Consider the following 55887-nt stretch of genomic DNA (forward strand, 5'->3'; position numbering starts at 1 on the left):
GTCGCGGCCGTGGCATCACTCCTGATGCCACGGCTCCACCACAACCCTGACGGAGGTCCCCGATGACGTCACCTGACGCACATGCGCGTCGCGGAGACGACGGCGCCACCGCTGTCGAGTACGGCCTCATGGTCGCGCTCATCGCCGGCGCGATCATCGGCACCGTCATCACGCTCGGCGACCCGGTCATGGGACTGTACGCCCGGGTACACTGGTGGTGACAGGCCCCGTGACGGCGTGAGCACGTCCACGCGAGAGGCGACCGAGGAATCGGTCGCCTCTCGTGCATTTCCCGGCAACGGGCAGGACGTCACGCCCCCGCCAGGACGCTCAACCTCCTCGCCCACCACCGATCGAGGGCGCGCTCGCTCAGTCCGGCACGCCGGAGCGCTCGATCGAGGGGGCCGCTGGCCGCAGCGTCGTAGATCCGGACCAGTCCCGTCTCGCCCACGCGCTCGACGATGATCCGGCACGCCAGCCACGACTCCTCGTAGCGGGCCTGGAGACCGCTCCCCCGCGCATCGAAGTCCGTGGTCGTCGGCAGCGCACCAGGCACGCCGTCACGTCGCGCGGCCGCGATCGCCCGCCCGAGGGCCACGCGGTCGGGCAGCCGCGTGCCGCGCAGCGCGACCCAGTCGGCGAAGCCCTCGAGCAGCCACGGCTCGACCGGACGACGGACGGCATCCGTGGCGACGTGGACGAGCTCGTGGCTCATCACGGCCTGGGCGCCGCCACGGCCCACCCCGGCGGTCACGTCGGGGTTGACGAACACGTGCACCGGCCCCCGCTCGTCCCACGAGTCGCCCACAGCCGCGGTCACCGCGGCGATGTCGGCGTACGTGCCCGGCTCCGCGCCGAGCGCCTCGTCGAGGTCGGCGCCGGAGGCGGGCACCTCGACCACCACGGGAGCCGACCACTCGGGCAGCACCCGGCGCACGACCTCGATGCCGCGCTCCGCCCGCTCACGCACGACCTCGGCCTCGCCGCGGGACCCCTCGGCCATCACGAGGACCCCGGGCGAGCGCGTCACCGACAGCTTCGCGCGCAGCCAGAGGGGCAGCCGGACGCCACCTCCCGCCTCGCCGCCGAACCCGGCGATGCCGAGCCGTGCGCCGTCGGGCGCGAAGCGCACCAGCACCTCGGCGCGCGCCGGCGCCTCGTCGTAGCCCCGGACCCGCCACGTCAGCTCGGCCACCCCCGTCCACGACCCGTCCGCGGCCACCGAGCCGCGCTGGCGGACGTAGCGCGCGCCGACCTCGGTGAGGACGAGCGACCGCGCGTTGGTCGCGACGGCGGACAGCAGGGCCTCGGCCGCAGGCACTCCGGGGGGCGCGAGCCGCGTGAGCGCGGCGGCGTCGCGCTGCTCCACGCCGTCGACGAAGGACGCCAGGGCAGCGGCTGCGCCGGCCGGGCTCGCGCGTGGCCCCCCCACCGGCCGCGGCGGGGTCACCTCGTGGCGCACGTCGCGCACGAGGACGAACGCGATCGCGGCGACCAGGCACAGCGAAAGGCCGGCCGCCCACAGGAGTGGACGACCGGCCTTCGCGAGGTGCGTGTCAGCCAGGGCGGACCGCGCCGACGTAGGGCATCGAGTGGAGGCCGGAGACGACGACCCCGGTGCCCGGGTTGGCGGCGTGGACGATCATCCCGTTGCCGATGTACATGCCGACGTGGCTGATCGGGCTGTAGTAGAAGACCAGGTCGCCGGGCTGCAGGTCGCTCGCCGCGATCCGCGGGCCCGAGCCGAACTGCGCGCTGGAGGAGTGCGGGAGCGACACGCCCGCCTGCGCCCAGGCACGCATGGTCAGGCCGCTGCAGTCGAACGCGTTCTCGCCCATGGCGCCGTAGACGTAGGCGTCGCCGACCTGCGCCATGGCGTACTGCACGGCCGCGGCGGCACGACCCGAGGCGGGCACCGAGCTGGGCGTGCGCACCGTGGCGCTGCGCGAGGCGAGCATGCGCTCGCGCTCCTCGGCCTCGAGGTCCGCGAGGAGCTCCTTGGCCTCGGCGAGCTTGTCGTCGACGGTGTCCTTCTCGGCGCTCAGCTGCTCGGTCAGCTCCGCGATCTCGTCGGTGCGGTCGCTGGTGGCCTCGCGGCGGATCTCGAGAGCCTGGAGCTCGGTGTCGTAGTCGGACAGCAGCGAGGACTGGAGGTCGTTGAAGGACGACATGGTCGAGAGCGAGTCGAGGAAGGCTCCCGGGTCCTCGGAGACGACGATCTGGCCCATGGTCGAGATGCCCTCGCCCTCGAGCTGTCGCACGACCGCGTCGGAGACCTGGTCGCGGACGGCGTCGAGCCGCTCGTCCTGGCGCTCCTGGTCGGCCTTGAGGCCGCGCAGGTCGCGGCGGAGGTCGGCCAGGTCGAGGCGGGCGTCGTGCAGGCGCTCCTGGGCGGCCTCGGCCTCGTGGTAGAGGTCGTCGACGCGGACCTTCACGTCATCGATGTCGGGGTCGGCCTGCGCGGGGGTCGCGGGCACGAAGGCGATGGCAGCGATCGCGGAGAGACCTAGAACGGTCGCACCAACTCGCTTGCGGGTGTGAGCCACGAGCGGGGGAACTCCTCGGGATGTCGTACGCCTACCAGGTGAGCTGACGGGTTCGGCACGACTGGCCTACCCCTGCTCCTCGTGCCGCTCGCGCGACACGCCTTGCAGGGGATTCACCCCAGGGGAAGTGTGGTTCCCCGGCTCGTGGACCACGGGTGATGCGGGGGTGTGGTCCACGACTCGGCGCGACGTCCGCGCGGGCCTGGTGACCCACTGCCACGGACGTCAGCCACACCCTAGACCGCTCATGGAGCCGTCGCCAATCTTCGGGCCGATTGGGGAGGATCCGCGTCGTGCGAGCCTCACGCCGACTCGATGACCGGGCCGGGCACGGGCTCCACCAGCCGCAGCGGCGGCACCAGCCCTCCTGAGGCCAGCACGTGGAGCGCGGCCCTCTCGTCGTCGTCGATGGTCAGCTCGGGCGGCGGGCCGAGGAGCACCGTCACCACGCAGTCGTGGCAGTGCAGCCCGCGCACCACGCAGGTGTCGCAATCGATCCGTGTCGTCATGTCCCGAACGGTGACAGGGGCCACCGACAACGCCGCGGGGCGCCGCGGCACACCGGCGTGTCGGGGGCCTTGTCAGCGGCGCAGGAAGCACGTCCAGCCGGCACCGCAGGGTCGAGCATCGAACCCCGGCACGCCGTCGACCAGCTCGGCCTGGGGTGAGCCATCGGGCACGACGACGACATCGGCGGCCTCGATGGCGCGGTGCCCGCCCGCCGAACCGTCGAGGAAGTCGAGGTAGGCGGCCTGGACGCCATGGTCCAGCGCGTCGAGAGGATTGACCGCCCACAGCTGCACGCCCTCGACCGCGAGTGCCTCGGCCAGCGGTGAGGGCGCCAGGACGACATCCGACCCCGCGGCTCGCGCGACGTCGGCGACGAGGGACGGTGCGGCGCCCAGCACGTCGTCGCCGCGGATCAGCAGGACGGGCAGCGCGAGGGCCGTCGCGAGGACCCCGGCGACCATCGCCGCACCCACGACGCGGCCCTCGTCCCGTGCTCGGGCATGGTCGCCGTGCGCCTGGCCCGCCTGCCGTTCCTGCTTGGCCGCCAGGACGGCGAGCAGGCACAGCAGCCAGAAGCCGTGCCGCGCGGCGCTCGCAGTGGCCACGCAAAGACCGATGCACGCGACGTACTCCCACAGCGGACGACGAGGTGAGCGGGCGAAGACGACCAGCAGCGCGATCACGGCGACGACCATGAGCACGTCGAACGGCATCGACACGCTCGGGCGGGCCCAGAGCCCCTCGCCCCGCTGTGCCGAGACGTTTCCGAAGACCTCCACGTAGTAGCTCGGCGTCGACCACAGCTGGGGCGTGGCGCACAAGGCGAGCAGGCTCGCGAGACCGACCGCGACCGTCTCCGCAGGACGGTGTGGCAGACGGCCGACGACGAGGTAGGCACCGAGCACGCAGACGCCCAGCAGCGCGGCACCGTGGAGGTTGGCCCAGACGACGACGAGCGGTACGGCCCACCAGATCCCTCGATCCGGACGTCGCACCTGTCGGGTCACGAGCGCGAGCATGAGCGCGAACGGGAGCAGCGACAGGGTCTGGGCCCGCACCACGCCCAGCGTGGCCAGTCCACCCAGGCACAGCAGGGCGATCGCCACAGCCACCTGGCCATCGCCCGCACCCCGGGCGCGCGCCGTCGTCGCCACCACGGACAGGCAGCCAGCGACGAGGAGCAGGTGGAGGACCACAGCGCCGCGTTGCCCCAGGTCCTGGACCCACGACGCGACGAGCTCGGCGAGAACCGGCACGTTGTGCCAGCCGGCTGTGTCCGAGGCCGCGAAGGGGACGTGGTCGGGGATGCGTCCGGTCGATCGGACGTGGTCGCCCATGGCGACGAGCCAGTCCCAGTCGCTGCCGACGCGGACGAACTGCGCAAGCAGGGCCAGCAGGACAGCAGCAGACACGATCGTCCAGCGCCACCGTCCCACCTCGGCCCTCAGCACCCCGCTCACCCGAGGAGACCCGTCAGGCTGGACGGAGGTACGACACGCGCCCCGTCGCGGGCCACGTCGCGCGCCACCGCCCTGTCGCCGGTCACCACCACGACCACGCGGCCCCGCGGTTCGGCCGCGACGAGCTGGCGGATCACGTCATCGGCGATGACGCCCGGCGGGCTGAAGACGACCCTCACGCCACGCGGGGCCGGCATGGCCGTGCGCACCGTGGACTCAGCGGCGTCGAACACCACTGTGGTCTCCGCCCCGGTCCGCGCCACGAGCGCACCCAACGCCGCGACCAGCCGGCTGCGCTGGGCCTCGAGGCTCGCTGTCGGCCACCTCTCCTTGGTGACGTTGTAGCCATCGATGACCAGCCGCGCGCGCGGCATCCCCAGCGTCTGCTCGAGGAGCGCCGGCGTGGCAGGCGCACTCGAGGCCGGCGGGCCGGCGACGCCTGCGAGCGCCGACTCGACCGCGTCTCCGGGACTGCCCGTGACGGCCGGGAGGGCCAGCTCGCGGCGCAGGCCGGTGGCAGCGTCGACGACCGCGTCGAGGAGCAGCCGGGCCCGGACCGTCGCGGCGTCCCGGTCGGATCGGGCGTCACGGCGGCTGGCCGCCAGACCCGACTCCGCCTCGTCGAGCTGGGCGCGCAGTCGTCGTACGTCGGCCTCGGCGGCGCGGGTCGCCCCCTCGGCGGCCGCGATGGCCTCGTCGCGGGCCGCGTAGGCCGCGTCGCGGGCCTCCTCCGCGGCGCGCAGCACGCCCCGGGCCTCGCCGAGGCGCCGGCGCAGCACCGTGTGGTCGGCCTTAGCGCGCGCGAGCTCCTCGCGGTGCTCGGCCCGCACCGAGGTCAGCTCTGCCTGGAGCGCGGCCACCTGCGCGGTCAGGCGCGCGTGCTCGGCCTGGACCTGCTCGTCGCGGACCTCGTCGCGATCCAGGGAGTCCGCGACGTCGGCGACGACGGCCTCCCACCCTTCCTCCCTGGCCAGCCACGCTCGCGCGGCGACGTCGATCGGGTCGTCGGGTGCGGCCGGCAACGCGGCGACCTGGACGGCCGCGTGCTCGCGGAACGCGCCGTCCTCCAGCGCCGACCAGATCGCGGCGGCACCCAGCCGGGCACGCCGGGCGGGCGCGAAGCCCGCGACCTTGCGCAGCGCCGGGGGCACCGGCGTGACCGACGGCAGGACGGCCGACACCATCGCGACCACACGCAGGCGCAGCCGCTCGGGCAGTGCTGCGGGGCCGGTCACGGGGGTCTCGTCACCCGGCGGCGGGGTCGCCGGCGGTGTCGGCGGAGGCGCGGTCGACGACCTCGATGGCGTCGCTGCGCCCGCACCAGCGGCAGGACACCGTCTCGACCGACTCGGCACGCACCGTCTCCTCCTCGACCTGGTGCTCACCGGCGAGGTCGAAGTGCCAGTACTCGGTCGTACGGCGGGTGCGCGTCACGTCGAAGCGGGTGAGGTTGCCGCACCCGGCGCAGCGCCACCGCTCGCCGTCGCCGGGCACGCGGAGGTCGGCGGTCTGCTCGGGCACGGGTGCTCCTCATGGGTCGGGAAGGCTCGGGATGGGTCGGGACCGGTCGAGCGCGGCCGGTCTGTCGGGCGCGGTCAGCGTAGTCCGCGTGCCGGCCCCACCGTTGTCGGATCCCACGTCTAGCGTCGTGCCACATGAGCACCACCGCCCACCGCCCGACCCGGGAACGGTCCCGTTGGGAGGCCCAGCGCAGCTTCGACGAGCTGGGGCGGCCGCTGCGAGACCTGACGTTCTGCGTGGTCGACCTCGAGACCACGGGCGGTTCGGCGGCCGGCGGCTCGATGATCACCGAGATCGGCGCGGTGAAGGTCAGGGGCGGCGAGGTGCTCGGGGAGTTCCAGACCCTCGTCAACCCGCACGCCGAGATCCCCGCGTTCATCGCGGTGCTCACCGGCATCAGCAACTCGATGGTCCACGACGCGCCGCCGATCGAGTCGGCGCTCCCGGCGTTCCTCGACTTCGCCGCCGGCTGCGTCCTCGTGGCCCACAACGCGCCCTTCGACGTCGGCTTCCTGCAGCACTTCGCCCGCCAGCAGGGCCGCCCGTGGCCGAAGTTCGAGGTGCTCGACACGGCCAAGCTCGCCCGGCGGGTGATCACCCGCGACGACGCGCCCAACTGCAAGCTGTCGTCGCTGGCCAGGCTCTTCGACTCCAGCACCACGCCCAACCACCGCGCGCTCGCCGACGCCCGCGCCACGGTCGACGTGCTGCACGGGCTGATGGAGCGTCTCGGCGGCCTGGGCGTCCACACCCTCGAGGAGCTCCAGACCTTCTCCTCCCGGGTCAGCACCGCGCAGCGGCGCAAGCGCCACCTCGCCGAGGGCCTGCCGCACTCCCCCGGGGTCTACCTGTTCCGCGACGAGCGCTCGCGCGTGCTCTACGTCGGCACGTCGAGGGATCTGCGCACCCGCGTCCGCACCTACTTCACCTCCTCGGAGACCCGCACGCGGATGGGCGAGATGGTCGGGCTGGCCGAGTCGGTGACCGGGATCGAGTGCGCCACGCCGCTCGAGGCCGAGGTGCGCGAGCTGCGGCTGATCGCCGAGCACAAGCCGAAGTACAACCGTCGCTCGCGGTTCCCCGAGAAGGTCCACTTCGTCAAGCTCACGCGTGAGGCCTGGCCGCGGCTCTCGCTCGTCCGCACGGTGCTCGACGACGACGCCGACTACCTCGGCCCCTTCGCGTCGAGGAAGACGGCCGAGAAGTGCCTGGCCGCGCTCCACGAGACCTTCCCGGTGCGGCAGTGCAGCGGGCGGCTGCCGCTCACGCCGTCCCGTTCGGCCTGCGTGCTCGCCGAGATGGGCCGCTGCCTGTCTCCCTGCGACGGCTCGACCGACGCCTCGACCTACGCCGCGGTGGTGCGCCAGCTGCGCGACACGCTGCTGCGCGACCCCCAGGAGGTCGTCGAGGCGATCAACCAGCGGATGACCGCGCTCGCCGACCATGAGCGCTTCGAGGAGGCGGGGGTGCACCGCGACCGCCTCGCCACCTTCATCCGTGCCGCGGCGCGCACCCAGCGGCTGTCCGCCCTGAGCCGGTGCCCCGAGATCGTGGCCGCGCGCCGCGAGGACGACGGCCGCTGGTCGGTGCACGTCGTCCGGTTCGGCCGGCTCGCTGCAGCGGGCCGGATCCCCCCGGGTGCCGACGCGCACCAGTACGTCCGCGAGCTCAGGTCGAGTGCCGAGACCGTCGCCGGCGCGCCGGGCCCGGTGCCCGCCGCGACCGCCGAGGAGTCGGAGAAGGTGCTGCGCTGGCTGGAGTCGCCGGGCGTGCGCCTCGTCGACGTCGACGGCGAGTGGGTCTGCCCCCTGGGCGGAGCCGCCCGGCACCTCGCGCTCTACGACGCTGCCGACCAGTCCCGGCTCTCGCTCGTGCCCTTCGACGAGCAGCGGCTGCCCTCGCCCGTGCACCGGCCGGTGCGTTGAGCGTCAGTCGAGACCGATGCTGAAGGCGGCCTCGAGGTCGTGCCGGGAGTAGGTCCGGAAGGCGATGTGCGTCTCCGTCTCGGTGACGCCGTCGACCTTGTTGAGGCGGTCGGCCACGACCGAGGCCACGTCCTCGTGCTCGCGCACGCGCACCAGGGCGATGAGGTCGATCTGCCCGGTCACCGAGTAGACCTCGCTCACCCCGTCGAGGGAGGCGATCGCCTCGGCGACCTCCGGGATGCGCGCGACGTCGGCCTTCACGAAGACGATGGCGGTGATCATGGCCTCACCGTATCCGTGACCGCTCCACCTCCGGACCCCCACGCGGGGCGCGGCCGCTGCGAGGGTCCGCCGGCCCAGCTGCCCCGAGCCCATTTCGGTGGTCCTGCGGGTTTCGCCCCGCTCCACGTGATTACCCCCTACAGTCGGCCGGGCTGAGCCCCTTACCCGGAGGACGAGATGACCACGCGCACGGTCGAGGCGGCGGACGACCGGCGGCTCGTCACCGGGGCGGTTCGCCCTGTCCCTCGGTGGATCTGGGTGCCGCTCGCTGTCTACGGCGCCGCTCGCGCCTTCTCCTTCCTCGTCATGGTGTGGGCGAGCCAGTTCCAAGTCCCCACACGGCGCGTGGTCGGCAGCCCGACAGAGACCTACTTCGTCCACCATCCGTTGCCTGCCGACCCCGGCTACCTCGGCGTGGTCACCAACTGGGACGGACAGTGGTACCGCTACATCGCGGAGGCGGGTTACGTCCCAGCCAGCGTGGACCCGTCAGCTGCCGCGGGCTGGGCGTGGGCGTTCCCCCCGGGGTATCCGACGTTGGTCTCGACCGTGATGCGCCTGACCGGGGTGGAGTTCCCGCTGGCGGCGACGCTGCTCAGCACACTTCTCGGTGCCCTCGCCATGGTGCTCCTCTATCGGCTCGTGGCCGCGCACGCGGGCACGCTCAACGCGTTCGCGGCCGTGCTGGCGACGTCGTGCTTCATCACGGCACCGTTGCTGCAGTCGGCGTACAGCGAGGCCCTCGCCCTCGTCCTCCTGGTCAGCACGCTCCTCCTGCTGACCCGCGGCCGCTTGTGGTGGGCCATCGTCCCCGCCCTCCTCCTGGGCCTGACCCGCCACGTCACTCCGCCACTGGCGGTGGTGGCCGCCGCAGTCATGTACGCGCGTTGGCGGGCGGCACCGTCCGAGACCTCCCGCAAGGAGTGGCTGGGCTTGCTCAGCTTCACCGCCGTCAGCACGCTGGGCGTCTTCGTCTGGCCCGCCGCCTCGAGCGCGTTGGGAGGCGGCGCCGGCGCTGATCGCGTGGAGCTCATGGCCTCGAGCGTCCCGGTCGGCTGGTTCAGTGCCTTCTTCGGATGGTCCCCCTGGGCGGTGGTCATCCCTCTCCTGCTCACGGTCCTGCTCGCTCGAGCCGTGTGGCTGAAGCGCGGCGAGTGGGGCGTCGCGTTGAGTGCGTGGGCGCTGACCTACCCGTTCTTCTTGTTGGTTGTCACTCCACCGCTCCTCGGGGTGCTCCGCTACCTCCTGCTCGCCTTCCCCCTCGGCATGCTTCTCACCGGGTCGCGGAGCTGGTCCCCGCGTGACCGGACCGCCCTGATGATGGTCGGCTGCCTCGTGCTGCTCGCGCTCCAGGCCGTCTGGATCCGTTACTCCCTGGTCTACGGGCACACGCCCGTCATGCCCTGAGCCCCGGCAGTAGTCTCCGGCCGTGACCTGGCTCACCGACCACTGGCTCGACCTCCTCGGGTGGGGCGGCAGCGCCCTGCTCGTCTACTCGCTCCTGCAGGCGAGCGTCCTGCGCCTGCGTGTGCTCAACGCGATCGCGTGCGTGATCCTGATCGTGTTCAACGCGGCGCTCGAGGTGTGGCCGATGGTCGGCATGAACAGCGTCCTCGTCGTCATCAACGCATGGTTCATCGCCCGGATGCTGCGCGACCGGCACGACGAGTCGGCGTTCGAGGTGCTCGAGGTCGACCCGTCGGACGCCTACCTGCGCCACACGCTCACCGTGCACGGCGCCGACATCGCGAAGTTCAACCCGTCGTTCGTCCACGACCCGGGCGACGACCAGGACGCCTTCCTCGTGCAGAGGGGCGACGAGACGGTCGGCGTGGTGCTGCTCCTCAGGAGCGGTGACACGGCCGACGTGCTGCTCGACTACGTCACCCCGCGCTACCGCGACTTCTCCCCCGGCGAGTTCGTCTGGCGCAAGAGCGGGCTCCTCGCCGAGCGCGGCATCCGGCGCGTCGTGACGCCCCCCGGCATGGTCGACGCCTACTACGACCGGCTCGGGTTCAGGCGCGAGGGACCGTCCTACGTGCTCGAGGTCTGAGCGCGGGTCAGCGCGACGACGCCGCGACCCATCGCTCGAGCGCGGCCCGCGCCGCACCGGAGTCGATCGCCTCGGCGGCCTTCGCGACGCCGGCCGCCAGCGCGGTCTCGACGTCGGCACCCGGTGCGTCGTGGACCGCGAGCGCGGCGCCCGCGTTGAGCACCACGGCGTCGCGCACCGGCCCCTGCTCGCCGGCCAGGACGCGGCGTACGACGTCGGCGTTGTGGGCGGCGTCGCCCCCGCGGAGGTCCTCCGTGGTCGCCCGGGCCATGCCGAGCGTGGCGGGGTCGACGGTGCTCTCCGCGACCCGGCCGTCGTGCACGTGCCACAGGGTCGAGGTGGTGGTGGTCGTCAGCTCGTCGAGGCCGTCGTCCCCGCGGAACACCCAGGCGTCCACCCCGCGCCCGGCCAGGACGCCGGCCATGACCGGCGCCATCCGGGCGTCCGCGCACCCGATGGCCTGGGCCTGCGGGCGGGCCGGGTTGGTCAACGGACCGAGGATGTTGAAGGTGGTGGCGATGCCGAGCTCGCGCCGCGGCACCGCCGCGTGCCGCATGGCGGGGTGGAAGGCCGCGGAGAAGCAGAAGGTGATGCCGGCCTCCCCCGCGACCTCGGCGACGCGCGCCGGGGTGAGGTCGAGGCGGATGCCGAGCTCCTCGAGGACGTCGGCCGACCCGGACTTCGACGACGCCGAGCGGTTGCCGTGCTTGACCACGCGGGCCCCGGCACCGGCCGCGACGATCGCGGCCATCGTGGAGATGTTGACCGACATCGACCGGTCGCCCCCCGTGCCGACGATGTCGAGCAGCCGCCCGGGCACCGAGATCGGGTTGGCCGCGGCGAGCATCGCGTCGGCGATGCCGGAGACCTCCTCGACCGTCTCGCCCTTCGCGCGCAGCGCGACCACGAGCCCGGCGAGCTGCACGGGGGTCGCCGCGCCGGCGAAGACCTCGTCCATGGCCCATCGCGCCTGCTCGGTCGTCAGGTCGTCACCGGCGACGAGCGTGGAGAGGACGTCGGGCCAGGTGTGCGACATGGGGATCAGGCTAGTGGCGCAGCGGTGGGCCGCCCCAGTGGTGTCAGGAGGTGGCCGGGACCGACGGCTTCAGCAGCGCGACGACCGCCTCGGCGAGCTGGATGGGGTCGATCGGGTGCGGCACGGCGGCCTCGGCGCGCGACCAGGTGGCGAGCCAGGCGTCCTGCGGGCGACCGGTCAGCACCACGACGGGCGGGCACTGGTAGATCTCGTCCTTGAGCTGCTTGGCGATGCCCATGCCGCCGGCGGGGACCGCCTCGCCATCGAGGATCGCGAGCGCGATGTCGCCGCGGTCCATGTTCTGCAGGACCACCGGCTCGGTGGCGACCTCGACGTACTCGAGCTCGGGCATGTCCGGGTGCGGGCGGCGGCCCAGCGCCAGGATGACCTGCTGGCGGGTGTTCACGTCGTCGCTGTAGACGAGGACCTTGAGCGAGCGGTCTGCGGCGGCATCAGTCACGGGAGGCATCGTAACCGTCGCCCTCCCGCCCCCGCGTGGAGGCATGCGTCACAGCGTCAGCCGGTCGGGCGAGCGTCGCTCCGCCAGGTCCAGGCGCCGGTCCTCCCGGGCCGCCTCCTTCATCGACGAGCGCACCCACTGGGTGAACAGCACGCCGAAGAACAGCACCCCGATGAGGTCGCCGCTGGCCCACAGGATGCCGCCGGCCAGGTGCTGGTCGTCGAGCACCGATGGCAGCCACGCGCCCATCGGGCCCTCGCGGAGCGCGAGGTAGTGCTCGGCCCCGATCAGCCTCGACTGCCCCATGATCGTCACGCCGAGGAACGCGTGGAAGGGCAGCGTCATGAGGGTGAGGAGCACCCGGAAGGGGTGGCTGACCCGGCCCGGCACCGGGTCGACCCCCATGAGAGGCCAGAAGAAGAGCGTCCCGACCAGCACGAGGTGGATGTGCATCATCTGGTGCACGTAGGACGAGCTGAGGCTGGCGTCGTACCACGGGCTGAAGTAGAGCGCCCACGGCGAGACGACGTAGAGGGCGAACGCCAGCGGGGGGAACGCCAGCACCTTGGCCACCCGCGAGTGCAGCACGGCGAGCAGCCACCGGCGGGGGGCCGGCGGCAGGGTGCGCAGGGCGAGGGTCACGGGCGCGCCGAGCGCCAGGGCCAGCGGCACGACCATCGACAGGACCATGTGCTGGACCATGTGCACGCTCAGCAGGGTCGTGTCGTAGATCCCCAGGCCCGACATCGTGGCCACGCCGAACGACCCCATCCCGAGCACGACGAAGGCCAGCGTGCGCCCGAGCGGCCACCGGTCACCGCGACGCCGCAGCACGGCGACGCCGACGAGGTAGAGACCGGTCGCCCAGACCAGCACCACGAACGGGATCGGGTCGATCCCCCAGTCGGTGAGCACCCGCCCGAGCGTGAATCGAGGCAGGACCTCCGTGGTGTCCGCGGAGAGGGTGGAGAGGGTGGGGAACACGCTGTGAACTCTATGTCGGTCCAACACAGGGGGTCGGGGTGCCCCTCGTCCTCGCCAACGGCCATAATGATCTTCGTGGCGACAGCAACTGCGACGATTCCGGCCTCCCGTCTTCACGGGCACCACGACCGACCCAGCATGGTCAGCGTGGGCACGATCATCTGGCTCGCGAGCGAGCTCATGTTCTTCGCGGCGCTGTTCGCGTCCTACTTCACCATCCGGGCGGTGAGCCCGGAGCTCTGGGCGCAGGAGACCGACAAGCTCAACGTGCCGTTCTCCACGGCCAACACCGCGATCCTCGTCGCGTCGTCGTTCGCCTGCCAGTGGGGCGTCTTCGCCGCCGAGCGCGGCCAGGTCGGGCGCACGGGCAAGCTCTACAACTTCGCCAAGTGGGGCCTGCGCGAGTGGTTCATCCTCACCTACGTCATGGGCGCCATCTTCATCGGCGGACAGGCGCTCGAGTACGCCGAGCTGATCGAGCACGGCGTCACGATCCAGAGCTCGGCCTACGGCTCCATGTTCTACCTGACCACCGGCTTCCACGGCATCCACGTGGCCGGCGGACTCATCGCCTTCCTGTTCGTCCTCGGCCGCACCTACCTCGCGCGGCGCTTCACCCATGAACAAGCCGTGACCGCGATCGTCGTGTCCTACTACTGGCACTTCGTCGACGTGGTCTGGATCGGCCTGTTCTTCATGATCTACGTCATTCAGTAAGCACCGATACCGCAACCGGCAAGGACTAATCGTGCGTTTGCTCAACCGAACCGCTGGTCGTCTCTCCCGGCACCGTCGGGGACCGCTTGCGGGTCTCGCCGTGCTGCTGCTGGGTCTCCTGATCAGCGGCTCCCTCTACACGGCCTTCTCCCCCGCCCAGGCTGACAGCCAGCCGAGCGAGACCGAGAAGGTCGCGCAGGGCAAGGAGCTCTTCCTCGCCAGCTGCTCGTTCTGCCACGGCAAGAACGGCGAGGGCGTGCCCACCGTCCGCCCGGGCTACCAGCTCGGCCCGTCACTGGTCGGCGTCGGCGCCGCCGCCGTCGACTTCCAGGTCGGCACCGGACGCATGCCCCTGGTCCAGCAGGGCCAGCAGGCCGAGCGCAAGCCGCCCGTCTTCAACGACGAGGAGATCTCCGCGCTGGCGGCCTACGTCGCCTCGCTCGGCCCCGGCCCCGCGATCCCCAACGCGGCCGACTACTCGATCGACGACCTGTCCGACGAGCAGCGCCAGGAGGCGATCTCCCGCGGCGGCCAGATCTTCCTCACCAACTGCACCGCCTGCCACAACTTCCAGGGCGCCGGCGGGGCGATGCCACGCGGCGGCGAAGCACCCACGCTCCGCGGCGTGGAGCCCAAGTACGTCTGGGAGGCCATGATCACCGGCCCCCAGCAGATGCCCAACTTCAGCAACGGCAACCTCTCCCCCGACCAGAAGCGCGACGTCATCGCCTACCTCGGGAGCCTCGAGGACACCCCTGAGTACGCCGGCTTCTCCATGGGCGGACTCGGACCTGTCTCCGAGGGCCTCTTCGCCTGGGTGATCGGCATCGGCGGACTCGTGGGCGCGGCGGTCTGGATCGCCTCGCACACGACCCGCAGCAAGAAGAGCAAGGTGAACGCGTGAGCAACGACAACTCCTCGACGCCGGAGCACCCGGTCAACGGGCCTGACGGCACCCCGGTGCCCCACGACGAGGCCCACGTGCCCACGCACCGCGAGGCCGAGCCGATCCCCGACCCGGGCCTTCCCGCGCACACGTGGCGCCCCACCGACGTCGACCCCAAGGCCGAGAAGCGTGCCGAGCGCCAGATCGCGGCCATGTTCGTCGGCGCGATGATCAGCGCCGTCCTCTTCGTCGTCGCCTACTTCACCTTCCAGATCGGCGACAACTGGGACACCATCGGCGGTCTCGGCGCCTCGACGGTCAGCCTCGGCGTGACCCTCGGCGTGAGCCTGCTGCTGATCGGCATCGGCATCATCCACCTCGCCCGCAAGCTGATGGCCGACCACGAGATGGTCGAGATGCGCCACGCGGCCGCCTCCCCGCCGGAGGACCGCGAGGCCACCGTCGAGGCGCTCAACGCGGGCCTCGCCGAGGCCGGCATCGGTCGGCGGCCGCTGGTCCGCAACACGATGATCGGCGCCGTCGGCCTGCTCGGGCTGCCCGCCGTCGTGCTGCTGCGCGACCTGGCGCCGGGCAAGGCCCTCGACATCGACGCGCTCGCGCACACCATCTGGAAGCCGGGCATGCGCCTGGTGCGCGACGTCGTCGGCACCCCCATCCTCGCCAGCGAGGTCGAGATCGGTGACCTCGTCAACGCCACCGCCGAGGCGCTGTTCCCGTCGGAGGAGAACGGCTACCCCGAGCTGTCCAACCTCGACGAGCAGGTCCAGAAGGCCAAGGCCGCGATCATCGTCGTGCGGATGAACCCCGACGAGATCATCCCGCTCAAGGGCCGCGAGAAGTGGACCGTCAGCGGAATCATCTGCTACTCCAAGATCTGCACCCACGTCGGCTGCCCGATCTCCCTGTACGAGCGCACCACCCACCACGTGCTGTGCCCGTGCCACCAGTCGACCTTCGACCTCGCCGACCACGCCAAGGTCGTCTTCGGTCCGGCTGCCCGTCCTCTTCCCCAGCTGCCGCTCGCGGTGGATGACGAGGGCTACCTGGTCGCTCAGAGCGACTTCACCGAGCCCGTCGGGGCCAGCTACTGGGAGCGTGAGAAGCAAAAGTGAGCACGGACTCCAGGATCGACACCAGCAAGGTCGCGACCACCAACGGCACCGCCGCCGCGACCGCCACCAAGCCCGGCCCCGCCGGGTCCCTCGCCTCGTGGGCCGACGACCGCCTCGGTCTGGCCACGGCGATGAAGAAGAACCTGCGCAAGGTCTTCCCCGACCACTGGTCGTTCATGCTCGGCGAGATCGCCCTGTGGAGCTTCGTCGTGCTGCTCCTGACGGGCGTCTTCCTGACCCTGTGGTTCAACCCCTCGATGGGTCACGTCACCTACGAGGGCTCCTACGACCAGCTGCGCGGCGTCGGGATGTCGGAGTCGATGGCCTCGACGCTGGCCATCTCGTTCGACGTGCGTGGCGGCCTGCTCCTGCGCCAGATGCACCACTGGGCCGCGGCGATCTTCATCGCCTCGATGATGGTCCACCTGCTGCGCGTCGCCTTCACCGGCGCCTACCGCAAGCCGCGCGAGCTCAACTGGGTCATCGGCTGCCTGCTGCTGCTCCTGGGCACGCTCGAGGGCTTCACGGGCTACTCGCTGCCCGACGACCTGCTCTCCGGCACCGGCGTCCGCGCCGCGGACGGCTTCCTCAAGGCGACCCCCGTCGTCGGCACCTACATGTCGTTCCTGCTGTTCGGTGGCGAGTTCCCGGGTGAGGCGATCATCCCGCGCCTCTACATCGTGCACGTGCTGCTGATCCCCGGCATCCTGCTGGCGCTCATCGCCGCCCACATGCTGCTGCTCGTCTACCACAAGCACACGCAGTGGCCCGGCCCCGGTCGCACCGAGCAGAACGTCGTCGGCTTCCCGATGCTCCCCGTCTACGCCGCCAAGGCCGGTGGCTTCTTCTTCATGGTCTTCGGCGTCGTCGCCCTCATGGGTGGCCTGATGTCGATCAACCCGGTGTGGAAGCTCGGCCCCTACGACCCGACCAAGGTCACCGCAGGCTCCCAGCCCGACTGGTACATGGGCTGGCCCGACGGACTGCTCCGCATCGTCCCGACCGGGTGGGAGTCGGTGTTCTTCGGCTACACGTTCTCGTGGAACGTGATGCTGCCGATCCTCATCGTGCCTCCGCTGATGCTCGTCATCTTGATCCTGCTGCCGTTCATCGAGGGCTGGATCACCGGCGACAAGCGCGACCACCACCTGCTCCAGCGCCCGCGCAACGCTCCGACGCGCACCGCCGTCATGGTGTCGCTGATGACGTTCTACGGACTCGCCTGGGCGGCCGGTGGCAACGACATCATCGCCATCAAGCTCGACCTGAGCATCAACCAGATCACCTACTTCATGCGGGCGGCCGTCTTCCTCGGGCCCCTGCTGGCGTTCTGGATCACCCGGCGCTGGTGCATCTCGCTGCAGCGGCACGACAACGAGATGCTGCTCCACGGCTACGAGACGGGCATCATCACCCGCTCCCCCGAGGGCGCCTACTCCGAGCGCCACCTGCCGATCGGCGAGGCAGCCGCCTACACGCTCACGGCGCGTGAGCGCGACCAGGTCCACACGGTCGCGGGCGACACCGACGCCGCCGGTGTGGCCGCGCCCAACTCGCGCTCGGAGAAGCTGCGGGCCAAGCTGTCGTCGTGGGCGTTCAGCCACAACGTGCAGAAGCCCACGCGGGCCGAGCTCGAGGAGGCGCACCACCACGCCGAGCACGAGGCCGAGCTCCAGGCGGGGCTCGACCACCCGGCCGACGGACACCAGTTCGACGACCACCAGCTCCGCGACACCGAGGACGTCCCGCTGCGCGACCACTGAGCGCACGCGACGCACGAGGGCCCGCCGGGGTCATTCCCGGCGGGCCCTCGTCTCGTCAGTGGGCGTGTCCACGACGCCCGGCGGCTGACCGTGGTGGATCCGAGTCACCAGGTGACCTGGATCCGCCACGATGCGTCGCGGGCTCCACTCCCCCACGGCCGGGGGTCAGCTGAGGGCCGAGCCCTGCTTCCAGTCGGCGGCGGAGAGGTTCCAGTCGCCGTAGCCGTTGTCGAGCGTCATCTGACGGGCGGACCCGGTCACCTCGACGACGTCGCCGCGGCTGGTGCGGTCGTAGAGCCACTGGGCGTCCGCGACGCTCATCCCGACGCACCCGTGCGAGACGTTGGCGCTGCCCTGCGAGCCGACCGACCACGGCGCGGCGTGCAGGAACTCACCGGAGTAGGTCACCCGCAGGGCGTACTCGACGTTGGACAGGTCGTAGTACTCCGGGTCGCCCTCGGAGACGCCGATCGTCGCGGCGTTCATCCGCTTCTGGCGGAACTTCTCGATCACGACCTTGGTGCCCGAGCGGGTCTCCCACCCCGGCTTGCCGGCGCTGATCGGGATGGTGCGGGCGAGCTTGCCGTTGACGAACGTGCGCATCGTGTGGCTGCGCACGTCGACGCGGCTCACCACCGAGTCGCCGATGTGGAAGTCGAGCCGCCGTGACTCCTGGCCGTAGATCCCGTTGCCCGCCGGCAGGCTGTTGATGTCGAGGTCGACCGACACGTCGGTGCCGGGCTTCCAGTAGTGCGCGGGCCGGTAGTGGGCCTCCCGGTCGCTCAGCCAGTACCACGAGCCCTTCTGGGCGGGCGTGCTGGTGACCGCCATGTGCCTCTCGAACCGCGCCCGGTCGGTGACGGGCAGGTCGAACGTCACGACGACCGGCATCCCGACGCCCACCGTCTCGCCGTCCAGGGGCGCCACCGAGGGGAAGGTCTGCTCGTCGAGGGTGAGCTCGACCGTGTGGAACCTGCGCGCGCGCTCGACCGTGCTGCCGTCGGAGCGGGTCGCGGAGGCGATCAGGCGGTAGTCGGTGCCGGGCTCCAGCCGGGTGGACGCGGTCCAGGTGCCGTCGTCGGAGAGACTGCCCTGCACCGGACCGGCGGGCGAGGTCACCCGTACGTCGTCGAGGTGGCCGCCGACGGTCGACACCGTGAGCGGCGCGTCGATCGGCACCGCGGTCGGGTCGGCGAAGCCGGTCGTGATCCGGACCGGCTCCGGCGCGGCGGACTCCGTGGCGTCCGCGGACCCCGACGCGGCTGGAGCGTCGCCGGAGCCGTCGGAGGAGGAGGTCGGTCCCGCCGTGCTGCAGGCAGCGAGTCCCGCCATCATGACCAGCGCCGCAGCGGCCGCCGTCGGACGGCGTGCCGGGCGCGTGGAACGGAGCACGCGTGAGCGCATGCGACGTCACCCCCCAGGAGAGCCCGCCCGGTCGGACGGAGGAACAGCAGAACCCGTCCAGCGTACGTCGCGGACGGGCTCTGCTGAAAAGGGCGGCTCAGTGGGCGTGTTCGCCCCGGTAGTACTCGAAGACGAAGCCGCACACCACGATGGCACCGGCGGCGAAGCCGATGATGGCCAGCCACCAGGCCGACAGGGCGATGCCGTAGACGATCACGCCCAGCGCCATGGCGCACCACAGGGGCCACCAGGAGTAGGGCGGGAAGAAGCCCAGCTCACCGGCGCCGTCGGCGATGTCGGCCTCCTTGCGGTCCTCCGGCCTCGGGTCCATGCGCGAGGCGTGGAAGCCGAGGTAGAGGGTGATCATGCCGGTGAGGAGCGCGGTCATGACGAGCGCGGAGGTGCCGGTCCAGTCCTCGGACAGGAACCAGTAGCCCGGTGCCACGACCCCCACGAACACGGTGGTGATCCCGAAGATCCATGCCTCGGCCTTCATCGGTCCCTCTCCTCGTCGGTCGGCTCGGCCGGCTCGCCGGCGCGCTCACGCAGCATCTCCTCGCGCCCCGCCACCTCGGGGGCGTCGGCGACGGCGCCGTCACGCTCGGCGTCGTTGTCCTCCAGCTCGAGCAGCGCGACCTCCGGGTGGTGCAGGTCGAAGGCCGGCGACTCGGAGCGGATGCGCGGCAGCGTGGTGAAGTTGTGGCGCGGCGGCGGGCAGCTGGTGGCCCACTCGAGGGAGCGCCCCCAGCCCCACGGGTCGTCGACCGGCACCTTCGGGCCCCTGGCCGAGACGTAGACGTTGTAGAGGAACGGCAGCGTCGAGGCGGCGAGCAGGAACGAGCCCGCCGTCGAGATCTGGTTGAGCGTGGTGAAGCCGTCCTCGGGCAGGTAGTCGGCGTAGCGGCGCGGCATGCCCTCGACACCCAGCCAGTGCTGGACCAGGAAGGTGGTGTGAAAGCCGACGAACAGCAACCAGAAGTGGAACTTGCCGAGACGCTCGTCAAGCATCCGCCCGGTGAACTTGGGCCACCAGAAGTAGAAGCCGGCGAACATCGCGAACACCACCGTGCCGAACACCACGTAGTGGAAGTGCGCCACCACGAAGTAGGAGTCGGAGACGGTGAAGTCGAGCGGCGGGCTGGCCAGGATGACTCCGGTGAGGCCACCGAAGAGGAAGGTGACGAGGAAGCCGATCGACCACAGCATGGGCGTGTCGAACGACAAGGATCCGCCCCACATCGTGCCGATCCAGTTGAAGAACTTCACGCCTGTCGGCACGGCGATGAGGAAGGTCATGCCGGAGAAGAACGGCAGGTCGACGGCGCCGGTGACGAACATGTGGTGGGCCCACACCGCGACCGAGAGCATCGCGATGCCGAGGGTGGCGGCCACCAGGCCGACGTAGCCGAAGATCGGCTTGCGGCTGAAGACCGGCAGGATCTCGGAGACGATGCCGAAGAACGGCAGCGCGATGATGTAGACCTCTGGGTGCCCGAAGAACCAGAACAGGTGCTGCCACAGGATCGGACCGCCGTGGGAGGGGTCGAACACGTGGGCACCGAGGATGCGGTCGGCCTCGAGCGAGAGCAGCGCACCCGCGAGGATCGGGAACACCATGATCACGAGCATGCTGGTGATCAGCGTGTTCCACACGAAGATCGGCATCCGGAACATCGTCATGCCGGGCGCGCGCATGCAGATGATCGTGGTGATGAAGTTGACCGCACCCAGGATCGAGCCCAGGCCGGCCATCCAGAGACCCATGATCCACAGGTCGCCACCCACGCCTGGACTGCGCACGGCGTCGGAGAGCGGCGTGTAGGCGAACCAGCCGAAGTCGGCGGCACCGGACGGGGTCAGGAAGCCGGAGGCGGCGATGAGGCCGCCGAAGAGGAACAGCCAGTAGCTGAACATGTTGAGTCGCGGGAACGCGACGTCGGGGGCGCCGATCTGCAGCGGCATGATCACGTTGGCGAAGCCGAAGAACAGCGGCGTCGCGAACAGCAGCAGCATGATCGTGCCGTGCATGGTGAACAGCTGGTTGTAGAGCTGCTCGCTGACGACTTGGCCGCCCGGGTAGGCGAGCTCGGCGCGGATCAGCATGGCCATCAGGCCGGCGATCAGGAACCACGCGAACGAGGTGCCCAGGTAGAGCTTGCCGATCAGCTTGTGGTCGGTCGTCGTCAGGATCCGCACGACCTGCTGGCCCAGCGGCTTGCGCTCAGGCGGCGGAGTCGCGGCCTGGGGTGCGGGAGCGGTGGTGGCAGTCACTCCTGGCTTCCTTCCTGGGACTGGCTCTCGCCCAGTCCGGTCTGCGTGGTGGCTTCAGATCCGCCCAGGAGCGGCTCCGCGAGGGTCTGGCCGGTCTCGGCCAGGTCGGCGAGGTAGGCCTCGTACTCCTCCTGGCTGACCACCTCGACCTCGAAGAGCATCCGCGAGTGGTAGACGCCGCACAGCTCGTAGCACTTGCCGGGGTAGGTGCCCTCCACGGTCGGGGTGACCTGGAGGTGGTTGATCCGGCCCGGGATGACGTCCATCCGGGTCAGGAACGAGGGCACACCGAAGTTGTGGATCACGTCGGGCGAGTGGAGGTTGAACTGGATCCGCTGGTTGACCGGCAGGACCAGCACGGGGATCTCGTTGCCGTCACCGATGGTGTAGACGTACTCGTCGTAGGCGTAGTCGCCGTCGTAGCCGGTGGCGTCGACGTTCTGCTCGCCCAGGCCGTAGTTGAAGGTCCAGCTCCACTGCTGGCCCATGACCTCGACGGTCACGTCGGGGTCGGGCTCGACCTCGGTCATCACGTCCTGGACCCGCACCGTGTGGAAGAAGAACACCACGCACATCAGCACGGGGGCGATCGTGTAGAACACCTCGAGCGGCAGGTTGTAGCGCGTCTGCCGCGGCACCTCGTCGGGGCTGCGGCGGCGGAACTTCACCACCGCGTAGACGATCAGGCCCCACACGATGACACCGGTCACCAGTGCGGCGACCCACGCCCACTTCCACAGCTCGTAGGTGTAGGGGCCCTGCTCGCTGGCCCTGTCGGGCATGGCGAGGTTGCGGATCTGGTGCTGGTCGGCCTCGGAGCACGCGGCCAGCGCCATCATCGTCACGCCCAGCAGCGCGACCTTCAGGGTGCGCCTCACGGGCGCGCCCGAAAGGTTGGGGACTTGCAGACCCACTGACGAGCCTCTCTCTCGGTGCTTCTCGACCCATAGAGCGTATCCCCAACTCGCCGCGCCGTGCGGGGCAGGGTCGGGTGTCGGTCCATCTGCGCAGGTCAGGGTCGCTCCGCGGCCCCCGCCGGGTGGTCGTGGCATAAGTTGCCCCCGTGACTGCCCCTCCCGCCGGGCCCGGCGACCTGGACAGCGCGTCCTCGGCGCCGCTGCACCCGGCGGCCCGCGAGGTCCTCCTCGCCGCGCTGGAGCGCGGCTACGCCGACCCGCGCCGGCTGCACCGGCCGGGACGGGAGGCGCGGCTGCTGCTCGACAACGCCCGCGAGGCGACGGCCGACGCGCTCGGCGTGCGGGCCGACGAGGTGACGTTCACCCCCAGCGGCACCCACGCGGTCCACCTGGGCCTGCTCGGCCTCGTGCGCGGCTCGCGTCGCGGCGACGGGGTCGCGCACTCGGCGGTCGAGCACTCCGCGGTCCGCCACGCGGTGGCCTGGGGTGCCCGCGCGGTCGAGGTGGGCACCGACATGCACGGCCGGGTCCGCCCCGACCACCTCCTCGAGGCGGCCCGCTCCCCCGGCGTCGGCACCGTCGCCCTGCAGACCGCCAACCACGAGGTGGGCACCGTGCAGCCCATCGACGAGCTCGCCCTGCCCGACGACGTCGCGCTCTTCACCGACGCGTGCGCGTCGATGGGGCGCTGCGCCCTCCCCGAGGGTTGGGCGGCGGCCGCCGGCTCCGCGCACAAGTGGGGCGGACCGGCCGGCGTCGGCGTGCTGCTGGTCCGCAAGCGGGCGCGGTGGCGTCCCCCGTTCCCCGGCGACGACCGCGTCGACGAGCGGTCCACCGGCTTCGAGAACGTCCCTGCCGTGCTCGCGGCCGCCGCCGCGCTGCAGGCGGTCGTGGCCGAGCGCGAGGAGGTCGGCGCCCGCCAGCACGCGCTCGTGGACGTCGTACGCCGCCGGGTGGCCGCCGAGGTGCCCGACGTGGAGGTGGTCGGCGACCCCGAGCGGCGCCTGCCCCACCTGGTCACGTTCTCGTGCCTCTACGTCGACGGCGAGGCCCTGGTGGGCGAGCTCGACCGGCGCGGCTTCGGCATCGCCAGCGGGTCGGCCTGCACGGCCTCCACCCTGACCCCCAGCCACGTGCTGGAGGCGATGGGGGTGCTCACGCACGGCAACGTCCGCCTGTCCCTCCAGCGCGACACCTCTCGCGCCGAGGTGGACGCCTTCTGCGACGCCCTGCCCGGCGTGGTCGCCGAGATCCGGTCGCGGGTGGGCATGTGAGCACGTCCGACGTCGCCCTGGAGCTGGACTGCCGCGACCTGCCCTGCCCGATGCCGGTCATCGAGCTCGCCCGCCACCTCGGCGACGTGGCGGTCGGCGAGCTGCTCGCGGTGGTGGCACGCGACCCGGCCGCGGCCGTCGACGTGCCGGCGTGGTGCCGGATGAAGGGCCAGGCCTACGTCGGCGTCGACTCGGCCGACGACGGGACGGCCCGCTACGTCGTACGGCGCCTGGGCTGAGCGGGACGGGGCCTGCCGGTCAGGGGCGGATCGTGCGCAGGTGCGGCTCGAAGTCGGCGACGGCCTCGTCGCCGTAGGTCGCCGCGCACCGCTCGAGGAACGCGTGGCGGGAGATCTCGTACTCCTGGGTGCCGACCTGCTCCACCACGTGCACGGCGAGCAGGCAGCCCAGCTGGGCGGCGCGCTCGTGGCCCAGGCCCCACGTCAGGGCCGCCAGGAAGCCGGCCCGGAAGGCGTCGCCGACCCCGGTCGGCTCGACCTTCTCGATCTCGGGGACCGCGCCCACGACCACCGACTCCTCGCCCTTGCGGTCGATGCGCACGCCCGCCGGGCCGAGGGTGACCACCCACGTGCCCACGCGTGAGAGGACGTCGTCGCGGCTCCACCCGGTCTTCTGGGTGATCAGGCTGGCCTCGTACTCGTTGGAGAAGAGGATGTCGGCGCCGTCGATGAGCTGGCGGATCAGCGCACCGTCGCCGAAGGCGAGCTGCTGGGAGGGGTCGGCCAGGAACCGGTAGCCGCGCTGGCGGCACTCCTCGGTGTGGCGCAGCATCCCCTGCGGGTCGTCCGGGCCGATGATGACGTAGTCGGGGTCGCCGACGCGGTCGATGATCGGCTTGAGCTCGATCTCGCGCGACTCGCTCATCGCGCCGGCGTAGAAGCTCGCGATCTGCGCCATCGAGGAGTCGTTGGTGCACACGAAGCGGGCCGTGTGGCGTGTCTCGGAGACGTGCACCGAGTCGCAGTCGACGTTGTGCCGCTCGAGCCAGGCGCGGTAGTCGGCGAAGTCCTCGCCCACGGCGCCGACCAGCACCGGGCGCAGGCCCAGGTTGCCGAGACCGAAGCAGATGTTGGCGGCGCACCCGCCGCGGCGCACGTCGAGGTCCTCGACGAGGAAGGACACCGAGAGCTTGTCGAGCTGGTCGACGACCAGGCTGTCGGCGAACTTGCCCGGGAAGGACATCAGGTGGTCGGTTGCGATGGATCCGGCAACGAGGAGGGACACGCCGCGAGACACTACCTCCCGGTACGGCTCGGGATACGCATCAGTAGCCAATAGCGTCGTGGCCATGATGACGTCACGACGCCCCGCGACCCCCTTCAGCGACGAGCTGGGCACCCCCGCAGAGATGGCCGCCGACGGCCGTGCGGCCAGCCGCAACCTCGGGCTGCAGAGCCGCCTCGAACGAGCCGCGCGCGCCGCCGGCAGGCCCGCGCCGAGCCTCCACTTCGACGACTACCCCGCCGAGGTCGGCAAGCGCGAGATCCGCGTGTCCGAGGCCGCCGCGCGCCTCGCCGGCGCCCTCCACCTCCACCTGGACTGACCTTGGACTGACCCGGGACTGACCCGGGACTGACCCGGGACTGACCCGGGCACGACGAAGGCCCCCGCCAGAGGCGGGGGCCTTTCGCGTGCCGGCTCAGCGAGCCGGACTCAGTGGAACGAGTCGCCGCAGGCGCACGAGCCGGTGGCGTTGGGGTTGTCGATCGTGAAGCCCTGCTTCTCGATGGTGTCGACGAAGTCGATCTCCGCACCGTTGAGGTAGGGCACGCTCATCCGGTCGACGACCACGGTCACGCCGTCGAAGTCGGTGGTGACGTCGCCGTCGAGCGTGCGCTCGTCGAAGAAGAGCTGGTAGCGCAGGCCCGAGCAGCCACCGGGCTGCACGGAGATCCGCAGGGCCAGGTCGTCGCGGCCCTCCTGCTCCAGGAGACTCTTCACCTTGCCTGCGGCGACAGCGGAGAGGTTGATCTGGTCGGTCCTGCGCTCGGTGGTCGCGCTCTGCTCGGTCATCTCATCACTCCAGAAGTCTCGGGTACTGCTCGGCTCAATGGTCGCACACCGGCGGATATTCCCGGCCGGCCGGCGCAGCCGCGCGTCCGTCCGTCCACCTGGCTCAGCGCGACCAGGTGCGCGCGACCCGGGCGGCGAGGTCGGCGAGGGCCTCGGCCGGGGCGCTGAAGGCGCGCTCCTCCCCCACCAGGTCCACGAGCGAGTAGGCGGACTCGATGCCGAGGGCGCGCATCTCGCGCGAGCCGACCAGCACCTGCCCGGCCAGCGCGATGCAGGGACGCAGCGCCTCGGAGGCGATCTCGGCCACGCCGTAGGGCACCTTGCCCGCGCGGCTGGAGAAGTCGAACGCGCCCTCGCCGGTCACGACGAGGTCGGCCGCGCGCGCCCGGTCGGCGAGCGAGACCGCCTCGGCGACCAGGCCGATGCCGGGCTGCCGGGTGGCACCGAGGGCGAGCAGGGCGTAGCCGATGCCGCCGGCGGCCCCGGCGCCCTTGTCGAGCGACGTACGCCGGTCGGTGGCGACGGCGAACGCCTCCAGCCACCCGTCCACCTCGGCGATCCGGTCCTCGGCGACCCCCTTCTGCGGCCCGAAGGTCTTGGTGGCCCCGAACAGGCCGGTGAGGGGGTTGTCGACGTCGCTCGCCGCCACCAGGGTCACGCCGTCCAGCCGCCGCCGCGCCGGTGCGAGGTCGACCGTGGTCACCGACCCCAGCGGAGCGGCACCCCCGTCGAGCGGGCCGTCGGACACGGCGCCGAGCGTCGCCAGGACGCCCGCGCCGCCGTCGTTGGTGCCGGTGCCGCCCAGACCGACCACCACCGTGCGCGCCCCACCCTCCACCGCGGCCAGCACCAGCTCGCCCACCCCGACGCTGGAGGCGGTCTCGACCGGGCCGGAGACCAGGTGCAGGCCCGCCGCCTGCGCAGCCTCGACGTAGGCCGTCGTGCCGACCCGCAGCACCGCCGCGGGGACGGGCGCGCCGTGCGGGCCCGAGACCGTCACCGCCGCGAGCTCGCCGCCCATCGCGGCATGCAGCACGTCGACGAAGCCGGGGCCGCCGTCCGCCATCGGGGCGAGGTCGAGGTCGTCGCCCGGCGCCTGCCGGCGCCACCCGGCGGCGACGGCCTCGGCGGCCTGGACCGCGGTGAGGGTGCCGGCGAACTTGTCGGGGGCGATCAGCACGCGCATGGCTGCATCCTGTCAGTGGGGCCATCCGGCATGCTTGGCGCATGAGCCTGGACCCGATCGTCGCCGAGATCACCGTGCCGGTGACCCCGACCGAGGCCTTCGTCGGCTTCACGGCCCAGATGGGCGAGTGGTGGGACCCGATGCTGAGCCCCGACCCGGCCACCTTCACCGGCATCGCCATCGACCCCGACGGACCGGTGGCCTCCGTGCACGGCGACGAGCAGTACGTCTGGGGCAGGGTCGACATGTGGGACCCGATCGGTCGCTACACCCAGCAGTTCTGGCTCGGCCACGCCGAGGAGCAGCCGACCACCCTCGACGTGCTGTTCACCGAGGCCGAGGGTGGCACCGTGGTGCACCTCGAGCACGGCGGCTGGGCCGACGGCAGCGAGGACGTGCGCGCGAAGTACACCCACTGGGACGACCTCCTCCGGCGCTACGCCGTCCACGTGTCGTGACCGCGACGGTCGTCCGGCCGATGCGCGAGGACGATGTCGCGGCCTTCGCCGAGATCACCGCGACGTCCTACCACGAGGTCGACACCCGCACCCACCAGCGCGCATGGCCCGATCCCGTACGCCGCCCGGCCGCACGCAACGGCCACTGGGTCCGGCGGACCCGGCAGGCGCTGGCCACCGACCCGGGCGGCTGCTGGGTCGCGGAGGTCGATGGCGAGCTCGTCGGCGGTGCGGTGTCGCGGGTGCGTGAGCTGATGTGGATCCTCGCCTCGTTCGCGGTGCGCCCCGAGCACCAGGGCCGCGGCATCGGCACCCAGTTGATGGCGGCCGCGCTGCACCACGGCCGGGGGTGCCTGCGCGGCATGTTCGCCGCGAGCGCCGACCCCGGCGCCGTGCGCCGCTACCGGCTCGCGGGCTTCGACCTCCACCCGCAGATGATCCTCACCGGGGTCGTCGACCGCAGCGCCATCCCGGTGGTCGGCCGGGTGCGCGAGGGCACGGCCGGCGACCGCGACCTGATGGACTCGCTCGACCGGCGCACGCGCGGCGCCGCGCACCTCGGTGACCACGACCTGCTGCTCGAGCAGTTCCGCCTCGTCGTGACCGACCACTCGACGGGCTCCGGCTACGCCTACGTCGACGACGAGGGCGTGCCGGTGCTGGTCGCGGCGACCAACCGGCGTACGGCGTCAGGGCTCATGTGGGAGGCACTGGCGTCCTCGACCCCGGGCGCCCAGGTGTCGGTGCACCACGTCACCGCGGCCAACGCCTGGGCGCTCGACGTCGGCCTGGCGGCCCGGCTGGCGATCTACACCAACGGATACCTCTGCCTGCGGGGGATGAAGCCCCCGGCGCCCTACCTGCACCACGGCTCGCTGCTCTAGCCGCGAGCCGCGCAGGCCGCGCAGGCCGCGCAGGGCTGACGTCAGCCGGCGGAGCCCGGCTCGAGGCGGGCGCCGGCCGCGACCGTGCCCGAGACCTCCGAGTCGCGCCCGGCGAGCACGAGGTCGTCGTCATGGGCGACCCGGCGCGACGGCTCGGCGCCGACGCGGGCCCCGGCGCGCACCTCGCACCGCTCGTCGAGGACGGCCGTGCGGACGACCGAGCCGGCGCGGATGACGCAGTCCTCCATCACGACGCTGTCGTGGACCTCGGCGCCCTTCTCCACCACGACGCCGGGGCCGAGCACGCTGCCGACGACGAGGCCGGCCACGTCGGCGCCAGGCGACAACAGGGAGTCGTGGCACTCCCCCGCCGCGCGCACGCGCGCCGCGGGGCGGTCGGGCCAGTGCGAGATGACCGGCCGGCCGGGGTGGTCGAACACGTCGACCCGGCCGGCGAGCAGGTCGCGGTGCGACTGCAGGTAGAGGCTGGGCTGGCCGACGTCGCGCCAGTAGCCGGTCAGCGGGACCGCGGCGGCGCGTCCGGTCTCGACCAGGCGCGGGAGCAGGTGCTCGCCGAAGTCGCCGATGCCGCTGTCGCCGTCGTCCTGCTCGCCGGACAGCTCGCGCCGCAGGTCGCGCAGCGTCCCCAGCAGGGCCTCGGTGTCGTAGAGGAAGATCTCGGTGGCCACCGTGCCCGCCGACGGCCGCGACGGCTTGCTCTCGATCCCGGTGATCGTGCCGTCGCCGCGCGAGAGCACCACGACGTTGTCGGAGGCGTCCTTCTTGGTGACCTCGCTCGTCAGCACGGTCGCCACGCGCCCCGAGGCGACGTGGTCCTCGACGACGGGGCCGAGGTCCATGTTGAAGACGTGGTCGGCGCTGCACACCACCAGGGTCGGCGCGCCGAAGGCCTCGATGTCGGCCGACATCCGCAGCAGCAGGTCGCCGTTGCCGTGCGCGAAGCCGCTCTCGGTCGCCGGCCCGGTGCCGGTCTGCGGGACGATGCGGCGAAAGCCCCCGCGGTTGCGGTCCAGGCTCCAGGGACGACCGCCGGAGAGATAGTCGTCGATGGAGGTGACCTGGTACTCCAGGGACACCCACACGTCGGCCAGGTCGGCGTGCACGAGGCTGGAGAGGGCGAAGTCGATCAGCCGGTGCACGCCGCCGAAGGGCAGCGCGGGCTTGGCCCGCTCCCGGGTCAGCACGTCCATCCGGGAGCCCTGGCCACCCGCCTGGACCAGGGCCAGGACCTCACCTCGTCGCGTCATGCTCGAAGCATGGCATCCCGGGCGACCCGCCTGCTTCCCCTCCTAGGATGAGGCCATGCCCCGCGCCGCACGACGTTCGTCCCGTCCGTCCTGCGTCGGCGGGTCTCGCTGCGGGGACGCCGCATGAGCCTCGTCGACCTGCCGCTCCTGCCCCTCGGCAAGGGCCGCGACCTCGATGCCGAGCGCGGCGTGGAGTGCCCCGGCGACCTGCCGGCGGCGTCCGACCCCGACCTGGTGGCGCGGGCCCGGGCGGCCAAGGAGGCGCTGGGCGAGCGGGTGTTCGTGCTCGGGCACCACTACCAGCGCGACGAGGTCATCCAGTTCGCCGACGTCACGGGCGACTCGTTCAAGCTCGCACGCGACGCGGCGGCCCGCCCGGCCGCCGAGTTCATCGTCTTCTGCGGCGTCCACTTCATGGCCGAGTCGGCCGACATCCTCACCTCGCCGAGCCAGCAGGTGGTCCTGCCCGACCTGGCCGCCGGGTGCTCGATGGCCGACATGGCCCGCCTGCGCCAGGTCGAGGACGCGTGGGACGCCCTGGCCGCCGCGGGCGTCCAGGACGCCGTCGTCCCGGTGACCTACATGAACTCCAGCGCCGACATCAAGGCGTTCTGCGGGCGCAACGGCGGCGTCGTGTGCACCTCCTCCAACGCCGACGTCGCCCTCGAGTGGGCGTTCGCCCAGAAGGCCGCGGCCCCCGGTGGGGCCACGGTGCTGTTCCTCCCCGACCAGCACCTCGGGCGCAACACCGCGGTGCTCCAGATGGGCATCGGCCTCGACGAGTGCGTCGTGTGGGACCCGCTCCAGCCCGGCGGCGGACTCACCCCCGACGAGCTCCGGCAGGCCCGGATGATCCTCTGGAAGGGCCACTGCTCGGTGCACGGCCGGTTCTCCGAGGACGTCGTCGACGAGCTCCGGGCCCAGCACCCCGGCATCAACGTGCTGGTCCACCCCGAGTGCCGGCACGAGGTCGTGCTCAAGGCCGACCTGGTGGGCTCGACCGAGTTCATCATCAAGACCATCGAGGCCGCCGAGCCCGGCACGGTGTGGGCGATCGGCACCGAGCTCAACCTCGTCAAGCGGCTGGCCGATGCCCACCCGGACCAGACGATCGTCTTCCTCGACCGCAACGTCTGCTACTGCTCGACGATGAACCGCATCGACCTGCCCCACCTGGTGTGGGCCCTGGAGAGCCTGGTCGCGGGCACGGTGGTCAACCGCGTCGCCGTCGACCCCGAGACCCAGGCCGACGCGCTCGTGGCGCTCCAGCGGATGCTCGACCTGCCCGGCACGTCGCACCGCGACTGAGGGGCCGGCCAGCGATGACGACGACACGACGGCGGATCAGCGATGCCGAGCGCCGCAGCCGGATCGCCGTACGCCACGCGCTGGCGCCGGCCCGCCGGCTCGACCACGTCGAGACGGTCACCCGGACGATGACCGCCCTGCATGCGACGGAGGCGGCCACCGTCCACCTCGCCGTCGCCGCCCGCTCCGAGGGGGTCACCCCGGCCGACGTCGACGCGGCGCTCTACGACCACCGCTCGGTGGTCAAGCAGCTCGCGATGCGCCGCACGCTCTTCGTCTTCCCCCGCGACCTGCTGCCCGCCGCGTGGGGCAGCGCGTCCGCCCGCGTCGCGGCGTCGGAGCGTCGGCGCATCGCCAAGGCGATCGCCGCGGGCGGGATCGCCGACGACGGAGCGCGCTGGCTCGACCTGGCCTGTGCCGCCGTCCTCGACCGGCTCGCCGCCGGTCCGGCGAGCACCGCCCAGCTGCGCGCCGAGGTGCCGGAGCTGGCGGGGACGGTCGGCGGCGGCACGGACAAGCCGTGGGACCGACCGGTGCCGGTCGCCCCGTGGGTGCTCACCGTCCTCGGCCTGGAGGCCCGGGCGTTCCGCGGGCGCAACGCCGGCCACTGGCGCCTCAACAAGCCCACCTGGACGACCGCGGAGGACTGGCTGGGCGTCGTGGAGCCGCCGCTCGACGAGGCGGCGGGCTACGCCGCGCTGGTCGGCCAGTGGCTGACCACCTTCGGGCCCGGCACCGAGGCCGACATCCAGTGGTGGCTCGGCTCGACCAAGACCGCCGTCACGCGGGCGTTGGCCGACGTCGGCGCCGTCGAGGTCGACCTCGACGACGGCTCGACCGGATGGGTGCACCCCGACGACGTCGAGGACACCGGTCCGGTGGAACCCTGGGCCGCGCTGCTGCCGACCCTCGACCCCACCGTGATGGGGTGGCGGGGCCGCGACTTCTACCTCGACCCCGCCCACGTGCCGTTCCTCGTCGACACCAACGGCAACGCCGGCACCACGGCCTGGTGGGACGGCCGCGTCGTCGGCTGCTGGGTGCAGGACGAGATGGGGGTCGTCCGGCTCTCGCTGGTCGAGGACGTCGCGACCGACGGGCGCGCGGCGCTCGAGCACGAGGCGCAGCGGCTCACCACGTGGCTCGACGGCGTCGTGATCGGCAACGTCTACGCGTCGCGACAGATGAAGCACGCCAGGCTCCCCTGACGCCGCGCGCCTGCGCTCAGGCGCCGGCGCGGGGCAGCTCGAACCAGAACACCGAGCCACCGCCGTCGCGGGCCTCGACGCCCAACCGGCCGCCGTGGGCCTCGATGATCCGACGGCACGTCGCCAACCCGATGCCCGAGCCCTCGACTCTCTTGTCGAGCCGCGCGAGCGGCGCGAAGACCCGCTCCCGCATGTCCTCGGGGACGCCGCGGCCGCGGTCGCGCACCTCGACCCGGTGGTGCCCGTCGACCGGGACCGAATCCACCTCGACCTCCGGCACCGCGCCGGGCTCGGTGAACTTCGCGGCGTTGTCGAGCAGGTTCATCAGCACCGCACGCAGCTGGGCCGCGTCACCGCGCACGAGCGGCAGCACGCCCACCGAGACGCACTCGCGCGGCAACCGCCCGGTCAGGTCGTCGAGCGCCGACGACAGCTCGGCCGCCAGGTCGACGACGTCGTCACCCGGCGCCCGGCCCTGCTGGGCGAACTCCAGCAGGTTGGCGATCAGGGCGGTCATCCGGTCGACGCCGCGGCGCGCCCGGGCCAGGGTGTCGAGCTGGTCGGGCGCCTCGACGTCGAGCTCGAGCGTCTCGAGCGACAGGGAGATCGAGGTCAGCGGGTTCTTGAGGTCGTGGCTGACCTGGCCGGCGAAGTTGGCCAGGCGCTCGTTGGACGTGCTGAGCCGGGCGTCGGCCTCGGCGAGACGCCGCGAGGCGAGCTCGAGCTCGAGGACGTCGACCACGCGGTAGGCGAGCTGGGCCAGGCCGTGGGCCGCCTCCTCGCTGACCTCGTGGGGGCGGTCGTCGAAGACGCAGAGCGTGCCGATGGTGACGCCGGACGGCGTGGTCAGCGGGTGGGAGCCGTAGTACCTCACGTGGGCGACCTCGCCGGTCGTCCACGGGTTCCGCGCGAACCGCACGTCGCGGCCGGCGTCCTCCACCATGATCGGCGTGCCGCCCTCCACCACCAGCCGGCACATCGAGTCCTCCACCGGGGAGTCGGCGCCCGCGAACCCGGTCGTCGCGACCTGGTGCTGGACCTCCGAGCCCAGCAGGTTGACCGCCGCGAACGGGACGCCGGCCACCTGGGCGGCGAGCTGCACGAGCGAGTCGAGCTCGCGCCGCGGCGGGTCGTGGAGGACGCCGTAGACAGCGATGGCGCGATCTCGCTCCCGGCCGTCGTTCACAGCCCGGGCGCCTTCCACACCGCCAGCCACCGCTGGAGGTCGGCCTCCATCGGCAGCTCGGACTGCAACAGGTCGCGCACGGACAGCTCGAGCAGCGTGTCGCGGGTCTGCTCCCCCGTCGGCGCGAACGGGTAGAACGTGCCCTGCTTGTAGAGGTAGGTGAGCCCGAACCGCTGGCCCGACGCGTTGGCGAACGGCACCATCGAGCACAGCAGTCCCGACTCGAAGCCGTTGAGCTCCAAGGTGGTGTTGACCGCGTGCAGGTCGGTGCACAGCCCCGCCATGTCGTCCTTGTCGCCGCTGACGACGAGCCAGGTGAAGCCGAAGTCGTCCTGGGTGACCTCCACGTCGGGCGCGTCGTCGTCGTCGCGGATGAGGCCCAGCACGTCGGCCTGCGTCTGGGCGAACGCCGCCCCTGCCGCCGAGCGGTAGCAGACCGACCCGATGCCGGTCGGCTCGAACCCCAGCGCCGTCTGCAGGGTGATCGCCGCGCTCGGCACGTGGAAGAGCGCGTCGAGGTTGTTGCGCTTGGGCTGCGTCCGCGCGCGCAGGACGTCCCAGAGTCCCATCACGCCACCTCAGCCGGCGGGCCGGCCGAGCTCGGCCTGGATGCGGGCGAGCTGCTCGAGGCGCTGCTGGAGCGGGGGGTGGGTCGCCATCAGGCCGCCGAGGCCGCTGTGGAGCGCCGGGACGATGCACAGCGCGCTCGCCGCCCCGACGGCGCTCCCGGCCCGCAGGTCACGCTGCGGGATGGCCGCGGCCTCGCCGCTGATCTTCTGCAGGGCGCTGGCCAGCGAGCCCGGCTTGAGGGTCAGGTAGGCGCCCGCGCGGTCGGCGCTTAGCTCGCGGTAGCGCGAGAGCAGGCGCAGCAGCAGGAAGCTCACGGCGTAGACCACGAGGCTCACGAGGACGGCGACGAGCACCGCGGGCAGGGCGCTGTTGTTGTTGCGCGAGCGGCTCATCCCGCCGAACTGTGCAAAGCGCATCAGCAGGCCCGCCGCGATGCCGGCCGACGAGGCGACCGTCATCACGAGCACGTCGCGGTGGGCGACGTGGCTCAGCTCGTGGGCGAGCACCGCCTCGAGCTCCTCGGCGTCGAGCGTGCGCAGGATCCCGGTCGTCACGCACACGACGGAGCGCTCCGGCGAGCGCCCGGTGGCGAACGCGTTGGGCACGGCGAGATCGGACACGCCGACCCGCGGCTTGGGCATGTCGGCCAGTGCGCAGAGCCGGTCGATCATGCCGTGCAGCTCGGGCGCCTCCTCGGGCGTGACCTCGCGGGCGCGCATGGCCCGCATCGCGACCTTGTCGGAGGTCCACCACTGCCAGAACGCCACGCCGATCGCGATCAGTGCGACGACCGGCGCGAAGCTCGTGCCCACGAACTGGATGACCGCCACGACGAGGGCGACGAACAACGCCCCGAGCAGGAACATGGTGAGGGTCATCCGGGCGGTCAGCCCGGAGTCCTTGATGAAGCGGGAGGTGGCCACCGGTCGGGGCAACTCAGCCGGGGATCAGGCCGTCGTCGCCGAGGAGCTCACGGACCTCGTCGATCGTCGCATCGGACGGCGGCAGGATCAGGTCGGACCCGTCGAGGGCGTCGAGGGAGTGGTGGGTGCCGCTCGAGCGCACCGCGGACAGCAGTCCGTGCAGCGCCGTGCGGAACATCTGCTCGTCGCCCGACTCGATCGCCTGCTCGAGCTGGGTGTCGAGGCCGTTGAGGGCATCGAGAGCGTGGTCGTCGAGGTCGTACTGCCCCTCGCCGAGGATGCGGACGATCATGCGCGTCCGCCCTCGTTGCCCTCGTTGTCGGCGCGCACCGACTCCGGCGACTCCGCGAGGATGTCGCCCCCGTCACCGGCCTCGATGGCCTGGGGGTTGCTGGCGGCCTTGAGACGGGCCAGCTCGGCCTCCACGTCGGAGCCGGAGCTGAGCGCGTCGAGCTCGCGCGCGATGTCGTCGCCGGCGTTGACCTGGGAGGCGTCGTCGAGCGCGCCGGAGGCGATCAGCTCGTCGATGGCCTGGCCGCGGGCCTGCATCTGGGCGGTCTTGTCCTCGGCGCGCTGGATGGCGAGGCCGACGTCGCCCATCTCCTCGCCGATGCCCGACATCGCCTCGCCGATGCGCGTCTGCGCCTCGGCCGCGGTGTAGGTGGCCTTGATGGTCTCCTTGCGGGTGCGGAAGGCCTCGACCTTCGCCTGCAGCCGCTGCTGGGCCAGGACCAGCTTCTCCTCCTCGCCCTGGAGCGTGGCCTGCTGCTCCTTGAGCGCGGTGATCTGGGAGGCGAGCCCCGACTTGCGGGTCAGCGCCTCGCGGGCGAGGTCCTCGCGCCCGGCGGCGATTGCCTTCTCGGCCTGGCCCTGGAGCTTGGCGGCCTGCTGCTCGATCTGGTTGACCTGGAGCTCGACGCGCTTGCGGCTGGTGGCCACGTCGGCCACGCCGCGCCGCACCTTGGAGAGCAGCTCGAGCTGGCGCTGGTAGCTGTAGTCGAGGGTCTCGCGGGGGTCCTCCGCCCTGTCCAGGGCGGTGTTCGCCTTGGAGCGGAAGATCAGGCTGATGCGCTTCATGAGACTCATCGGGGTGGAGACCCTCTCTTGGTCATGCGGAGGTGGTGGCTGGATCGCGACGGGCTGATTGCTCTCACCCTAGAACCAAACCCAAGTGCGAGGTAGGGCATCCCGCGACGCGGGCCCCGCAGGGCGCGACGATAGGCTGATCCCAGCATCCGATCCATCTGAAGGCAGCACGCGTGTTCCGACGTACCGAGCCCGAGCCGGAGACCCCCACCACCGTCGACAAGGCGGGTGGCAAGGGTCGGCCCACGCCGAAGCGCAAGGAGGCCGAGGCCGCCGCCCGTGCCCGCGCGAAGGTGCCCCGCACCCGCAAGGAGCAGGCCGCGGCACAGCGCGCCGCGCGCGGCGACACCTCCCGCAAGATGCGCGAGGCGATGAAGACCGGCGACGAGCGCTACCTGCCCGCCCGCGACCGCGGCCCCGTGCGCCGCTTCATCCGCGACTTCGTCGACTCCAGGTTCTCGTTCATCGAGCTGATGATCCCGCTGCTGATCGCGTCGATGGTGCTCGGCTACTCCGGCAACCCCAGCATGGTGCAGCTCGGCAACACCGTGCTGTTCACCACCTTGCTGGTGATCATCTTCGACATCGTCATGCTCCGCTTCCGGCTGCGCCGCGAGCTCGCGCGCCGCTTCCCCGGCGAGCCGACGAAGGGCGCCACTCTCTACGCCGCCATGCGCTCGCTCCAGATGAAGTTCCTCCGACTGCCCAAGGCGCAGGTCAAGATCGGCCAGAAGCTCCCCGAGACCTATCGATGAGCCGGTGCCGATGAGCCACACCCACCCGCCCGCCGGCGGCGGGCCCAGTGCCGACGTGTCCGTCCGCGTGGCCTGGGCCGACGACGCCGCGGCGATCGCGTCCGTGCAGGTGCGGGCCTGGCCCGACCTCTACGCCGGACTGCTGCCGGCCGAGGTCCTGCCGACCGACGTCGCCGCCGTCGCCGCCCAGTGGCGCCAGGCCCTCGTGCGCCCCGCCGACGCGCGCAACCGGGTGCTCGTGGCGCTCGAGCGCAACCGGGTGGTGGGTTTCGCGCTCACCTCGCCGGCCGCCGATCCCGACTGCGACCCCGTCTCCGACGGCGAGCTGGCCGAGGTCACCCTCGACCCCGGCGAGCGGGCCAAGGGCCACGGCTCGCGGCTGCTCCAGGCGGCCGTCGACACCCTCGCCGCCGACCGCTTCACCCGCGCGGTGGCCTGGGTCAACGCCGGCGACGACGCGCTGCGGACCTTCCTGGTCGACGCCGGCTGGGCACCCGACACCGCCCACCGCGAGCTCGACCTCGACGGCACCGGGACGACCACGGTCAAGCAGGTCCGGCTCCACACCGCGATCGCCTGACACGTCGATTTCGGCTTGACCGGACCTTGATTTTTTCGTGACGCACGTCACGATGGAGGTCCGGCCACCTCGCCGGTCCACCCCGGGAGTCCAGATGCTAGGTCCCCTTCCCGCCCTCCACCGGTTGCTGATCGTCGTCTCGGCCCTCGTCGTCTGCGTCGGCATCGGGCTGTGGATCGGCACCATGCCGGCCGTCCCGCTCAACCTCCGCGTCAGCCTGGTCGCGGGGGGCGTCGCGGGGGTGGTCGCCGCCTTCGCCCTCGTCCACGACTTCCACCGGCGCCGGCGTCCCGCGCGGGCGCCGCGTCGCCACTGAGACGGCACCCTCGTCGACCCTGCGGATGACCTAACCTCGGGTCGTGCCAGACGCTGCCCTCACCCCCGGTGAGCGGTCGGGCATCGTCCGCGACGGCCTCGCCGTGGGCGTCGCCACCGGGGCGTACGGCGTCGGGTTCGGGGCCGTGTCCGTCGCCTCCGGGCTCAGCATCGCCCAGACGTGCGTGCTGTCCCTGTTGATGTTCACCGGCGCCAGCCAGTTCGCCCTCGTCGGCGTCGTCGCAGCAGGAGGCGCCCCGATGTCGGGTGCCGCCACCGCCCTGCTGCTCGGCACCCGCAACACCCTCTACGGCCTGCGGATGGCCCCGCTCCTGCGGTGGCGGGGGTGGCGACGTGCCGCGGCGGCGCACGTGCTGATCGACGAGTCGACGGCCATGGCGGTCAATCGGGGCACCACCGAGGGCGCCCGGCTCGGCTTCCTCACCACGGGGACCGCGGTCTTCACCCTGTGGAACCTCGCCACCCTCGCCGGGGCGCTCGCCGGGGAGGCCGTCGGCGACCCCCGCACGTTCGGGCTCGACGCGGCCGTCGGCGCCGCCTTCCTCGCCCTGCTCTGGCCGCGGCTGCGCGAGCGGCGCAACGTCCTGGTCGCCGTCCTCGCCGCGGCCGTGGCGCTGAGCGTCGTGCCGGTCACCGCGGCAGGCGTGCCCGTGCTGGCCGCGGGTGGCGTCGCGCTGCTCGGCGGGGTGATCGGCCGGCGCCCCGACCGGGCCGCCGCCGGGCCGTCCGACGACGCGGGGGGAGGTCGCCCCTGATGTGGACCGCCGTCCTGGTGGCCGGAGTCGGCTGCTACCTCCTCAAGCTCGCCGGGCTGTCGCTGCCCGAGCGCGTCCTGGCCCATCCCACGGTGGAGCGGGTCGCCGACCTCATCCCCGTCGCCCTGCTCGCCGCGCTGGTCGCCGTGCAGGCGTTCTCCTCGGGCACGTCACTCGCGCTGGACGCCCGGGCCCTCGGCCTCGCCTTCGCGGTGGTCGCGCTGCTGCTGCGGGCGCCGTTCCTCGTCGTCGTGGTGGGGGCGTCGGTCGTGGCGGCACTGGCCCGCCTCCTGTGACGGCCCCGCCCACCCGGCAGCACGCGCCCGGCTGGGCTCACCCGAGGTCCAGGAAGCCCTCCAGCCCGACCGTGAGGCCAGGGTGCTCGGCGATGGCCCGCACGCCCGTGAGCACCCCCGGGGTGAACGAGACGCGGTCGAGCGAGTCGTGGCGGATGGTGAGGGTCTCCCCCGCCGCGCCCAGGACGACCTCCTGGTGCGCGACGAGGCCGCGCACCCGCAGGCCGTGCACGCGAACGCCGTCGACGTCGGCGCCGCGGGCGCCCTCGAGCCCGGTCGAGGTGGCGTCGGGCATGGGGGCGCAGCCGGCCTCGCGACGGGCCGCAGCGATGAGCTCGGCCGTGCGCCGGGCGGTGCCCGACGGCGCGTCCGCCTTGTCGGGGTGGTGCAGCTCGACCACCTCGACGGACTCGAAGAACGGCGCGGCCAGGGCGGCGAAGCGCATCATCAGGATCGCCCCGATGGAGAAGTTGGGCGCGATCAGCACCCCCACCCCCGGCGCCGCGGCGAGCCACTCCTCGAGCTGGTCGAGGCGCGCGCGGTCGAAGCCCGTCGTACCGACGACCGCGTGGATGCCGTGCTCGATGCAGAATCGGAGGCTGTCCATCACCACGTCCGGGTTGGTGAAGTCGACGACCACCTCGGCGCCGGAGCGGACCAGCTCCTCGATGTCGTCGCCGGCGTCGACGGAGGCCACCAGCTCGGTGTCGGGAGCAGCCTCGACGGCGCGGCAGACCGCGGTGCCGACCTTGCCGCGCGCGCCGAGCACGCCGACCCTCGTGCGGTCACCGGCTGGTCCGTCTGCAGAGGCGCTCACACGCCCCACCGTATCGGCAGGAGGCGTCCGCCGAGTGGCGGTGGCTGACTCGGGTACCTGCGTCTGGCAGGCTGTGGACCATGCCACCAGCGACCATCCCGCCGCGCATCAAGTGGGCGGTCGACCTCATGGACGTCCAGCCGGCTGACCAGGTCCTCGAGATCGGGTGCGGCCCCGGCGCGGGCGCCGAGGCGATCTGCGCGCGGCTCGAGACCGGCAAGCTGTTCGCGATCGACCGCTCCGAGTCGGGTGTCGACCGCACCAAGCGCCGCAACCAGAAGTACGTCGACGCCGGCCGGCTCGTCGTGCGCCAGATCGACCTCGCGACGCTGCGGGTGCCGGTCAAGCGGCTCAACAAGGTCTTCGCCTTCAACGTCAACCTGTTCTGGGTGCGCGCCTGCGACGACGAGATCGCCCTGCTCCACGAGCGGGTCGTGCCCGGTGGCGCGGTCTACCTCTTCTACGAGGCGGCGCGCCCCGAGCTGGTGCCCAACATCGTGAAGAAGGCCTCGGAGAACCTGTTGCGCGGCGGCTTCCGGGTGAGCGTGGTCGAGCAGAAGGCTCCCCCGGTCATCGGAATCATCGCGCGCCGCTGACCTCCGGGCGGCCGTCCCTCGCTCATCCCTCGCGCCGACGGTTCATCAAGGTATGTCGCTGGACCCGCACTTCCCATGGCGAGCTGACCATGGGAAGTGACGGTTCGCCTGCATACCTTGATGAACCGTCGCCGCCGCGGCGCCGCGCTCAGGCCTGGGGCCCCACGACGGCGAGCAGCTCCGGCTGGCCGAAGAGCTCCGCGGCGAGGGCCGCGACGTCGTCGGTGGTGACCGCCTCGATGCGCTCGACGACCTCGTCGATCGTGAGCAGCTCGTCGTGGACGAGCTCGGCCTTGCCCAGGCGCGACATGCGCGACCCGGAGTCCTCGAGGCCGAGCACGAGGCCGCCCTTGAGCTGGCCCTTGCCGCGCTCGACCTCCTCCTCGGTCAGGCCGTGGGCCGCGACCTTGGCGAGCTCGGCGCGTACGGTCTCGAGCACGGCGTCGTACTTGCCGGGCAGGCAGCCGACCGACACGCCGACGATGCCGGCGTCGGCGTGGTGGGTGGCGAAGGAGTAGACGGAGTAGGCCAGGCCGCGCACCTCACGCACCTCTTGGAACATCCGCGAGGAGGTGCCCCCGCCCAGGGCGGTGTTGAGCACGCCGAGGGCGTAGCGGCGCGGGTCGGTGCGGGTCAGACCCTTGACACCGACGACGAGGTTGACCTGCTCCTGCGGCCGGACGGTGCGCGACTCGCCGGGGTGCACCTTGCGGGCCTGCTCGGACTGGGCCGAGATCGTCGGCTCGGCCTCCACGTCGAGGAAGCCGCCGCGCCCGAAGGCCTGCCGGACCTGGCGCACGACGGTGGCGTGGTCGACGTTGCCGGCGACGGACACGACCATGTTGTCGGGCCGGTAGTGGCGCCGGTAGAAGCGCTGGATCTGGGCGCGGGTCATCGCGGTGATGGAGGCCTCGGTGCCCGCGATGGGGCGCCCGAGCGGGGTGTCGCCCCACGCCTGGTGGGCGAACAGGTTGTGCACCACGTCGTCGGGGTCGTCGTCGTGCATGGCGATCTCGTCGAGGATGACGTCGCGCTCGGCCTCCACGTCGGCCTCGGTGAGGGTCGAGGCCGTCACCATGTCGCCGAGCACGTCGACCGCGGTGGCGAGGTCCTCGTCGAGGACCCGCGCGTGGAAGACGGTGTACTCCTTGGTGGTGAAGGCGTTGAACTCGCCGCCGACGGCGTCCAGGGCGACCGAGATGTCCATCGCCGTGCGCTCGGGGGTGCCCTTGAAGAGCAGGTGCTCCAGGAAGTGCGAGCAGCCGTGCAGCGCCGGCGTCTCGTCGCGCGAGCCGACCCCGACCCAGACGCCGATGCTCGCCGAGCGGGTGCCGGCCATCTGCTCGGTGACGACGCGCATGCCGCTCGGCAGGACCGTGCGCCGTACGCGCGAGGTGACCGCGCCGTCGGCGTCCTTCACCGTGTGGAGGGTGCGGGTGGTGCCGTTCTTCTGCACTGGGGTCCTTCCGGGGCCGGGACGCACCCGGAGCGGGGCGTCTCGAGGGGTGGATCGGGGTGAAGCGCCACGACCGGCCGGCCAGGCGGCCGACCGGTCGTGGGGTGGAGCGTCAGGCGAGGGTCACTCGTCGTCGGACTCGGGGGCGGTGTTGGAGCCGGCCTCGGCCGCCTCCTCCGAGCCGCCCTCGTCCTCGACGACGGGGACCAGCGACAGCTTGCCGCGGTCGTCGATCTCGGCGATCGAGACCTGGACCTTCTGGCCGACCGAGAGGACGTCCTCGACGGCCTCGACGCGCTTGCCGCCGGCGAGGGAGCGCAGCTTGCTGATGTGCAGCAGGCCGTCCTTGCCGGGCATCAGCGAGACGAACGCACCGAAGTTGGTCGTCTTGACCACGGTGCCGAGGTAGCGCTCGCCGACCTCGGGCATCGTCGGGTTGGCGATGGCGTTGACCGCCGCCTTCGCGGCCTCGGCGGCCTCGCCGTTGGTCGCGCCGATGTAGACCGTGCCGTCGTCCTCGATCGAGAGCGTCGCGCCCGTGTCGTCCTGGATCTGGTTGATGACCTTGCCCTTGGGCCCGATCACCTCGCCGATCTTGTCGACCGGCACGCGGACGGTGATGATGCGCGGCGCGTGGATCGACATCTCCTCGGGGGCGTCGATGGCCTCGCTCATCACGTCGAGGATCGCCAGGCGCGCGTCGCGGGCCTGGGTCAGCGCGGCGGCGAGCACCTCGGCGGGGATGCCGTCGAGCTTGGTGTCGAGCTGCAGCGCGGTGACGAACTCGCGGGTGCCGGCGACCTTGAAGTCCATGTCGCCGAACGCGTCCTCGGCGCCGAGGATGTCGGTCAGCGCGACGTACTGCGTCTCGCCGTCGACCTCGCCGGAGATCAGGCCCATCGCGATGCCGGCGACGGAGGCCTTCAGCGGCACACCGGCCTGCAGCAGCGACAGGGTCGAGGCGCAGACCGAGCCCATCGAGGTCGAGCCGTTGGAGCCCATGGCCTCGGAGAGCTGGCGGATCGCGTAGGGGAACTCCTCGCGCGAGGGCAGCACCGGGAGGAGCGCGCGGCGCGCCAGGGCGCCGTGGCCGACCTCGCGCCGCTTGGGCGAGCCCACGCGGCCGGTCTCGCCGGTCGAGAACGGCGGGAAGACGTACTTGTGCATGTAGCGGCGGTGCTTCTCCGGCGACAGCGTGTCGAGCTGCTGCTCCATCTTGAGCATGTCGAGGGTGGTGACACCCAGGATCTGGGTCTCGCCGCGCTCGAACAGCGCGGAGCCGTGGACGCGCGGGATCACGTCGACCTCGGCGTGCAGCGGGCGGATGTCGGCGAGGCCGCGACCGTCGATGCGGACCTTGTCGCGCAGGACGCGCTCGCGCACGACCGACTTGCTGACACCGCGGAACGCCGCGCCGATCTCCTTCTCGCGGCCCTCGAACTGGCCGGCGAGCTTCTCGAGCAGCCCGGCCTTGAGCTCGTCGCTGCGGGCCTCGCGCTCCTGCTTGTCGCCGATCTGCATGGCGGCGCTCAGGTCGTCCTTGACCGCGGCCTCGACGGCGGCGTAGACGTCGTCCTCGTAGTCGAGGAAGACCGGGAAGTCCTGCACGGGCTTGGCGGCCTCGGCGGCGAGCTGCGACTGCGCCTCGCACAGCTGCTTGATGAAGGGCTTGGCGGCGTCGAGGCCACCGGCCACGACCTCCTCCGTCGGCGCCTGGGCGCCGCCCTGGACGAGCGCGATGGTGTCCTCGGTGGCCTCGGCCTCGACCATCATGATCGCGACGTCGCCGGTCTCGGTGACGCGGCCGGCGACGACCATGTCGAAGACGGCCGACTCGAGCTGCTGGTGGGTCGGGAACGCGACCCACTGGCCGTCGATGAGCGCGACGCGCACGCCGCCGACGGGGCCGGAGAACGGCAGGCCGGAGAGCTGGGTCGACATCGACGCGGCGTTGATGGCCAGCACGTCGTAGGGCACGTTGGGGTCGAGCGCGAGGACGGTGATGACCACCTGGACCTCGTTGCGCAGGCCCTTCTTGAAGGTCGGGCGCAGCGGGCGGTCGATCAGGCGGCAGGTGAGGATCGCGTCCTCGCCCGGGCGGCCCTCGGACCGGAAGAACGAGCCGGGGATCTGGCCCACGGCGTACATCCGCTCCTCGACGTCGATCGTCAGGGGGAAGAAGTCGAAGTGGTCCTTGGGGTGCTTCGACGCCGTGGTCGCCGAGAGCAGCATGGTCTCGTCGTCGAGGTAGGCCGTGACGGAGCCGGCGGCCTGGCGGGCGAGGAGGCCCGTCTCGAACTTGATGGTGCGCTTGCCGAACGAGCCGTTGTCGAGGACGGTCTCGACAGCGGAGATGATGGGTTCACTCATGGAAGCAGGATCCTGCTTTCTCTTCGCGGAGCGATCCGCGGCGTCCACCCCTCATGTGGTGGACCATCGAAGGTCCCGCGGGGGCCGGTCTTCGATCGAGGCCCGCAGATCGGCCCAGCCTGGGGCGGGGATCTGAAGGCCACTACCGAGGACCGGGCGACGAGGCGGGTCGCTCCTGTTGGGTGTGTTTCAGTTGTGCCGGGTCGACACTAGCGCGGCGAGGCCCGGATGTGAGAGGAGCGGCCCCCCGTGAGGGGAGCCGCTCCTTCGCTCAGCGACGGAGGCCGAGGCGCTCCACGATCGAGCGGTAGCGCTCGATCTCGGTCTTCTGCAGGTAGTTGAGCAGCCGGCGACGCTGGCCGACCAGGAGCAGCAGGCCACGACGGCTGTGGTGGTCGTGCTTGTGCTGCTTGAGGTGCTCGGTGAGGTGGGAGATGCGGTGGCTGAGCAGCGCGATCTGCACCTCGGGGGAACCGGTGTCGCCCTCGGTCAGGGCGTACTCGGCGATGATCTTCTTCTTGGTCTCCGCGTCGGTACCAATCGACATGGGGGCTCCTTCGGTTCTCGTTGCGCGGCGCGCCCGGGCCTGTTCACCGGGGCACTCTGGGTCCGCGGCCGTTCACACGGCGTGTCGCCCTACCGGGCAACCGGACGAGCGTACCAACGCCGTGGGCGGCTCCCCCAATCCGCGCGCGCCGTCCCGAGGACGCGCAGGAGCCCCCGCCGAGGGTCCGGCGGGGGCTCCTGTCACGTGCGGGTCGAGCGACTCACACGGCCGGCGGCGGCGGGTCGGACTCGGTGCTGCGCTGCGTGGTCGCCTGGCGTCCCTGCGCGTCGGTGGTGGTCGCGGTCGTGACGTGACGGCGGCGGGTGTTCTGCTGGACCACGGTCAGCACCAGCCACAGCGCACCGGCGACGACGAGGATCCATCCCAGGGTGGTCACCTCGAGGGGACCCACCTGCTGCTGGTTGAACGCCAGCGCGAGGATCAGTCCCACGACGATCAGGCCGATCGGCCCTCCGAAACCCATGACGTGCTCCATTCTGTTGGGGATGTCGCCCGGCGAGCGTGAGCCGCGGGCGGGCCGGGGAGAGTCTGGCCCCCCACCGACGCGCTGTCACCCCCCTGCGGGGTGCCCGGACGTGCGACGATCCGAGGCATGGGCGAGAAGCGCATCGGCGTGTGCAACCTCTGCGAGGCGATCTGCGGCCTCGAGCTGACCATCGAGGGCCGCGAGGTCGTCGGCGTGCGGGGCAATCCCGCCGACCCCCTGTCGCGCGGGCACGTGTGCCCCAAGGGGGTGGCGATCGGCGACGTGTACGCCGACCCCGACCGCCTGCGCCGTCCCGTCCGCCGGGTCGGGGAGGGCGCCGCCGCCCGGTGGGAGGAGATCGGCTGGGACGAGGCCTTCGACCTGGTCGCCGACAACCTCGCCCGGGTCGTCGGCGAGCACGGCGCCGACGCGCTCGGCGTCTACCTCGGCAACCCCAACGCGCACAGCCTCGGCTCGCTGACCCACGGCAGCGCGATGGTCAAGGCGCTGCGCACCCGCAACCGCTTCTCCGCGACGTCGGTCGACCAGCTCCCCCACCAGCTCGTGGCCCACCTGGTCTTCGGCCACCAGCTGTTCCTGCCGGTGCCCGACATCGACCGCACGTCGTGGTTCCTCGTGGTCGGCGGCAACCCGATGGCGTCCAACGGCTCGCTGATGACGGTGCCCGACTTCCCCCGGCGCGTGCGCGACCTCCGGGCCCGGGGCGGACGGATGATCGTGCTCGACCCGCGCCGCACCGAGACGGCCAAGGTGGCCGACGAGCACCACTTCGTGCGCCCCGGCACCGACGCCTGGGTGCTGCTCGCGATGCTGCACGTCCTCACCGCCGAGGCCGCCGAGGCCGCCGAGGCCGCCGAGGCCGGCGAGCAGACGCCGACGGTCGCGTCGTACGTCGACGGGCTGGAGACGGTGGTCACCCTCGTCGCGCCGTTCACCCCCGAGCGCGCCGAGGCGATGAGCGGGCTCCCCGCCGACGAGGTCCGCCGCCTCGCCCGCGAGCTCGCGGCCGCCGAGTCGGGCGTGGTCTACAGCCGGGTCGGCGTCTCGGCCGGCCCCTGGGGCACGGTGTGCCAGTGGGCGGTCACCTGCCTCAACGTGCTCACCGGCAACCTCGACCGGCCGGGCGGGGCGATGTTCACCACCCCGGCCATCGACGCCGTCGGCACCGGCCTGATCGGCCGCGGCCACCACGACGCGTGGCGCTCGCGCGTGCGCGGGCTGCCCGAGACGGCCGGCGAGCTGCCCGTGGCGGCGCTGCGCGAGGAGATCGAGACGCCCGGCGACGGCCAGGTGCGCGCGATGCTGACCGTCGCAGGCAACCCGGTGCTCTCCACGCCCGACGGCGCCCGGCTCGACCGGGCCCTGCGCGGGCTCGACTTCATGGCGGCGGTGGACATCTACGTCAACGAGACCACCCGGCACGCCGATGTGATCCTGCCCCCGACGACTGCCCTCGAGCGCGACCACTACGACATCGTCTTCCACCTGCTGGCCGTGCGCGACACGGCGCGGTTCACCCCCGCGGTCTTCGCCAAGGAGCCCGACCAGCGCCACGACTGGCAGATCTTCCGCGAGATCGCGCTGCGCACGACGGCCCGGCTCGACGGCAAGCCGCCGCTGCGCACGCGGCTGCGGCAGCGGGCCCGGCTCAGCGCCAGCCCCACCTTCCTCGTCGGGCAGCTGCTGCGCCGCGGGTCGAGCGGGGTCACCCTCACCAAGCTGCGGGCGAGGCCGGCCGGCATCGACCTCGGCCCGCTGCGCGGCGGGCAGCTGCCCGACCGGCTGCCCTCACGCGGCAAGCGGGTGGACCTGGCGCCCGCCCTGGTCGTCGAGGACGTCGCCCGGCTGGCGGCGGTGACCGAGCCGGCGGGCGACGGCCTGCTCCTCATCGGCCGCCGCCACCAGCGCGACTGCAACTCGTGGATGCACAACTCCGAGCGCCTCACCAAGGGACGGGCACGCCACCAGCTGCTGATGAACCCCGCCGACCTGGCCGACCGCTCGATCGCCGACGGGTCCCGCGTACGGGTCACCTCCCGCGTCGGGTCGGTCGAGGTCGAGGTGGCCGCGACCGACGACCTGATGCCGGGCGTGGTCTCCCTCCCCCACGGCTACGGCCACGCCGCCGAGGGCGTCCTGATGTCGCGCAGCCGCGCGGTCCCCGGCGTCTCGGTCAACGACCTCACCGATCCCGAGCGGCTCGACGTGTCGGGCAACGCCGCGCTCAACGCCGTCCCCGTCGAGGTCACGGCCGCCGCGCCCGCCGCCGCTCCCGACTCTTCGCTCGCCGCCACTCCCCGAACGACGAGCGGACGGGGCCGCCCCTGAGGGTCGGCCCCGCCCACACCCGGCCCCGCCGGACCCCGGCTCGGCCCCCGAGCCGGGGCGAGTCGGGTCAGACGCTGACGCCGTCGAGCACGGCGAGCACCTCGTCGGGCGTGGCGGCCGCCCGGAGGCGGGCCACCTGCGACTCATCGGCGAACACGGTCGCGAGCGAGCGGAGCAGGGCGAGGTGGTCGTCGCCGGCGCCGGCGATGCCGACCACGAAGGAGGCCTCCTTGCCGTTCCAGTCGATGCCGTCGTCGTAGCGGACGAACGACAGCGCGGAGCGGTGGATCGCGCCCTTCGCCTCGTTGGTGCCGTGCGGGATCGCCAGGCCGTTGCCCATGTGGGTCGAGACCGATCGCTCCCGCTCGTGCATCGCCTCGACGTAGGACGGGTCGACCGCGCCGGCCGCGACCAGGAGCTCGCCCGCCTCGGTGATCGCGTCGTCGCGCGTGCGGGCCGAGCCGCCCAGCACGATGGAGTCGCGCGACAGCACGTCGCTCGTCGCGAGCCCACCGCCGTGGGCCGGGGCGCCCGGGGCCGCGTCGGTGGCGCCGTCCGGGTTGTCGTCCGGGGTGTCGTCCAGCATCTCCACGATCTCGTCGTAGCGGGGGCTGGCCATGAAGTTGTCCACCGAGACGTGCACCGCCGACGGCGTCTGCTGCCTGGCGCGGTCGGTGAGGTCCTGGTGGGTGACCACGAGGTCGTAGCTGTCGTCGAGGTTGCTGATGGCCTTGTTGACCACCGTGACGTCGCCGTGGCCCGCGTCCTGGATCTTCTTGCGCAGCACCGAGGCGCCCATCGCCGACGACCCCATGCCCGCATCGCAGGCGAAGGCGATCGAGTGGATCGGCCCGGAGCTGGCGCCCCGGCCGGCGAGTGCGCCACTGACCGACGACTTCTTGCCCTTGTTGGCCTCCATCTGCGCGGTGGCGGCGGCAAGGTCGCCGTCGTCGTCGGAGCGGTCGAGCTTGAGCAGCACCGCGGCGACGGCGAACGTGACCGCGGCCGAGGCGACGACCGACAGCGTCACGCCGAGGTAGCTGTCGCGGGCGGTCTGGGCGTACACGGCGAAGATCGAGCCGGGCGCGGCCGGGGCCCGCAGGCCCACGTCGAGGGCGACGTTGATCGCGACCCCGGTCATGCCGCCCGCGATCATCGCCAGGATCAGGCGGGGCTTCATCAGCACGTAGGGGAAGTAGATCTCGTGGATGCCGCCCAGGAACTCGATGATCGCGGCTCCGGGGGCGGTGGCCTTGGCCACGCCCCGGCCGAAGATCGAGTAGGCCATCAGCAGGCCGAGGCCGGGGCCGGGGTTGGCCTCGAGCAGGAACAGCACCGACTTCCCGGTCTCCGCCGCCTCGGTGAGGCCGAGCGGCGTCAGCACGCCGTGGTTGATGGCGTTGTTGAGGAAGAACACCTTGGCCGGCTCGATGAGCAACGAGGTCAGCGGCAGGAGGTTGTTGTCGACGAGCGTCTCGACGGCGTTGCCGAGGACGTCCATCACCTCGTTGACGACCGGCGCCACCCCGTAGAAGCCGACGAGCGCCATGACGAAGGCGACGATGCCGGCGGAGAACATGTTGACGAGCATCTCGAAGCCCGCCCGCACCTTGCCGTCCCACAGCGCGTCGAGCCGCTTCATCACGTAGGCGGCCAGGGGGCCCAGGATCATCGCACCGATGAACATGTGGACCTGGCCCAGCGGCGGCTCGTCGGGCGGCAGGGTCGCGTTGAACTCCGCGACGAGCAGGTCGGAGCCGGCGATGGCGCCCATCACGGCGAAGGCACCGACCACCGCACCACGGTCGCCGTGCACCATGCGGCCGCCCGTGCCGGCGATGAGGATCGGGAGCAGGTAGTGGATCGTCGGGCCGACCATCGTGGCCAGGTCGGCGTTGGGGAGCCAGCCGACGTCGATGAACAGGGCCGTGAGGAGTCCCCACGCGATCAGTGCCGGGATGTTGGGCATGATCATGTTGGAGAGGAACGTGCCGAACCGCTGCACGCGGACGCGCGCGCTGGTGCCGGACGCGGACGTGGAAGTCGTGGTCGCCATGCTGAGTCCTCCAGGTGAGCGCGAAGGTGAGCGCGGGGGTGAGCCCCATCACATGATGCAGCGATTAAACCTCACGAACGGGCATGTTGCCAAGCGTTCGGGCATGATTGTCTGCCCGAGTGTGTGGCTTTCACCCCGGTTCACCGGTTAACGTGGTCAGCGGGACGCGACACCGAGGACCCATCGGTGGGTGCCGACGGCGTCATGTCGCGCCCGTCCCCGGTCCTGCCGACCGATCCCCTGCCGACCACCACGAGAGGTACCCGCCATGAAGGCCCTTCGCTTCTTCGCCCCCGAGGACGTCCGTCTCGTCGACGTGCCCGAGCCCGCATGCGGTCCCCGCGAGGTCAAGATCAAGGTGCGCAACTGCTCCACCTGCGGCACCGACGTGAAGATCAAGAAGAACGGCCACGTCAACATCACCGGCGAGACCACGATGGGCCACGAGGTAGCCGGCGAGGTCGTCGAGGTGGGCGCCGAGGCGCTCGGCGGCTTCCAGGTCGGCGACCGCGTGCAGTGCATCGCCGCCGTGCCGTGCGGCGAGTGCCACGAGTGTCGCAAGGGCTGGATGGAGGTCTGCCAGAACCAGACGTCGGTCGGCTACCAGTACGACGGCGGGTTCGCCGAGTACATGATCGTGCCCGAGCAGGTGCTCAAGGTCGACGGCCTCAACCGCATCCCCGACAACGTCGGCTACGACGAGGCCTCCGCCGCCGAGCCGTTCGCGTGCGCCATCAACGCCCAGGAGCAGCTCGGCATCGAGGAGGGCGACTTCACCGTCGTCTTCGGCGCCGGACCCATCGGCTGCATGCACATCCGCATCGCCCGCGGCGTCCACAAGGTCGGCACCGTCGTGCTCGTCGACATCAACGAGGCGCGGCTCGCGATGTCGGCCGACGCCGTCCAGCCCGACCACGTCATCAACGCCTCCGAGGTCGACGTGGTGGAGAAGGTCATGGAGCTCACCGGCGGCCGCGGTGCGGACATCGTCATCACCGCCACCCCGGCCAACATCACCCAGGAGCAGGCCATCGCGATGGCCGCCCGCCAGGGCCGGATCTCCTTCTTCGGCGGCCTGCCCAAGACCGACCCCTACATCAAGGCCGACTCCAACCTGATCCACTACCGCCAGCTGCACGTCCACGGCGCCAACGGCTCCTCCCCCGAGCACAACAAGCGGGCGCTGGAGTACATCTCCACCGGTCAGGTGCCGGTCAAGGACCTGATCACCAGGCACGTGCCCCTCGACGACGTGATGAGCGTCTTCGACATCGTCGCCAAGGGCGAGGCGATCAAGGTCACCGTCGAGCCCTGACGCCCGGGTGCCCTCGGGGGCTCAGTGCCCGAGCAGCTCCCGCACGGCGGCGCGTCCGGCCATCGGGTCGGGCGCGCCGAGTGCCGCCTCGGCGGCGGCCTCGCAGGTGTCGAGGCTGACCTTGCCCAGCTGGGCGCCGACCGGGCGGACGGCGCGGGCGGCCATCGAGAGCGAGGAGATGCCCATCCCGATCAGCGCGGTCGCGAGGAGCGGGTCGGCGGCGGCCTCGCCGCACACGCCGACCGGCTTGCCGGCCTCGGTGCCGGCGTGGGCGGTGATCGCGATCAGCTGGAGGACGGCGGGCTGCCAGGGATCGGTGAGGTGGGCCAGGTCGGTGGCCATCCGGTCCGCGGCCATCGCGTACTGGGTGAGGTCGTTGGTGCCGATCGAGAGGAAGTCGACGACCTGGAGCATCCGGTGGGCCAGCAGCGCCGCGCTCGGGATCTCCACCATCACCCCCGCCTTCAGCCCGCGGTCGCGGACCCGCCCGGCGAAGTCGGCGGCCTCGGTGACGGTCGCGACCATCGGCGCCATCACCCGCGTGTCGGTGCCGGTGCGCTCTGCGGCGAGGGCGATGGCGTCGAGCTGGCGGTCCATCAGGCCGGGGTTGTCATAGCTCAGCCGCAAGCCGCGCACGCCGAGCGCCGGGTTCTCCTCGCCCGAGCGGGTGGCGAACGCGATCGGCTTGTCCGACCCGGCGTCGAGGGTGCGTACGACGACGTAGCGCCCGTCGGAGTAGGGCGCCAGGACCTCGGCGTAGATGTCGGCCTGCTCCTCCACGCTGGGCTCGTCCCTGCGGTTGAGGAAGCACAGCTCGGTGCGGAACAGCCCGACGCCCTGCACGGGCTCCTCGCTGGCCGACTCGGCCGACGGTCCGTCGGCGACGTTGGCCAGCAACTTGACCGGCAGGCCGTCGGAGGTGGCGGCGGGACCGCTCCAGCCGGCGAGCTCCGCGCGCAGGCGACGGCTCTCGTCGACGCGGTCGCGGGCCGCCTCGGGGTCGGCGCCCTGCTCGATGGTGCCGGCCTCGCCGTCGACGACGACGAAGGCGCCCTCGGGGACGGACAGGACGCCCGCCGCGCCGACCACGCACGGGATGCCGAGCTGACGGGCGATGATCGCAGTGTGGCTGGTGGCGCCGCCCCGCTCGGTGACCAGCGCCGTGACCAGGTCGGGGTCGAGGCCGGAGGTGTCGCTGGGCGCGAGGTCCTCGGCGACCAGGACGGACGGCTCGGTCGGCGTCGGCACGCCCGGCGCGGGCTCGCCGACGAGGTGGGCCACGAGGCGGCGCTCGATGTCGCGCAGGTCGGCGACGCGCTCGGCCATCAGGCCGCCCATGTTGGTGAAGATCGTGACGAACTGCTCGACGGCTCCCTGCACGGCCGTCACCACGCCCTGGCCCGACTCGAGGTTCTTCGCCACGGCCGAGCGCAGCCCTTTGTCACTGGCCAGCCCCGCGCTGGCGGTCAGCACTTCGGCGGCCGCGCCCTGCGCGGCGTCGGCCTTGTCGGTGTACGTCCTCGCGACGGCACCCACCGCCTCGTCGTAGGCCGCGAGCGCCGCGCCGGCGTCGGCGAAGTCGCCGTCACCGAAGCGCTCGATCGCGCCGGGCGAGACCTCGCCGCGCACGTGGAGGACGGGACCGGCGGCGATCCCCGGGACGACCGGAGTGCCGCGGAGGGTGGTCTCGGACGTCTCGGCCGATGTGGTCATGAACACACCGTAGAACACGGGATGCTTGACAAGCAACACATTCGGGACTAAAACAACATATACACAGATGTCTCGGGAGGGGGTGGACCCGCATGTACGCGGAGGAGCGACAGCAGGCGATGGCCCACCTGATCAGCCGGCGCGGCCGGCTCTCGGTCGTCCAGCTGGCCCAGGAGTACGCGGTCACCACCGAGACCGTGCGCCGCGACCTGTCCACCCTCGACCGGATGGGCCTGGTCCGGCGCGTCCACGGCGGCGCGGTCCCCGCGGGATCGCTGACGGTGATCGAGTCGGGCATCGGCGAGCGCGACCAGGCCAACACGCAGGCCAAGGAGGCGATCGCCAGCGCCGCGGTGGCCCTCCTCCCGCCGCCCGACTCCGTGGTGGTCATCGACGCGGGCAGCACGACCGCGCGCTTCGCGGCAGCGCTCCCCCGCGACCACCGGCTCACCGTCATCACCCACGCAGTGCCGGTCGCCACCCGCCTCGCCGGCCTGCCGCAGATCGAGCTCCACCTCCTGCCGGGCAAGGTGCGGCCCACGACCCACGCGGCCGTCGGCGCCGAGACCGTCGCGGCGCTGGCCGAGCTGCGCGCCGACGCGGCGTTCATCGCCACCAACGGCCTGGCCGTCGGCCACGGGCTCACCACCCCCGACAGCGACGAGGCCGCGACCAAGCGCGCGATGATCGCCTGCGCCCGCAGGACGGTCGTCCTGGCCGACTCCACCAAGCTGGGGGTCGAGACGGCGGTCCGCTTCGCGACCCTCGACAGCATCGACGCGCTCGTCACCGACAGCGACATCGAGCCCGGCGACCGGCGCGCGCTCGAGTCCGCCGGGATCGAGCTGGTGGTCGCATGATCCTGACCCTGACGCCCAACCCGAGCATCGATCGCACGGTCGCCCTCGACGGCGAGCTGACCCGCGGGCAGGTGCACCGGGTCGCCTCGGTGACCTCCCAGGCCGGCGGCAAGGGCGTCAACATCTCCCGGGCCGCCGTCAGCGCCGACATCCCCAGCATCGCCGTGGTCCCCGCCGTCAAGGACGACCCGTTCGTCCTCGAGCTGCTCGGCGCCGGCATCGACTGCCGGCCCGTCCCGCCCGCCGGCGACGTGCGGGTCAACCTCACCATCACCGAGCCCGACGGCACCACGACCAAGCTCAACTCCCCCGGCGCCCCCGTGCTCCCGCTCCACTGCGAGCTGATGGCCCAGGCCGTGCTGGTCCGCGGCGGCACCGCCGACTGGACGGTCCTGGCCGGGTCGTTGCCCGCGGGCGCCCCGGCCGACTTCTACGCCGATCTCGTACGACGCCTGCGCAAGGTCGGCGGCCGGGTGGCCGTCGACACCAGCGAGGCGCCCCTGCTGGCGCTGGTCGACGCCCTGCCCGACGCCGCACCCGACCTGATGAAGCCCAACGGCGACGAGCTGGCGTCGTTCACCGGTGGCGACCCCGACGAGCTCGAGGCCGACCCCCGCGCCGCGGCAGCCGCCGCACGCCGGCTGGTCGAGCGTGGCGTCGGCGCCGTCCTGGCCACCCTCGGGGGTCACGGTGCCGTGCTGGTCACGCCCGAGGGCGCCTGGCACGCGGCGCCGCCGCCCACCACGGTCGTCAGCACCGTCGGTGCCGGCGACTCCAGTCTCTTCGGCTACGTGCTCGGCGACGTCAGGGGGCTGTCCGCCCCCGAGCGCCTGGCACTGGCCGTGGCCTACGGCAGCGCCGCCGCGGGCCTGCCCGGCACGACCATCCCCCTGCCGTCGCAGCTCCGCACGGAGCTGGTCGCCGTCACCGCCCTCGGAGGCACCCCATGACCTCGCTCATCACCACCGACCTCGTCCGGCTCGGCGCCGGGTGGGGCTCCGACAAGCACGACGTGATCCGCGCCCTCGCCGACGTCGTCGACGACGCCGGCCGGGCCACCAGCCAGGACCAGCTCGTCGCGGACGCGTTCGCGCGCGAGGAGACCTCGGCGACCGGCCTGCCGGGCGGCATCGCGATCCCGCACTGTCGTACGTCCGGGGTCGAGGTGCCGACGCTGGCCTTCGCCCGCCTCGAGCCTCCGGTCGACTTCGGCGCGAAGGACGGCCCGGCCGACCTCGCCTTCCTGATCGCCGCCCCCGCGGGCGGCGACGCCGACCACCTCACCATCCTCACCAAGCTCGCCCGGGCGCTCGTCAAGCCCGCCTTCACCGACGCGCTCCGCTCCGCCGGGAGCGCGGAGGAGGTCGTCGACCTGGTCGCCCACGAGCTGGGCGAGCCGGCGCCGGCGGCGAAGGCCGCCGTGCCGGCGTCCGGTGCGCCCTCGGGCGCGGCGACGCCGGGCGGCGCCGAGACCACCGACCCCGCGCAGGCGAGCACCGGCACCCCGTCCGACGGCGGTGCGGGCGCCGACCCCGCCGCGACCTCGGCCGCAGCCCCGGCCGGCACGACGTCCCTCGTCGCGGTCACGTCCTGCCCGACCGGCATCGCCCACACCTACATGGCGGCCGAGGCGCTCGAGGCGGCCGCCGAGCGCGCGGGGGTCCCCCTCCAGGTCGAGACGCAGGGCTCGGCCGGCTCGACCCCCCTCTCCCCCGACACCATCGCCGCGGCCGGCGCGGTGATCTTCGCCGTCGACGTGGGCGTACGCGACCGCTCCCGCTTCGCGGGCAAGCCGATGGTGACCTCGGGCGTGAAGCGTCCGATCGACGACGCCGACGCGATGATCGCCGAGGCGCTGCGCTACGCCGCCGACCCGGCGTCGGCGCCGAGGGTCGAGGGCGAGGCGGGTGGCGCCTCCGAGGGCACGGGCAGCGCCGGGCAGGAGACCTGGGGCGGTCGCACCCGGCGCGTGCTGATGACCGGCGTGTCCTACATGATCCCCTTCGTCGCCGCCGGTGGCCTGATGATCGCCCTCGGCTTCCTGCTCAGCGGCTACGAGATCGTCGACCACGCCCGGGACATCCTGCTCGAGAACTCCTTCACCAACCTGCCGGACGCCTCGGCGATCGGGCTCGACCACGCGCTGCTGGGCTCGGACCTCCTGGCCTACATCGGGGCGCTCCTGCTGATCATCGGCCAGACCGCCTTCGCCTTCTTCATCCCCGCCCTGGCGGGCTACATCGCCTACGCCATCGCGGACCGCCCCGGCATCGCGCCGGGCTTCGTGATGGGCGGCCTCGCCTCCAACGTGCTCCAGGTGAGCGGCGACTCCCCCTACCCGGCGACCGGCTTCATCGGCGCGATCGTCGGCGGCGTGCTGGCCGGCCTCATCGCCCACTGGCTCGCCGGGCGCAAGGTGCCCGCCTGGGCCCGCGGGCTGATGCCGGTGCTCGTCATCCCACTGGTCACCAGCATCGTCGCGGGCTTCTTGATGCTCGTCGTCTTCGGGCGACCGATCGCCTGGCTGATGGGCCAGCTCGAGGACGGCCTCAACTCGTTGAGCGGCGGCAGCGCCGTCGTGCTCGGCGTCATCCTCGGGCTGATGATGGCCTTCGACATGGGCGGCCCGCTCAACAAGGTGGCCTACAGCTTCGCCGCCGCCGGCGTGGGCGGCGCCGCCCTGACCACCGACGCCCCGGAGCTGCGCATCATGGCCGCGGTCATGCTCGCGGGCATGGTCCCCCCGATCGCCCTGGCCCTTGCGACCGTGCTGCGACCCGGTCTCTTCTCCGCCGCTGAGCGCGAGAACGGCAAGGCCGGATGGCTGCTGGGCGCCTCGTTCATCACCGAGGGCGCGATCCCGTTCGCGGCGGCCGACCCACTGCGCGTCATCCCGGCGATCATGGCGGGCAGCGCCGTGACCGGTGGCCTCTCGATGGCGATGGACGTCGGCGTCCGAGCTCCCCACGGCGGGATCTTCGTCCTGTTCGCCGTCGACGGCGTGCTGGGCTACCTCATCGCCCTCGCCGCCGGTGTCGTCGTCGGCGCCGTGCTCGTCATCCTGCTCAAGAGCATGGGCCGCCGCGACGCGGACGTCGCTACTGTCTGAAGCACCCATCCCGCCCAGCCAGACCGCCCAGCCCAGACCTGTCCCTCGAGGAGAACCATGCCCACCAAGTCCGTCGTCGTCGGATCAGCCGTCGGCCTCCACGCCCGTCCCGCCGCCATCATCGCCGAGAAGGCGGCCGAGCTCGGCTCGGAGGTGACCATCAACGGCGTCGACGCCAGCTCCTCGCTGATGATCATGACCCTGGGCGCCGGCAACGGCGACACGGTCGAGGTCGCC

Annotated in this window: 57 protein-coding genes and 1 riboswitch (1 of these 58 running past the window's edge); of the genes, 27 read left to right on the forward strand and 30 right to left on the reverse strand. The window is 72.3% G+C overall.

The window, feature by feature from the left end:
• Positions 1 to 62: 62 nt before the first annotated feature.
• Positions 63 to 221: a Flp family type IVb pilin gene (locus AC54T2_RS18110; RefSeq protein WP_489974673.1), complete on the forward strand. Its 159-nt coding sequence runs from the start codon at positions 63 to 65 to the stop codon at positions 219 to 221.
• An 89-nt stretch (positions 222 to 310) separates the two neighbouring features.
• On the opposite strand, the gene AC54T2_RS18115 is transcribed toward AC54T2_RS18110, so the two are convergent.
• From AC54T2_RS18115 to AC54T2_RS18140, 6 genes are all read right to left on the reverse strand, one after another.
• The gene (locus AC54T2_RS18115) at positions 311 to 1471 is read right to left on the reverse strand and encodes a hypothetical protein (protein WP_496666871.1); all 1161 of its coding nucleotides are present in this window, start codon (positions 1469 to 1471) and stop codon (positions 311 to 313) included.
• Between the two features lie 85 nt (positions 1472 to 1556).
• Entirely contained in the window at positions 1557 to 2477 is a 921-nt protein-coding gene (locus AC54T2_RS18120; protein WP_313960518.1) for a C40 family peptidase, read from the reverse strand.
• 82 nt (positions 2478 to 2559) lie between these two features.
• Positions 2560 to 2722, reverse strand: a riboswitch (cyclic di-AMP (ydaO/yuaA leader).
• Positions 2723 to 2848: 126 nt separating this feature from the next.
• On the reverse strand, positions 2849 to 3055 hold the full coding sequence (locus AC54T2_RS18125) for a hypothetical protein (RefSeq protein ID WP_496666872.1): 207 nt from the start codon (positions 3053 to 3055) through the stop codon (positions 2849 to 2851).
• 72 nt (positions 3056 to 3127) lie between these two features.
• Positions 3128 to 4468 (reverse strand): hypothetical protein, encoded by a 1341-nt coding sequence (locus tag AC54T2_RS18130; protein WP_496666873.1) that lies wholly within the window; start codon positions 4466 to 4468, stop codon positions 3128 to 3130.
• A gap of 44 nt (positions 4469 to 4512) precedes the next feature.
• A complete protein-coding gene (locus tag AC54T2_RS18135) occupies positions 4513 to 5751 on the reverse strand; it encodes an NYN domain-containing protein (protein WP_489974678.1) in 1239 nt (412 codons plus the stop codon).
• 10 nt (positions 5752 to 5761) lie between these two features.
• Complete coding sequence (locus AC54T2_RS18140; protein WP_222129525.1) at positions 5762 to 6037, reverse strand: hypothetical protein; 276 nt, start codon at positions 6035 to 6037, stop codon at positions 5762 to 5764.
• A gap of 134 nt (positions 6038 to 6171) precedes the next feature.
• On the opposite strand from AC54T2_RS18140, the gene AC54T2_RS18145 reads away from it, so the two are divergent.
• Entirely contained in the window at positions 6172 to 7962 is a 1791-nt protein-coding gene (locus tag AC54T2_RS18145; RefSeq protein WP_489974679.1) for a DEDD exonuclease domain-containing protein, read from the forward strand.
• 3 nt (positions 7963 to 7965) lie between these two features.
• Here AC54T2_RS18145 and AC54T2_RS18150 read toward each other — a convergent pair whose 3' ends face one another.
• Complete coding sequence (locus AC54T2_RS18150) at positions 7966 to 8244, reverse strand: Lrp/AsnC family transcriptional regulator (protein ID WP_186341009.1); 279 nt, start codon at positions 8242 to 8244, stop codon at positions 7966 to 7968.
• A 177-nt stretch (positions 8245 to 8421) separates the two neighbouring features.
• On the opposite strand from AC54T2_RS18150, the gene AC54T2_RS18155 reads away from it, so the two are divergent.
• Together AC54T2_RS18155 and AC54T2_RS18160 are read left to right on the forward strand one after the other, a co-directional pair.
• Positions 8422 to 9651: a hypothetical protein gene (locus AC54T2_RS18155; protein WP_496666874.1), complete on the forward strand. Its 1230-nt coding sequence runs from the start codon at positions 8422 to 8424 to the stop codon at positions 9649 to 9651.
• A 22-nt stretch (positions 9652 to 9673) separates the two neighbouring features.
• Positions 9674 to 10297: a hypothetical protein gene (locus tag AC54T2_RS18160; RefSeq protein ID WP_489974681.1), complete on the forward strand. Its 624-nt coding sequence runs from the start codon at positions 9674 to 9676 to the stop codon at positions 10295 to 10297.
• A gap of 7 nt (positions 10298 to 10304) precedes the next feature.
• Here AC54T2_RS18160 and trpD read toward each other — a convergent pair whose 3' ends face one another.
• From trpD to AC54T2_RS18175, 3 genes are read right to left on the reverse strand one after another with little or no spacing between them, the layout of a single operon-like run.
• Complete coding sequence (trpD, locus tag AC54T2_RS18165) at positions 10305 to 11333, reverse strand: anthranilate phosphoribosyltransferase (protein ID WP_496666875.1); 1029 nt, start codon at positions 11331 to 11333, stop codon at positions 10305 to 10307.
• A gap of 43 nt (positions 11334 to 11376) precedes the next feature.
• Complete coding sequence (locus AC54T2_RS18170; RefSeq protein WP_241005130.1) at positions 11377 to 11793, reverse strand: Rv3143 family two-component system response regulator; 417 nt, start codon at positions 11791 to 11793, stop codon at positions 11377 to 11379.
• Positions 11794 to 11841: 48 nt separating this feature from the next.
• Positions 11842 to 12777, reverse strand: a complete 936-nt coding sequence (locus AC54T2_RS18175) for a cytochrome c oxidase assembly protein (RefSeq protein ID WP_186341004.1) — start codon at positions 12775 to 12777, stop codon at positions 11842 to 11844.
• 66 nt (positions 12778 to 12843) lie between these two features.
• On the opposite strand from AC54T2_RS18175, the gene ctaE reads away from it, so the two are divergent.
• From ctaE to qcrB, 4 genes are read left to right on the forward strand one after another with little or no spacing between them, the layout of a single operon-like run.
• Positions 12844 to 13494 carry an aa3-type cytochrome oxidase subunit III gene (gene ctaE, locus AC54T2_RS18180; RefSeq protein ID WP_186341003.1) on the forward strand — a complete coding sequence of 217 codons (651 nt, stop codon included), beginning with the start codon at positions 12844 to 12846 and terminating at the stop codon, positions 13492 to 13494.
• A gap of 31 nt (positions 13495 to 13525) precedes the next feature.
• Positions 13526 to 14398 (forward strand): cytochrome bc1 complex diheme cytochrome c subunit, encoded by an 873-nt coding sequence (gene qcrC, locus AC54T2_RS18185; RefSeq protein ID WP_489974683.1) that lies wholly within the window; start codon positions 13526 to 13528, stop codon positions 14396 to 14398.
• On the forward strand, positions 14395 to 15513 hold the full coding sequence (gene qcrA, locus AC54T2_RS18190) for a cytochrome bc1 complex Rieske iron-sulfur subunit (RefSeq protein ID WP_241005132.1): 1119 nt from the start codon (positions 14395 to 14397) through the stop codon (positions 15511 to 15513). Before qcrC ends, qcrA begins: the two co-directional genes overlap by 4 nt.
• Positions 15510 to 17276 (forward strand): cytochrome bc1 complex cytochrome b subunit, encoded by a 1767-nt coding sequence (gene qcrB, locus AC54T2_RS18195; RefSeq protein ID WP_397180298.1) that lies wholly within the window; start codon positions 15510 to 15512, stop codon positions 17274 to 17276. The genes qcrA and qcrB overlap by 4 nt, the downstream gene beginning before the upstream one ends.
• Positions 17277 to 17441: 165 nt before the next feature.
• Here qcrB and AC54T2_RS18200 read toward each other — a convergent pair whose 3' ends face one another.
• From AC54T2_RS18200 to ctaC, 4 genes are all read right to left on the reverse strand, one after another.
• The gene (locus AC54T2_RS18200) at positions 17442 to 18668 is read right to left on the reverse strand and encodes a L,D-transpeptidase (RefSeq protein WP_496666876.1); all 1227 of its coding nucleotides are present in this window, start codon (positions 18666 to 18668) and stop codon (positions 17442 to 17444) included.
• A 109-nt stretch (positions 18669 to 18777) separates the two neighbouring features.
• Positions 18778 to 19176: a cytochrome c oxidase subunit 4 gene (locus tag AC54T2_RS18205; protein ID WP_186341000.1), complete on the reverse strand. Its 399-nt coding sequence runs from the start codon at positions 19174 to 19176 to the stop codon at positions 18778 to 18780.
• Positions 19173 to 20951 (reverse strand): aa3-type cytochrome oxidase subunit I, encoded by a 1779-nt coding sequence (gene ctaD / locus AC54T2_RS18210; RefSeq protein WP_496666877.1) that lies wholly within the window; start codon positions 20949 to 20951, stop codon positions 19173 to 19175. Before ctaD ends, AC54T2_RS18205 begins: the two co-directional genes overlap by 4 nt.
• Entirely contained in the window at positions 20948 to 21829 is an 882-nt protein-coding gene (gene ctaC / locus AC54T2_RS18215) for an aa3-type cytochrome oxidase subunit II (RefSeq protein ID WP_241005134.1), read from the reverse strand. Before ctaC ends, ctaD begins: the two co-directional genes overlap by 4 nt.
• Positions 21830 to 22014: 185 nt before the next feature.
• Between ctaC and AC54T2_RS18220 the strand changes: the two genes are divergently transcribed.
• Positions 22015 to 23142: a cysteine desulfurase family protein gene (locus AC54T2_RS18220; RefSeq protein ID WP_186340998.1), complete on the forward strand. Its 1128-nt coding sequence runs from the start codon at positions 22015 to 22017 to the stop codon at positions 23140 to 23142.
• On the forward strand, positions 23139 to 23381 hold the full coding sequence (locus tag AC54T2_RS18225) for a sulfurtransferase TusA family protein (protein ID WP_496666878.1): 243 nt from the start codon (positions 23139 to 23141) through the stop codon (positions 23379 to 23381). Before AC54T2_RS18220 ends, AC54T2_RS18225 begins: the two co-directional genes overlap by 4 nt.
• Positions 23382 to 23400: 19 nt before the next feature.
• On the opposite strand, the gene AC54T2_RS18230 is transcribed toward AC54T2_RS18225, so the two are convergent.
• Entirely contained in the window at positions 23401 to 24387 is a 987-nt protein-coding gene (locus AC54T2_RS18230) for a carbohydrate kinase family protein (protein ID WP_496666879.1), read from the reverse strand.
• Positions 24388 to 24451: 64 nt separating this feature from the next.
• Between AC54T2_RS18230 and AC54T2_RS18235 the strand changes: the two genes are divergently transcribed.
• Positions 24452 to 24706: a hypothetical protein gene (locus AC54T2_RS18235; RefSeq protein ID WP_186340996.1), complete on the forward strand. Its 255-nt coding sequence runs from the start codon at positions 24452 to 24454 to the stop codon at positions 24704 to 24706.
• 110 nt (positions 24707 to 24816) lie between these two features.
• Here the strand turns inward: AC54T2_RS18235 and erpA are convergent, their stop codons facing one another.
• Positions 24817 to 25176 (reverse strand): iron-sulfur cluster insertion protein ErpA, encoded by a 360-nt coding sequence (gene erpA / locus AC54T2_RS18240; protein ID WP_186340995.1) that lies wholly within the window; start codon positions 25174 to 25176, stop codon positions 24817 to 24819.
• A gap of 103 nt (positions 25177 to 25279) precedes the next feature.
• Positions 25280 to 26362 carry a glycerate kinase family protein gene (locus AC54T2_RS18245; RefSeq protein WP_186340994.1) on the reverse strand — a complete coding sequence of 361 codons (1083 nt, stop codon included), beginning with the start codon at positions 26360 to 26362 and terminating at the stop codon, positions 25280 to 25282.
• 41 nt (positions 26363 to 26403) lie between these two features.
• On the opposite strand from AC54T2_RS18245, the gene AC54T2_RS18250 reads away from it, so the two are divergent.
• Positions 26404 to 26820, forward strand: coding sequence for an SRPBCC domain-containing protein (locus AC54T2_RS18250; RefSeq protein WP_186340993.1), 417 nt, complete (start codon positions 26404 to 26406; stop codon positions 26818 to 26820).
• Positions 26821 to 26840: 20 nt separating this feature from the next.
• The gene (locus AC54T2_RS18255; protein WP_186340992.1) at positions 26841 to 27704 is read left to right on the forward strand and encodes a GNAT family N-acetyltransferase; all 864 of its coding nucleotides are present in this window, start codon (positions 26841 to 26843) and stop codon (positions 27702 to 27704) included.
• A 41-nt stretch (positions 27705 to 27745) separates the two neighbouring features.
• Here AC54T2_RS18255 and AC54T2_RS18260 read toward each other — a convergent pair whose 3' ends face one another.
• A complete protein-coding gene (locus tag AC54T2_RS18260; RefSeq protein ID WP_489974687.1) occupies positions 27746 to 28972 on the reverse strand; it encodes a sugar phosphate nucleotidyltransferase in 1227 nt (408 codons plus the stop codon).
• A gap of 123 nt (positions 28973 to 29095) precedes the next feature.
• Here AC54T2_RS18260 and nadA point away from each other — a divergent pair, with 123 nt between their 5' ends.
• On the forward strand, positions 29096 to 30280 hold the full coding sequence (gene nadA, locus AC54T2_RS18265; protein ID WP_496666880.1) for a quinolinate synthase NadA: 1185 nt from the start codon (positions 29096 to 29098) through the stop codon (positions 30278 to 30280).
• A 14-nt stretch (positions 30281 to 30294) separates the two neighbouring features.
• On the forward strand, positions 30295 to 31488 hold the full coding sequence (locus tag AC54T2_RS18270) for a winged helix DNA-binding domain-containing protein (RefSeq protein ID WP_496666881.1): 1194 nt from the start codon (positions 30295 to 30297) through the stop codon (positions 31486 to 31488).
• A 16-nt stretch (positions 31489 to 31504) separates the two neighbouring features.
• On the opposite strand, the gene AC54T2_RS18275 is transcribed toward AC54T2_RS18270, so the two are convergent.
• From AC54T2_RS18275 to AC54T2_RS18295, 5 genes are read right to left on the reverse strand one after another with little or no spacing between them, the layout of a single operon-like run.
• On the reverse strand, positions 31505 to 32674 hold the full coding sequence (locus tag AC54T2_RS18275) for a sensor histidine kinase (protein ID WP_496666882.1): 1170 nt from the start codon (positions 32672 to 32674) through the stop codon (positions 31505 to 31507).
• Complete coding sequence (gene pspAB / locus AC54T2_RS18280; protein ID WP_186340987.1) at positions 32671 to 33243, reverse strand: PspA-associated protein PspAB; 573 nt, start codon at positions 33241 to 33243, stop codon at positions 32671 to 32673. Before pspAB ends, AC54T2_RS18275 begins: the two co-directional genes overlap by 4 nt.
• A 9-nt stretch (positions 33244 to 33252) precedes the next feature.
• Complete coding sequence (gene htpX / locus AC54T2_RS18285; protein WP_496666883.1) at positions 33253 to 34167, reverse strand: zinc metalloprotease HtpX; 915 nt, start codon at positions 34165 to 34167, stop codon at positions 33253 to 33255.
• A 13-nt stretch (positions 34168 to 34180) separates the two neighbouring features.
• Positions 34181 to 34459, reverse strand: a complete 279-nt coding sequence (pspAA, locus tag AC54T2_RS18290; RefSeq protein ID WP_186340985.1) for a PspA-associated protein PspAA — start codon at positions 34457 to 34459, stop codon at positions 34181 to 34183.
• The gene (locus AC54T2_RS18295; RefSeq protein ID WP_206054385.1) at positions 34456 to 35253 is read right to left on the reverse strand and encodes a PspA/IM30 family protein; all 798 of its coding nucleotides are present in this window, start codon (positions 35251 to 35253) and stop codon (positions 34456 to 34458) included. Before AC54T2_RS18295 ends, pspAA begins: the two co-directional genes overlap by 4 nt.
• 173 nt (positions 35254 to 35426) lie before the next feature.
• Here AC54T2_RS18295 and AC54T2_RS18300 point away from each other — a divergent pair, with 173 nt between their 5' ends.
• The 5 genes from AC54T2_RS18300 to AC54T2_RS18320 all read left to right on the forward strand — a co-directional run bounded on the left by AC54T2_RS18300 (position 35427) and on the right by AC54T2_RS18320 (position 37975).
• Positions 35427 to 36008, forward strand: a complete 582-nt coding sequence (locus tag AC54T2_RS18300) for a DUF3043 domain-containing protein (RefSeq protein WP_186340984.1) — start codon at positions 35427 to 35429, stop codon at positions 36006 to 36008.
• A 10-nt stretch (positions 36009 to 36018) separates the two neighbouring features.
• A complete protein-coding gene (locus AC54T2_RS18305; RefSeq protein ID WP_186340983.1) occupies positions 36019 to 36588 on the forward strand; it encodes a GNAT family N-acetyltransferase in 570 nt (189 codons plus the stop codon).
• A 94-nt stretch (positions 36589 to 36682) separates the two neighbouring features.
• Positions 36683 to 36904, forward strand: a complete 222-nt coding sequence (locus AC54T2_RS18310; protein WP_186340982.1) for a hypothetical protein — start codon at positions 36683 to 36685, stop codon at positions 36902 to 36904.
• Between the two features lie 43 nt (positions 36905 to 36947).
• Positions 36948 to 37679 (forward strand): AzlC family ABC transporter permease, encoded by a 732-nt coding sequence (locus tag AC54T2_RS18315; RefSeq protein WP_496666884.1) that lies wholly within the window; start codon positions 36948 to 36950, stop codon positions 37677 to 37679.
• A complete protein-coding gene (locus tag AC54T2_RS18320) occupies positions 37679 to 37975 on the forward strand; it encodes an AzlD domain-containing protein (RefSeq protein ID WP_186340980.1) in 297 nt (98 codons plus the stop codon). Before AC54T2_RS18315 ends, AC54T2_RS18320 begins: the two co-directional genes overlap by 1 nt.
• A gap of 37 nt (positions 37976 to 38012) precedes the next feature.
• Here AC54T2_RS18320 and dapB read toward each other — a convergent pair whose 3' ends face one another.
• Complete coding sequence (dapB, locus tag AC54T2_RS18325) at positions 38013 to 38792, reverse strand: 4-hydroxy-tetrahydrodipicolinate reductase (protein WP_496666885.1); 780 nt, start codon at positions 38790 to 38792, stop codon at positions 38013 to 38015.
• An 80-nt stretch (positions 38793 to 38872) separates the two neighbouring features.
• Between dapB and AC54T2_RS18330 the strand changes: the two genes are divergently transcribed.
• Positions 38873 to 39388: a class I SAM-dependent methyltransferase gene (locus tag AC54T2_RS18330; protein ID WP_186340978.1), complete on the forward strand. Its 516-nt coding sequence runs from the start codon at positions 38873 to 38875 to the stop codon at positions 39386 to 39388.
• A gap of 148 nt (positions 39389 to 39536) precedes the next feature.
• Here AC54T2_RS18330 and AC54T2_RS18335 read toward each other — a convergent pair whose 3' ends face one another.
• The 4 genes from AC54T2_RS18335 to AC54T2_RS18350 form a co-directional block, all read right to left on the reverse strand.
• On the reverse strand, positions 39537 to 40844 hold the full coding sequence (locus tag AC54T2_RS18335; RefSeq protein WP_241005136.1) for a M16 family metallopeptidase: 1308 nt from the start codon (positions 40842 to 40844) through the stop codon (positions 39537 to 39539).
• 123 nt (positions 40845 to 40967) lie between these two features.
• The gene (locus tag AC54T2_RS18340) at positions 40968 to 43214 is read right to left on the reverse strand and encodes a polyribonucleotide nucleotidyltransferase (protein ID WP_489974693.1); all 2247 of its coding nucleotides are present in this window, start codon (positions 43212 to 43214) and stop codon (positions 40968 to 40970) included.
• A gap of 271 nt (positions 43215 to 43485) precedes the next feature.
• The gene (gene rpsO / locus AC54T2_RS18345) at positions 43486 to 43761 is read right to left on the reverse strand and encodes a 30S ribosomal protein S15 (RefSeq protein WP_186340976.1); all 276 of its coding nucleotides are present in this window, start codon (positions 43759 to 43761) and stop codon (positions 43486 to 43488) included.
• A 220-nt stretch (positions 43762 to 43981) separates the two neighbouring features.
• On the reverse strand, positions 43982 to 44245 hold the full coding sequence (locus AC54T2_RS18350) for a DUF6458 family protein (RefSeq protein WP_186340975.1): 264 nt from the start codon (positions 44243 to 44245) through the stop codon (positions 43982 to 43984).
• Positions 44246 to 44374: 129 nt separating this feature from the next.
• On the opposite strand from AC54T2_RS18350, the gene AC54T2_RS18355 reads away from it, so the two are divergent.
• Positions 44375 to 46597: a molybdopterin-dependent oxidoreductase gene (locus tag AC54T2_RS18355; protein ID WP_496666886.1), complete on the forward strand. Its 2223-nt coding sequence runs from the start codon at positions 44375 to 44377 to the stop codon at positions 46595 to 46597.
• A 67-nt stretch (positions 46598 to 46664) separates the two neighbouring features.
• On the opposite strand, the gene AC54T2_RS18360 is transcribed toward AC54T2_RS18355, so the two are convergent.
• Positions 46665 to 48653: a PTS mannitol transporter subunit IICBA gene (locus tag AC54T2_RS18360; RefSeq protein ID WP_496666887.1), complete on the reverse strand. Its 1989-nt coding sequence runs from the start codon at positions 48651 to 48653 to the stop codon at positions 46665 to 46667.
• Positions 48654 to 48921: 268 nt separating this feature from the next.
• Between AC54T2_RS18360 and AC54T2_RS18365 the strand changes: the two genes are divergently transcribed.
• Positions 48922 to 49968: a zinc-dependent dehydrogenase gene (locus AC54T2_RS18365; RefSeq protein ID WP_186340972.1), complete on the forward strand. Its 1047-nt coding sequence runs from the start codon at positions 48922 to 48924 to the stop codon at positions 49966 to 49968.
• Positions 49969 to 49989: 21 nt separating this feature from the next.
• Here AC54T2_RS18365 and ptsP read toward each other — a convergent pair whose 3' ends face one another.
• A complete protein-coding gene (ptsP, locus tag AC54T2_RS18370; RefSeq protein WP_496666888.1) occupies positions 49990 to 51681 on the reverse strand; it encodes a phosphoenolpyruvate--protein phosphotransferase in 1692 nt (563 codons plus the stop codon).
• A 92-nt stretch (positions 51682 to 51773) separates the two neighbouring features.
• On the opposite strand from ptsP, the gene AC54T2_RS18375 reads away from it, so the two are divergent.
• The 4 genes in view from AC54T2_RS18375 to AC54T2_RS18390 are tightly spaced (at most 57 nt apart) and all read left to right on the forward strand, a layout consistent with a single transcriptional unit that may run on beyond the window.
• Positions 51774 to 52541 carry a DeoR/GlpR family DNA-binding transcription regulator gene (locus tag AC54T2_RS18375; RefSeq protein ID WP_186340970.1) on the forward strand — a complete coding sequence of 256 codons (768 nt, stop codon included), beginning with the start codon at positions 51774 to 51776 and terminating at the stop codon, positions 52539 to 52541.
• On the forward strand, positions 52538 to 53491 hold the full coding sequence (locus AC54T2_RS18380; protein ID WP_496666889.1) for a 1-phosphofructokinase family hexose kinase: 954 nt from the start codon (positions 52538 to 52540) through the stop codon (positions 53489 to 53491). The genes AC54T2_RS18375 and AC54T2_RS18380 overlap by 4 nt, the downstream gene beginning before the upstream one ends.
• Positions 53488 to 55650 carry a PTS fructose transporter subunit IIABC gene (locus AC54T2_RS18385; protein WP_496666890.1) on the forward strand — a complete coding sequence of 721 codons (2163 nt, stop codon included), beginning with the start codon at positions 53488 to 53490 and terminating at the stop codon, positions 55648 to 55650. Before AC54T2_RS18380 ends, AC54T2_RS18385 begins: the two co-directional genes overlap by 4 nt.
• A gap of 57 nt (positions 55651 to 55707) precedes the next feature.
• Positions 55708 to 55887, forward strand: the 5' portion of a protein-coding gene (locus AC54T2_RS18390) for an HPr family phosphocarrier protein (RefSeq protein WP_186340967.1). It continues 63 nt past the right edge of the window; 180 of the gene's 243 nt are visible here — the first part of the coding sequence; its start codon is at positions 55708 to 55710; its stop codon lies off the right edge, out of view.

It is taken from the genome of Nocardioides sp. Z35_8, assembly GCF_059621125.1.

Coding starts and splice junctions, on each gene's coding strand:
- rpsO (WP_186340976.1), bottom strand. CDS start 43,761: ATGTCGATTGGTACCGACGCGGAGACCAAGAAGAAGATCATCGCCGAG.
- AC54T2_RS18110 (WP_489974673.1), top strand. CDS start 63: ATGACGTCACCTGACGCACATGCGCGTCGCGGAGACGACGGCGCCACC.
- AC54T2_RS18385 (WP_496666890.1), top strand. CDS start 53,488: ATGACCTCGCTCATCACCACCGACCTCGTCCGGCTCGGCGCCGGGTGG.
- AC54T2_RS18260 (WP_489974687.1), bottom strand. CDS start 28,972: ATGACGCGACGAGGTGAGGTCCTGGCCCTGGTCCAGGCGGGTGGCCAG.
- AC54T2_RS18350 (WP_186340975.1), bottom strand. CDS start 44,245: ATGGGTTTCGGAGGGCCGATCGGCCTGATCGTCGTGGGACTGATCCTC.
- AC54T2_RS18235 (WP_186340996.1), top strand. CDS start 24,452: ATGATGACGTCACGACGCCCCGCGACCCCCTTCAGCGACGAGCTGGGC.
- AC54T2_RS18205 (WP_186341000.1), bottom strand. CDS start 19,176: ATGAAGGCCGAGGCATGGATCTTCGGGATCACCACCGTGTTCGTGGGG.
- ptsP (WP_496666888.1), bottom strand. CDS start 51,681: ATGACCACATCGGCCGAGACGTCCGAGACCACCCTCCGCGGCACTCCG.
- AC54T2_RS18365 (WP_186340972.1), top strand. CDS start 48,922: ATGAAGGCCCTTCGCTTCTTCGCCCCCGAGGACGTCCGTCTCGTCGAC.
- pspAB (WP_186340987.1), bottom strand. CDS start 33,243: ATGGGACTCTGGGACGTCCTGCGCGCGCGGACGCAGCCCAAGCGCAAC.
- AC54T2_RS18250 (WP_186340993.1), top strand. CDS start 26,404: ATGAGCCTGGACCCGATCGTCGCCGAGATCACCGTGCCGGTGACCCCG.
- AC54T2_RS18355 (WP_496666886.1), top strand. CDS start 44,375: ATGGGCGAGAAGCGCATCGGCGTGTGCAACCTCTGCGAGGCGATCTGC.
- AC54T2_RS18360 (WP_496666887.1), bottom strand. CDS start 48,653: ATGGCGACCACGACTTCCACGTCCGCGTCCGGCACCAGCGCGCGCGTC.
- ctaE (WP_186341003.1), top strand. CDS start 12,844: ATGATCTTCGTGGCGACAGCAACTGCGACGATTCCGGCCTCCCGTCTT.
- erpA (WP_186340995.1), bottom strand. CDS start 25,176: ATGACCGAGCAGAGCGCGACCACCGAGCGCAGGACCGACCAGATCAAC.
- AC54T2_RS18150 (WP_186341009.1), bottom strand. CDS start 8,244: ATGATCACCGCCATCGTCTTCGTGAAGGCCGACGTCGCGCGCATCCCG.
- AC54T2_RS18145 (WP_489974679.1), top strand. CDS start 6,172: ATGAGCACCACCGCCCACCGCCCGACCCGGGAACGGTCCCGTTGGGAG.
- nadA (WP_496666880.1), top strand. CDS start 29,096: ATGAGCCTCGTCGACCTGCCGCTCCTGCCCCTCGGCAAGGGCCGCGAC.
- AC54T2_RS18310 (WP_186340982.1), top strand. CDS start 36,683: ATGCTAGGTCCCCTTCCCGCCCTCCACCGGTTGCTGATCGTCGTCTCG.
- AC54T2_RS18330 (WP_186340978.1), top strand. CDS start 38,873: ATGCCACCAGCGACCATCCCGCCGCGCATCAAGTGGGCGGTCGACCTC.
- AC54T2_RS18125 (WP_496666872.1), bottom strand. CDS start 3,055: ATGACGACACGGATCGATTGCGACACCTGCGTGGTGCGCGGGCTGCAC.
- AC54T2_RS18295 (WP_206054385.1), bottom strand. CDS start 35,253: ATGAGTCTCATGAAGCGCATCAGCCTGATCTTCCGCTCCAAGGCGAAC.
- AC54T2_RS18155 (WP_496666874.1), top strand. CDS start 8,422: ATGACCACGCGCACGGTCGAGGCGGCGGACGACCGGCGGCTCGTCACC.
- AC54T2_RS18375 (WP_186340970.1), top strand. CDS start 51,774: ATGTACGCGGAGGAGCGACAGCAGGCGATGGCCCACCTGATCAGCCGG.
- AC54T2_RS18340 (WP_489974693.1), bottom strand. CDS start 43,214: ATGAGTGAACCCATCATCTCCGCTGTCGAGACCGTCCTCGACAACGGC.
- AC54T2_RS18270 (WP_496666881.1), top strand. CDS start 30,295: ATGACGACGACACGACGGCGGATCAGCGATGCCGAGCGCCGCAGCCGG.
- AC54T2_RS18255 (WP_186340992.1), top strand. CDS start 26,841: ATGCGCGAGGACGATGTCGCGGCCTTCGCCGAGATCACCGCGACGTCC.
- AC54T2_RS18305 (WP_186340983.1), top strand. CDS start 36,019: ATGAGCCACACCCACCCGCCCGCCGGCGGCGGGCCCAGTGCCGACGTG.
- AC54T2_RS18245 (WP_186340994.1), bottom strand. CDS start 26,362: ATGCGCGTGCTGATCGCCCCCGACAAGTTCGCCGGCACCCTCACCGCG.
- pspAA (WP_186340985.1), bottom strand. CDS start 34,459: ATGATCGTCCGCATCCTCGGCGAGGGGCAGTACGACCTCGACGACCAC.
- trpD (WP_496666875.1), bottom strand. CDS start 11,333: ATGTCGCACACCTGGCCCGACGTCCTCTCCACGCTCGTCGCCGGTGAC.
- AC54T2_RS18320 (WP_186340980.1), top strand. CDS start 37,679: ATGTGGACCGCCGTCCTGGTGGCCGGAGTCGGCTGCTACCTCCTCAAG.
- AC54T2_RS18380 (WP_496666889.1), top strand. CDS start 52,538: ATGATCCTGACCCTGACGCCCAACCCGAGCATCGATCGCACGGTCGCC.